Origin of the sequence: Negadavirga shengliensis (assembly GCF_042652345.1) — a bacterium.
Taxonomy (GTDB): domain Bacteria; phylum Bacteroidota; class Bacteroidia; order Cytophagales; family Cyclobacteriaceae; genus Negadavirga; species Negadavirga shengliensis.
Genome location: NZ_JBHSJJ010000016.1, coordinates 1 through 57,671, shown reverse-complemented (window position 1 = coordinate 57,671; position 57,671 = coordinate 1). Strand labels below are relative to the sequence as shown.

Genomic DNA, 57,671 nt, shown 5'->3' with positions numbered 1-57,671 from the left:
CTCCATTGAAGACACCGTGGCTGAGACCACTTCCAAAGTGAACAGGTATTCCAACCCCTCTGATCTGAAGATTACGGACATGAGGGTGGCCGTGCTGAGAAATGTGGGAAGGACACCGATCATCCGTATAGATACCAATCAGGGCATCTATGGATTGGGAGAGGTTAGGGACGGAGCGGATGAACGCTATGCCTTGATGCTAAAAAGCCGAATTCTTGGCCTGAACCCCTGCAATGTAGAACAACTTTGGAAAATCATCAACCAATTTGGAGGCCATGGCCGTTTGGGCGGTGGTGTATGCGCGGTTGAAATGGCGCTTTGGGACCTTTGTGGCAAAGCCTACGGCGTTCCAGCATGGCAGCTTTTGGGAGGAAGGTACAGGGATAAAGTGAGGCTTTATGCCGATACCCCCGGTTTCGATGATCCGGCTGAGTTTGCCAAGGTGATGAGGGAAAGGACGGTAGACCAGGGTTTTACCTGGTTGAAAATGGATCTGGGAATACATGTGGTGGCAGATGAGAAAGACAGTCTGGTAAACAGTCAGTTCTGGGGAGGAGCAAAAGGCCAGTATGATACCAGGGATTACATGAGCTATGGCAGCACGCTGCATCCATTTACCCAGGTGCAGATCACGGATAAGGGTCTGGAGGGACTTTCTCAGTATGTGGAATCGGTGAGGAACGCGGTGGGTTATGAAATTCCCCTATGTGCAGACCATTTTGGGCATTTTGATGTGAATAACTCGATCCGGTTTGCCCGGGCTATGGAGAAATACCGGTTGGCGTGGTTAGAAGATATGGTACCATGGTTTTATACCGACCAGTGGAGGACAGTATCAGATGCTGTAGAAACGCCTACCTGTACAGGAGAGGATATTTATATGTTGAAGGGCTTTAAGCCGCTTATAGACGCCAGGGCGGTGGATATCGTCCATCCGGACCTGGGAACTTCGGGAGGACTTTTGGAAACCAAAAAAATCGGGGACTATGCTGAGGAACACGGTGTGGCCATGGCCATGCACATGGCAGGTTCCCCGGTATGCTTTATGGCGAATGTGCACTGTGCTGCTGCCACTCAAAATTTTCTGGCTTTGGAACACCACTCCGTAGACACCCCTTGGTGGGAAGATCTGGTGAAAATGACGGGATCCCAGCCCATGGTGGACAAAGGCTTTGCCAATGTTCCCCTTGACGCGCCGGGACTGGGCATAGAGCTGAACGACGATGTGATGAAAGAGCACTTGCATCCCGAGGCACCCGGTTATTTCGAACCAACTCCTGACTGGGACAGAAGACGGTCCTGGGACAGGACCTGGAGCTGATTTGCTTAAACGCTGCGAGCGGGGCAATTAAAGTTATGGTTTAACGTGTAGACCATGCCTTTGCTTATGTGCCGTTTGCCTGTTAACGAATCAGGGATTTTCTTCTGAAGATCCCTGATTGTTTTTTGATACTCATTCTCAATTTGCTTAAATTGACTGCCAAGTCAGTCCCCATAAAACCCAAATAATCATGAAAAATACATTGAAATCCTTAACTGCATGTCTGCTGATTGCCCTCTTTCTTGTTTCTGCTTCCTTTACAACACTCAAAGAGTCCGTTGACCCGGGAGATCAGGATAAGGTGGTGAACCGGTATCTGTATGTGGCTGTTCCTGGGATACGGAATTACCTGGGATATGGCGGTCACGGACTTCTGGTGTTTGACATGGACAACGACCATAAATTTGTGAAAAGGATCAAAACAAAAGGATATATGGCCAACGGCAAACCCTCCAATGTAAAAGGCATTGCTGTGAGTCTTCCGCTGAACAGTTTGTACATCAGTACTTTGGAAGGTCTCCAAAGAATCGATCTCGAAACAGAAGAACTGGTTTGGGAGAGAGCCTTTCAGGGAGGGGCGGACAGGATGTCCATTTCACCGGATGGCAAGATCATGTATTTGCCCTCACTGGAGAAGGATTTTTGGAATGTCGTGGATTGCGAGACCGGAGAACTGATCAAAACCATAGATGTGGTACAAAGGGCACATAATACCGTATATGGGCCTTCCGGTGATTTTGTTTATATGGGTGATATCGCTTCTCCCTTACTGCATGTCGCCGAAACCAAAAGCCACACCATTGCCAAAAAAATAGGGCCTTTTTCCAATGGCATAAGACCTTTTACCATCAACAGCAGTGAAACCCTGGCTTTTATCAACGTGGATGACTTGTTGGGGTTTGAAGTAGGGGATTTGAGAACCGGTGAGGTGATCGCACAGATCAAGGTGGAAGGATGGGACAAGGGACCGGTGAGGAGGCATGGCAACCCAAGTCATGGGGTAGCCCTAAGCCCGGACGAAAAAGAAGTATGGCTCTGTGATGGCCATAATATGCGCATGCATGTCTTTAGCGCGGATCCTCCCTATCAACAACTGACTACCATCCCGTTACAGGACATGCCCGGCTGGGTTACTTTTAGTCTGGACGGAAAATACGTTTATCCCTCCAGCGGTGAAGTAATTGATGCGGAAACACGCACTATTCTCCTTACGCTAAAGGACGAATTCCATAATTATGTAGCCAGTGAGAAGATGATTGAAGTGCATATGAACGGGGGCAAAGCGGTAAAAGCAGGTGACCAGTTTGGGATAGGGAGAAAATAAGTATTGTTACACCATATTTAAACCAGATGCCGAAAGATCCCAAACCCCTTCAAACTTTCTCATCCGAAAACGAACATATCATCACCAGACGAAACTTCATTCAAAGCAGTTATGCCTTGGTGGGTGGAATGATGCTTTATTCCCCTTATGCGATAGCATCGGACCCGCAAAGAGTGGTGGCTCAGGACAGAGACCACCAGTGGTTCCACCAACCTCTGCGCATCATGCATACGGTTTTGAGGGAAACAGATGCCAGCGACTACGATGCCCGGGTGGTTGTGGATTATGTGCTTCAATCCGGCGCCAATGCCTTGTGTGTCAATGCGGGGGGAATTGTGGATTTTTGGCAAAACCCTTTTTCAGCAGGTAACATCAATCCCTTTATGGGGAAAAGGGATATTTTGGCTGAAATAAGTGCTGCATGTAAAGACAAAGGTATTCGTCTGCTGGGCAGGGTGGACTTCAGAGGTGTTTTACCGGAAGTTTATGAAAAGCATCCGGATTGGTTTGCCAAGAATCACGATCAGCGCCCCATGATGATGACATATACCAGGCCGCACCTGCACATGGCCTGTTATTCAGGGGAATACAGAAATGACTATGCCAATAAATACATCGCGCAGGTAATACAGGATTACGGATTGGACGGTATATGGCATAACAGCCCGGGCTTTGACAACATATGCTATTGTATCCACTGCCAAACAGGTTATAAAGAATATAATGGACAAAACCTCCCGCTGCTCAATGAAAGCAGCCACGAGGAATTGGACATGTATATGGGGTGGAAGCGGCAGGAAGCGGACCGCTATATGGACCGCATCAAGAAAACCATCAAATCGTTTGGCGAGGATAAAGTCTATACGGCTGAAGTGTTCAGCATGTATGAAGTGGGCAGAAGGGTAAACAACGGCATTGACCTTAAAAATGCTTTCGACCACTTCGATATTTTGGTCAGTGTGGCCTTCCTGACCGAAAACACAGAACATATCCATTATGAAGATTTTAATTATGCCAATTCCATCATCAAGTTCCTTAAATCCGCGGCGCCCGAAAGGGAGGCGGTCGTGATGTACGGAGGAAATGGAACCTCACACAGACTGGTGATCGAACCCTCTTTGGATGTCAAAGTTTGGCTGTGGGAAATATTGTCTATGGGGGGAAGGTTTTGGAACTGTTACTTCACCAATGTGCCCCCTGTCGCCTATGATACCCGGAATGCATTTGTGGAAAGCGATGCTAACCATTTTGTTAAGGAACATGAGGAAATCCTGGCTCAGCACGCGCCTGTGGCCAAGATAGGTATATATTATTCCAGGTCCACACGCCTGCATTACAGAAACGATTTGGTCGAAGGAGACCGTTTCGGAGAGGCCATCCGGGGTATGGAGACGGTTTTGATCGAAAATCACATACCCCATGATTTTATTCTGGACGAGCAGGTCAACGCTGAAAAATTAAAGAAATACACGTTGATATTGCTGCCCAATGTCCAATGCATGTCTGATTTGGAAATAAGCTTGATAAAAGAATATGTTAGAAAGGGAGGAAAAATCATAGCCACATATGAATCCAGCATGTATGATCAGGAGGGTAGGGGCAGAGAAGATTTTGGGTTGTCGGAGGTTTTTGGGGTAAATTATAAAGGTGAAAAATGGAATACCCGAAGAGACACTTACCAATTTATCCGAAACAAAGACCATCCACTGGTCATCGATGAGGCCGGACGCACACAACTGCTGCATCTGGCAGGATATACCCTGAAAACCAGGGCTAAACCGGAAAGCGGGACCCTATGCGTCTTGGTACCCACGGTCCATAACCAGCCGCCGGACAAGGCTTGGGTGGAGGAACTTTCCAGCGATTTTCCTACCATCGTGCATAACCGGTTCGGACAGGGCGAGTCCATCTATTTCGCCTATCAACCGGATGTGATTGCGCAGCAAATGGGCCATCCCGACGCCAGGAGCCTCCTCTTCCGTGCTGTCCTGGAACTGGCCGGCAGTGCAACCATGGTGGAAACAAACGCGCCTTCATCCGTCCACATTGGCTTGACAGCATCCCTTTTGAACAAAGGTCAGTATGTCTTATCTCTGGTCAACACATCGGGTGGAAAGCGGCCGTTGAGGGAACTTCTTCCCGTAAGGGATATTGAGGTCAAGCTGGATCTGGGGAAGGCCACATTAAAAAAAAGCCGTGTTCTAAAAAGCCAGGGAGAGCTACAGATCCGTGCAGAAGGCAACCACGTGGTATTGGAAATTGAAAAATTGGAGGATTTTGCTGCTGTTTTTCTTGAAACATGAGACTATGAAAATGAACATGATCAGCTTAGCATGTCTGGCTGCATTTGCGATGATCCAAACAAGCGCGTGGGGGCAGCTAAGACTTGTCTATGACACAAAGAATGCACCTGTAAATTATGCAGTGGACCTGTTGCGGGGACAGTTGGCATCCGTGGATGAAACCCTCATTGTCAATCATGCTGAGTCTTTAGATCAGGATGCGGATATAGCCATTTTATTGAAAGGAGAAGAATCGGCTCCCGAAGAAAAGCTTTCCCCTTTTCATATGATCCAAAAGGAAGGATACAGGTACAAATGGGAGAATGGGAACAGCACTTTGCTTATCTTGGCCAATGATCCTGTCGGTGCGATGTACGGCGTGTTGGACCTTGCGGAACACATAGAAAACTCAGGCACCTATGTTGGTGTGGAGGAAAAGACTTTTCAGCCAAGCCTGGAATACCGCATCATCAAGTTTAATCTTCCCTGGTCTCCTTACCGCGACAATGAAGCCACCCGGATACATACCCATACCTGCCGGGATTTAGGCTTTTGGGAGGAATTTCTGGACATGATGGTGGAGAACAGGCTGAATGTGCTCTCTTTATGGAACAACCACCCTTTTCCTTACATGATAAGAGCCGTTAATTTTCCGCAGGCCACTCCTTTCGATGAAAAAGAAATGTTGGAATGGCAGCAGTTTTGGCGGCAACTTTTCCGGATGGCCAAAGACAGAGGGGTACAAACTTTTATCGTTAATTGGAATATTGTGGTTTCGCCGGAGTTTGTGGATGCTTATGGCGGTACCGAATACAATGATCTTTCTGACCAGGTCAAACAGTATATCCGGGAATCGGTTACCCAAATGATCAATGAATATCCTGACCTTACCGGTATAGGAGTCACTTTGGCTGACTGGATGGGCACATTTGATGAAAAGATGACACCCCAGGAAAGAGAGGATTGGATAGCCGACACTTTTGTGGAAGGCATGAAAGCGGCCGACCGCAAGGTCAAATTTCTCCACCGTTCCGTATTGGCCGGTGATCCCATGGCCATGCGCCACCTGTTGGACCAGACCGAATTGGAAGAACCTGCTTTGGTAGAAATAAAGTTTAACTGGTCTCATGGCCATTCCACTCCCAAGTTGTCCATTACACATGATTATCATTCCGGAGAACTAGACGAAAGGTTTTGGAAGCCATTCCCGGAAAATTACCGCATCCAGTGGATGGTGAGAAATGAAGATTTTTTTATCCTCCGGTGGGGTGATCCGAATTTTATACGCAACCACATTAAGGAAAACCTTCATGAATATGTAAACGGTTATTTTATAGGCTCTGAGGGCTATATTCCTGCGTTAGACTACTCCCATGTTCCTTCACCGGATAAGACTTGGCAATATGGTTTTGAAAAACAGTGGATGTTCTATAAGACCTGGGGCAGGCTTTTGTATGACCAAGCCACTTCCGACAGGTACTTTGAAACGATCTTGGAGAAAAAGTATGGAGAAGGAGTGGGGATTCCGATGCTGAAGGCCTACAAGCTGGCCAGCAAGATGCCGTTACGTATGGCTTCTTTTTACCGGTCTACCTGGGATTATACATTATATTCAGAAGGCTTTATCGCGGCGGAGCCCTCCTCAAGAGACCGTTATTTTGACAGGTCTTCACCCTTTATTTCCATTCTTGAATGGATGGATCATCAAACGCTTGATCCGGATTGGATATCCATTGGCGATTATGTTAGGGGGCAAGGGGAAACAGAAAAAGAGGCTGATGGAAAGATAAACCCCTCGCAGTTGGCAGACCTATCCGAACAAGACAGCAGAGAGGCATTAAGGATAACGGAGAACCTGGTCAAATTTGAAAATGAATATTCGGGGGCTTTCAAATCGGAACTGATGGATTTGGCCACCTGGTCCTATCTGGGACTGTACCTGGCTGATAAAATCCGTGCCGGCGTGGCATTGGAAAATTACCGGTACACCGGTGATCCCGCAGATAAGGAAAAGGCGGTCGTTTATCTGGAGAAGTGCCTGGAACACTGGGATCAGGTAATACATTTGACCAAAGACCGGTATAAACCCGTCCCTCATGTAAGTACAGAGCATTACGGAGACGAATATATTTCCTTTTCATGGGAGGCGTTAAGGCCTCAGGTGGAAAGGGATATCCATCTGGCCAGGACATTTGAAAAATAAATTCATTAAATTGAAAACTCATATTTGAACCTATAATCTTTTTAATTCACTGCATTAACTATGAGCGAAAGCAAAATAATCATTAGAGATAACCTCAAAGAAAGCTACCAGGATGTATATACCCCTGAAGTATTGGCTGCATTGGAAGTCATGGCGGATTTAAACATAGAAGTGAAACACCTGATGGATGTCAGAATGAGGAGGAGGTTGGAAAGAAGGGAAAAGCAAAAACGTATAGGTTTTCTTGACCCTGAAACATTCATCCCGGGTACTCAAATCAAAGTTAAAGATGCCAGGGAGGGGAATTTTGAAGGAGCAGTGATACCGGAGGATCTAAAGCGGCAATGGATACAGGGGACAGGCCCGGGCGCCAAACCTAATGCGCCCCTGGAAAACAGTATAAGAAATGTAGCTTATGCCTTGTTGTCCGGTGCCGATGGCTGGATGTTTGACGGGGAGGATGCGCTTGGACAGATAGGGACCATGTCGCTGGATAACCAGCGTAACCTCAAGCTGGCGATAAATCGTTCACCGGTATTCCTGAAAGTCGCGGAAGAAGTGGCGGCGCAAATGAACAGCTGGTCACAAAGTTTTTTTGGAGAGGGGAAAATCAAAGACTGGAGATCCCAGCTTGATTTTACCACCAAGATTTTCAGGGCCAGGGGCCTTCACCTAGATGACAGGCACATCCGGGAAAGCAACGGCAATTCATTTTCGGCCTCCATCGCTGATTTGACCTTGTATGTTACCAATAACCATCAAGCACTGGCTGCTGCCGGTGCTTCAGTTGTACTTTATCTGCCAAAAATACAGACCGCAGAAGAAGCTGCCCTCTGGAACAAAATGATCACGACATTGGAGCAGCACCTTGGTTTGCAAGAAGGTACGGTGAAAGTATACGTTCTGGTAGAGCAGCTGGAAGCCACGTATCAGTTAATGGAAATCCGTGCCGCTCTGGGCCGGCATTTTGTCGGGTTCAATACCGGAAGGTGGGATTATATCAACAGCGTCTCGGATGCGATGGCCTGGGATATGGATTTTGTCAATCCCAATATTGAATCTATAGGAATGACTTATGGATACATGCGGAATTATGAAGATAGGGTAAGAAGAGCTGTCAACACGCCGGATATCAATGGGAATTTCGCCCTTTGGCAGGGAGGGATGGAACCCAATATCCCGGTGGGGTCAGAAGAAGGGGTGGATTCCAGCATGAAGAAAGCGGTTGCGGGTGCGGAAAGAGAGCAGAAGGAAGGAGCAAGCGGCAAATGGGTCGCCCATTGGAAGATGGTCCACATTGTCCGGCCGGTGTGGGAGCGTGTCGGAGAGGCCAACCAGACGGGCCGTAAGTTTCCCCTGCTTACCTATACCCAGGAAGATGCCGACGGCCTGATCCTTTTGGAAGAGGCACCGCGGACCATACGCGGTGCCAGGAACCTCATCAGCGTGGCGCTTCAGTATGGAAATGCCTTTGGTCAGGGAATGCAGGCTGCGGCCCTTAAGCCGGCCGATTTCTTTGGAGACGACGATGTTTTATACTTGATGGAGGATATGGCCACGGGGGAGATCCGTTTAAGTATTCTTTGGGAATGGGTGCATAAAGCAGCTGTGTTGACGGAAGACGATATGGCGGCAGGTATCAAAAAGGGGAATGTTTTTAGTTTAACCTTATTTAACAAATTACTTGAAGAGGAATATGGTAAATTACTGAAATCCAGTAATAAAGATGTTTATGATTCTTCCAAAACCACAACCCTCCCTATTGCCAAAGCCATAGCCGAAGTATACGTTACTGAACCCACAAAGGCCCCTTGGTTCATTGACTTATTGAACATTAATTTAGACAATATGGATTTAGGAAAAGCAAAGGAAAGAATCGGGTTATACCTAAGGACGCTAAAGGAAAGAAACCAACGGATTACTGAAAACCTGGATTTTCAGGTCACTTCCTAAAAAGAAGTCTCAGCCCAAAATAGTCTCTTCATGTCAATCGATCTGTTGTTTTTTCTCGCTTTCTTTCCCATACTTCTTGCTGGAGTGATGCTGGTAGGTTTCAGGATTTCGGCCAGGGTAACCATGCCCATTACTTTTGTGGTTACTTCGCTGATTGCCTATTTTTTCTGGGGCCTTTCATGGGTGCATGTTTTGGCTTCTGGTATCCAGAGTTTCTTCATCACTTTTGATATTTTATATATCGTTTTTGCGGCCATTCTTTTGTTGAATTTCTTGAAACATTCCGGTGGAGTAAGTGCCATCCGAAAAGGTTTTCAGGGGATCAGCCCGGATAGGCGTGTACAGGTAATCATCATCGTATGGCTGTTTGGGTCTTTTATAGAGGGGGCTGCCGGTTTTGGCACGCCTGCGGCCATAGTGGCGCCGCTGTTGGTAGCCTTAGGCTTTCCGGCTATGGCTGCGGTCATATTGGGGATGATGGTGCAGAGTACTGCGGTTACTTTTGGAGCTGTGGGCACTCCCATCCTGGTAGGAGTGAGGGGTGGCCTCCAAAACCCGGACCTTGATTCCAGACTGGATTATTTGGGTTTGGATTTTATGGACCTTTTGGAAACAGTTACCGCTCATGCTGCCCTGACCCATGCTGTTGTAGGTACGTTGATGCCGTTTTTTATGGTTTTAATGCTGTGCCGCTTTTTTGGCAAAAACAAGTCCTGGAAAGAAGGGCTGGAGATTTTTCCTTTTGCCCTATTTGGAGGACTTGCTTTCACGGTACCCTATGCCTTGACCGGTTTTTTGCTGGGACCGGAGTTTCCGTCTTTGCTGGGATCTTTGGTGGGCTTGAGTCTGGTGGTTTCTGCTGCGAAAAGAGGTTTTCTGCTTCCCAAGCAGACATGGGAAATGCAGGATCCTGATGAATGGCCCCAAGAATGGCTCGGCACACTTGAAATATCCCATGAAGAAAACGGCGCCAAGCCTGTAGGATTGTGGAAGGCGTGGTTCCCTTATTTTTTGCTGGCCATCTTATTGGTGATGAGCAGGCTGCCCCAGCTGCCTTTCCGGAGTTTCCTTACAGGGATTTCTGTCAGTTATGAAGGTATCTTAGGGACGGGGATTGCCGCAAACAGTACACCTTTTTATCTTCCGGGATCCATACTTTTGGTGGTATGTGTGGTTACTTATTTTTTACATGGTATGAACAGACAACAGGCGGGAAAAGCACTGGGGGAAAGCGGCAGGATGATTCTCAGTGCTGGATCGGTCTTGCTTTTTGCGGTGGCCATGGTACGGGTATATATCAATTCCGGAGAAAATCTTCTGGACCTTGCCGCCATGCCCATCGTTATGGCCGAATGGGTCGCTTTAAAAGTAGGGCAGGTGTACCCTTTGTTCGCCCCAATGATCGGTGCGCTGGGTGCATTTATTGCGGGTAGTAATACCGTGAGTAACCTGATGTTCAGCCTTTTTCAGTTTGGTGTGGCCGAAAACCTGTCTATGTCCACCACCTGGATATTGGCTTTGCAGGCGGTTGGCGCCGCAGCCGGGAACATGATTGCGATCCACAATGTCGTGGCTGCTTCCGCCACAGTAGGGCTTTTGGGAAGGGAAGGAAGTGTATTGAGAAGGACCATCTTTCCTACTATTTATTATTTGTTGTTTACAGGATTGATCGGATTGTTGCTTGTTTTGGGTATCGGGGTGACGGATTACCTTTCTTAATGTTTTGTCCGTGGTAAAATCCATTTATCATGTAATAACATGATATTTCAAATTATCATTTTATTTAGTGATATATTAGGATATCAACTTAAAAGATGATATATTGGGCATATGATAGCTGTGATTACCGGAGATATTGTTCAGTCCCAGAAACTCCCGCCCGATCGGTGGTTGGAAAGCTTGAAAAATGTGTTGGCCAAATGGGGCACACAACCTGCCGACTGGGAAATTTATAGGGGGGATAGTTTCCAGCTTAAGGTGAATGATCCAAGAATGGCCTTAAAGGTGGCCCTGCATATCAAGGCTGCAATAAAGAAAATACCCCCTTTGGATGTTCGCATGGCCATAGGCATAGGAGAACCTGCCTACATCGCCCCCCGGATCAGTGAGTCCAATGGAGGGGCTTTTGTCCGCTCGGGAGAGACCTTTGAACGGTTGGAAAAAATGGGCCAGCACCTGCTTATTGGAAGTCCCTGGCCGGAATTTGACCGCCAAATCAACCTGATGCTCAAATTGGCGCTTACCATCATGGACCATTGGACGGCAAAATCCGCAAAGACGGTGAGTTTGGTATTTGAAAACCCAGGCCTCTCACAGACGGCTTTGGGTGAACTGGAAGGCATCAATCAAAACACCATAAGTACGAGATTGAAACGGTCGCAACTCGAAGTCATAGAGGAATTAATGGATTTTTACACCGAAAAGCTAAATGCATTATTATGATATTGTTTATCAAACTGCTTCTGGCACATTTTATAGGAGATTTTTTCCTTCAACCCGGTTCTTGGGTAGAAGTCAAGGAAAAAAGGAAAATAAAAGCTTACCAACTTTATATCCATGCGCTTCTTCACGGAATGTTAGTTATGCTTTTGGTATGGGATATTCAATATTGGCCATGGGCGCTGTTTTTAGCGGTAAGCCACTGGTGCATAGATGTCGTCAAACTTTATTCGCAGAACGAAAACACCAAAAGGCTGTGGTTTTTCCTGGATCAATTTGCCCATGTGGTAATTATTTTACTTCTGGTTCATTTTTCCGGAGTAGATGTTCTTGTTTATTGGAAAAGCTGGGGAGAAGCAGAGTGGCTGACATTTACGGCCATTGTTTTTTTAACCATACCGGCTTCCATCGTCATCAAAACCATCATTTCAAAATGGGACCCCCTTCCGCATGACGATGGCACTTCATCTTTACAGGAAGCAGGTAAATACATAGGCATCCTGGAAAGATTATTTGTTTTCGTATTTATTGTCAGTGGAAGGTGGGAAGCCATAGGTTTTTTAGTGGCAGCAAAATCTGTATTCCGCTTCGGAGACCTGAGGCAATCCAAAGACCGTAAACTGACCGAATATATCCTGATTGGAACCTTATTGAGTTTTGGCTTGGCAATACTGACCGGCATGGTATTTCTGGCTTGGCGGTAAGCGGCCCAATGGGTATAGACACCTTGGTTTTCTAAGTTATAAAACATCCAGGATTTTGCATGTTTGGCCGACAGCCGCTATCTACCCATGGTAAGTCTCGTTTGTGCCGAATGGGTCGGAGTTTCCTGAAGCTGGATGCTGAAAGTACCATCCTCGTGGACGTTTCGATCAATGGCGACTGTGATTTCATGCCTTCCCTGGGTTAAATCAGCGGTTGCGTGATGATCCCCGAGTTGGAGTTGTTGTTGCCCTGACCATGCTGTTATACCCTCGTTAAAATTAAAAGCCAGCTGTACATTGCCCTGCCTGAGCACTTCAATTTCAAACCGGATCACACTGATTTGTTGCCCGTCACCGATCTTCATGATGGGGAGTTCTTCCAGCGGCAGGTCACCGGCTACTTTGCTGTAGAACGGCAAAAGGTTGAGTTTTGTATCAGGATCAACCATATGTGCTAAACCCCTTTCCCGAAGTTTGGAGATCAGCGCCTCATTTCCTGAAACAGCCCTCCAGCGTCTCACATACCTTTCATGGGGTACACGAAAGGTCCCCGAACTCCCCAGTTTGGACAAGTAACCCACCAGGTTTATGAACTCCTCCCTGTCAAGACTGGCTGTCAATCCCGGAGGCATCAGTGAACCGGGCACATTTTCATGGGTGTCGATTTGGGATTTGGCAATCGTCTCTTCCATACCGCCCACATTCCTTACGACAATTTCAGACGCTCCGTCATTGACCAAATAACCCATCACTACAGACCCGTCTTTCAGCGTGATTTTCTGAAGTTCATAACCTTCCTTGATGGATTCCGCAGGGTTTACCAGGGAGCGGATAATATCGTCGATGGGCGAACTGGTGCCAAGGCTGCTGAGGTCGGGGCCGATCAGTCCGCCCGCTCCGCCAATGGCGTGGCAGTTTTGGCACATCAGCGAGTTTTTCCTGTAAATTGCCTCCCCGAGTTCAGGATCCGCGTTGTTTTTAACTTCCTGGACCAAAGCGTATACCTGGGATTCGTTTAATTGTTGAGGCATGCGTTCCGGCGGCAATATCCCACCCGATGCTTCAAGCTCTTTCTTAAGCTGACTTACATCGGTATCGTTTTGACGGTACCAGGGCAAATGCTGCTGCATGGCTTGTCTTCCGGTTTTGGCCATGTCTACGGGAATCTTATGATGGGAAAGCTTACCTGTCAAAGCGGCGACGCCTTCTTTGCTGGCTAAAAAAGCGGCGAATAATTCTGTGGCATCCTCCTGACCCAGGGCATCGCCCAATAGGTTTATGGCAATGTCAGCGGCTTTATGGGCATCCTGGTTGACCAATTGGGAAGTGGCCAGGACCCGCAGCTCAGGAGACTGGTTGGGTTTTGTCATTTCTTCCAGCAGTTGATGGCTTTGGGTGTCAGTCATCATCGCCAATGCCGAAAGCGCCGCTTTTTTTCTGTTCCTTTCCCCATCTTGGGCAATGGAGACCAACCGCATGTTCATTTCTGTTCTGTTCCATAATCCCGCGAGTCGGATAGCTGCCAGGGCTTCCCCTTCATCATCGCTTTCAATAAAGGCCATAATCCTGCCCAAACCACTGTCAGGCATGACCTTTCTTTGTCGTGAGGCTTGCACCAAGGCCATTAAGCGACCGGCCCTGTCCGCACCATTACCCTCCATGGCGATATTCAACAAGGTATTCAGATCCCCGGTTTTTCCATATTTTGAAATAGACCCAAGGACATCCTGGTGGTATTCCGCAGGCACCTCCCCAGCTTGGTATAATTTTACCAGCATGCTGATCGCTTCGGGATTGCTGACGGATTTTAGCGCATAGGAGACTTTCTTGTTGTCCCCAAAAAAATCCGGGTTGGCAAGCAGCTGTTCCAACCAGTAGGTTTCCAATTCTCTTACCGTTTGCCAAAGGGCAAAATCCAGAAATTCGTCGGTTGGGCGGTCCAAAACTGACAGCGCCATTCGGGCTGATTCGGCAGTACGGATTTTACCCAATGCCAGCACGGCCTCCATACGCACCCCCGGATGCTCATCTTTTACCATGTTGCTGAGCAATTCGGCGGAGTTGTCCAATCTATGGATCCAGCGATTGAGCACCCTGACCCCGGCAGCCCTCGCTTTTGGATTACGGGCCGACAGCAGCCTATTCAGCAATCCTTCTTCGACTTTATCCAGAGATTGGTATACCCACAAGGCTTCCAAAAGGTGGTGCTCGTATTCGATATCATTTTTATCCAGGGAATTTATCCATTGCTGAAGCTGTGGAATTACCTGGTCCCTGCTCTGGTTTTTCAGCAGTTGCTTTGCCTGTAACCGTGTCCAGTCTTCAGGTAGTTTCAGCGCGTCAAGCAACTCCCGTACGGTGGCCCCAGCCAGGTTCGGTATTTTTATCCGCTCGGCGTTTTTAGCGGCAATACGCCATATCCGTCCGTGCTGCTGGTCCCGTCTGGGATCGTGAAAATCCACTTCCCCATGTTGGATAATGGGATTGTACCAATCTGCCACATAAATGGCCCCATCGGGACCCATGGTAATATCTACCGGACGAAATGCGATATGGTCCGTCCATAATAAATCCTCCACTTGTTTGGACACAAAGCCGCTTCCCTGTTCTTCCAAAACAAACCGGTTGATCCGGTTGGCCCGAAAATCATTGGTAATCAGACTTCCTGACCATGAATCCGGCATATGCCTGCCCGACACAATATCCAGCCCACTGTGCTTTGGCTGACCCGGATTCAATCCCCGCAGAATTCTCTCCGCTCCGGGTGCTGTCATAAAGGTAGCTCCGGGGAAAGCATAATTGATACCTTCGTTTCCGGCACCATCGGTCAAAAATGACTGTCCCCACCGGTCAAATTGCAGACCCCAGGGATTGATCAATCCCTTCGCATAGACTTCAAGTTCAAGTGTTTTGGGCTGCAGCTGCCACACACCTCCTCCTTCCAGACGCCTGATGCCTCCCGGGGTTTCCACGTGGCTGTAGATATAAATAGACTGGTTAAAATACATCAAGCCATCCGGTCCCCAACGGAAGGTATGGATGAGATGATGGGTATCCCCAACCCCGAATCCTGTTAAAATCTGACGCCTCTGATCTGCTTTTCCATCTCCGTCCGTATCTCTTAGGTGGAGTATTTCGGTAGAGTTGGCCACATAAACCCCACCGTCGCCGGGCAGAATTCCCGTGGGTGTATTCAGCCCCTCGGCAAAAACAGTGGATTTGTCCGCTTTGCCATCACCGTTGGTGTCCTCCAATACATAGATTTTATCATTAGGTGTTTGTCCCGGCTTCAAGTGCGGGTAAACCGTACTGCTGACCACCCACAGCCGCCCTTGTTCATCCCAATTCATTTGAATCGGTTTCATCACCATGGGTTCCGCAGCAAATAGGGTTACCTCAAAGCCATCCGCTACGTTGAACATTTTCTGCTGGATCTGTGGATCAGGAGACGGGATGTCCCGGAGGTTATTCTGGGCACATATGACAGACGGTAAGAGCATAAAGGCAAGCAAGTACCCTTTCAAACCGGTGAAAAAGTTTCGCAGATTTTCAGATTTCATTATGATTGTCAGGAAGATGGTATGTAGGCTTGCCTGGCGGTGCGCATGTTCTTTCATGGGTTATTTGCCGTTAATTGGGACGGGAGTATTTTTTTCCTTTCACGCATCAAATTTTAATTCATCGAATGGGCTTTAATTCATAGGTGCTGGCTTTCGGTTTTTTGCTGCTGTTGATTTGGCCATCCAGCCAGGCGAGTATAATGTCCATGTCTTCCAGATCTTTCAAATGCCTGCCTTGTTCGTATGACCGGAATCCCACGATGTAGGTTCTGTTTTGTGGACGGTATTGGCGAAAGAACACCCCGTCTTTTCTATTTATCCAAGTTTGTAGCTCCCTGGCCTGCTCAAATAAGGGGCCCTGCCGGATGTTTACCCCATTCGCCCATTCTTTGGCAGAAGCGCTGGCCACCTGGCGCCCGTCTGTTTCCAGTACGAAATACCCCTTACCAAGCCCCTGGATTTTGAGTATCCGTTCAAGGCCGGCAGCAGCTCCTTCCTCATCGAGCGGCAGCGGCAGGTATTTTTCTTCCACCGTGAATGTAAGGTGTTTCTTTTTAGGGTCGATTTGGATTAATTTGGCGGCTGTTGTAGCATCCAGGGCGTTTCTATCGAGATCAATCTCAACGGACCATCTGTTTTCCGGAAGACCCAATTCCGTCTCTAAAATGGTGGCCAAATGATAATACCCCATCTTATTCAAATGGAAACCATTATCCGAGATACCGGCACCCAGCGCTTTTAAAGGCCTGTATAAGTCTACAAAGACTGCTTGGCGTTCCCAGGCCGTTTTGGCAATGATCGTTGCATAATTTTCCAAATCCCGGTTATGGTTTATCAATTCCTCCGGCGTTCCAGCTGCGAGTTTCGGGATAGGGGATAAAAGTATGGCAGCGGCATTCAATTCGCCGATTTTGTCAAGCAGTTGATTCAAGCCATCGGAAAATCTGGAGATGCCTTTTTCACCTTCCAGAGCTTCTATCGCTCCGTATGCGATAAAGACGACCGTAGGCTTTGCCTTTTTCAGCTGGTCGAGCATCAATTCATAGGCACTGGGTGGACTGGTGTAATAACTCCTGGCATCCCCGAATACTGTGTCGCCTGACCATCCCAAATTTCGGAAAGTTATGTTCCTGTCCGGCCATCTGCTCGTCAACAAAAGTTCCACAAAGCCATACTGTTGCTCATTTTCAAAAAGAGAGTTTCCCAAAAAGACCACCCGGTCTCCGTTTTTAACTTCAAAAGGACGGGATTTCTGTTTGGCTTCGACCGTCAAAAAAGGAAATATTAAAAAGGATAATGAAATAAAAATCAGCGTGATCCTTTCACTTTTCTTTTTCATTGGTTTCTTCGGGTTATGGGTAAACCGGATTAGCCTGTTTGTTCCGGATATGCAATATAGTCAGGACGCCGTTTTTATTTGGAAGTTTTTTGTGGTTTTTCTTTTATTGGTGCAAACCGGAGTTTCAATGGCAAATGTCTGAAAATAGGGGAGCGCTATGGTATCATCTTGGCTTCATAAAATAGTACGGTGGCTGTTTAATCACATAAAACCTTCAAGAAAAACCACCGTTTTTATTTATAATTTACTGAAAAATATTAACTTATAATCAATTAACCCCTACTTCTCAATTACAACTAAACCAAATGCCATGAAATCGGGCATGGCGAGATCGTCCCACGGAGGGATGATTATCTATCATGCGAGATTCTCCCGGATCAAGTCCCCCGAAACCAGTTCCCCGAATCGAGTTCGGGGCAGGCAGGGGCAGGCTATCCCGACCTGAGGTGCGGGACAAGTTATGACCATTGAAAAACAAATTATAATCATATGAAAACCTTTATAAAAATTCAAGCCGCCCTTTTTTCACTTGTGCTTATAGGTTGGTCGTTAAATTGTTCTGCTCAGGGAACCGACAGCCAAAAGGCAGTGGATGAACGCGTCCAAAAGTTTCTGGATGAAAACCGCGAGAAATGGCATAACCTTAATGTGCCTTATGAAGACGGTAAAATTCTGCACGATCTCATCGTGGATAATGGTTACCAATCTGCCCTTGAAATAGGTACCTCCACGGGGCATTCCACCGTTTGGATAGCATGGGCCCTTAGCAAAACCGGCGGAAAACTGACTACCATAGAAATCGATAAAAACAGGCAAAAAGAAGCCATTGAAAACTTAAAAAAGGTGGGGTTATCCGAATATGTAGACTTTAGGTTGGGAGATGCCCATAAAATTGTGAAAGAATTGGAAGGGCCTTTCGATTTCGTTTTTTCGGATGCTGACAAAGACTGGTATGTGCAATATTTTAAAGATATCAATCCGAAATTCAAAAAAGGCGGGCGCTTTACTGCCCATAACGTGCTTCAAAGCATGAGTGGGATCCGGGAATACCTCGACTTTGTTAACAGTCATCCTGATTACGAAACCACAATAGACAAGACAAGCAGTTCGGGTATTGCCATCAGTTATAAAAAATGAGACTTGAAAAAAATTGGTGCTAAAATGTCCCGTCAGGTTTCAAATCTACTGTTTTTCAAAAACCAAAAAGTGCTGGATATTCATAAATTGCCCGTTTTTCACCAAATGAAAGCCATTGGCGGATAATTCCTTGTTGATTTGCTCCACTGTCATTTTGTGGAGTTTTTTTATTGCCAATTTAGGATCCTCCCCGCGGTATTCAATCAACAGCAGTTTGCCGTCGGGCTTTAATGCCTTTTTGATTTCCTGTAACATCTCCCGGGGATAAAGCAGTTCGTGGTAAACGTCTACCATTATCACCAAATCGATCGTATTGGCCGGAAGGTTGGGTGATTTTTCATTTCCCTTGACAACTTCCACATTATTTTGACCCGATTCCTTGCTTCTTTCTTTCAGGTACTGGATAGCGTTATCCTGTATTTCCACCGCATAAACCTTTCCCTCAGGTACGACCGGGGCTATCCGGAAGGTATAGAACCCAGAACCGGCCCCAATATCGGCCACTACGCTGCTGGGTGTGACGGGTAAGTTGGAAATGGCTAATTCGGTATTTTCTTCCTTTGATCTACTGGCGCGCTCCAACCAGCTTTTGCCGTGAAAACTCATCAGTGATGCAATTTCCCTTCCCATATACACCTTTCCGGTTCCGTCCCCATCCGGGGTTTTATAGGTATATTCAGCATTTTTAACCTCCTCAGGTGAAATGTTTTGAGCATAGCTACAGTAAAAATTTACTGTGAAAAGGAAAAGAATTAGAAAATAATTTAAATATTTCATTGTCAATTAGGTAACGGCCGGTTTAAGTTCGGGTTCTTTTTTTAAAGTTCAAACTGAATTTTAAAAACCCTCACCCCAAAACTAATGTTGTTCAGCATAACTTTCTCAATATCTGCAATTTATAAACTTATTGTTGTTTTTTAAACTTTGATTTATGAGGTATACCCGTAAAAAGTTTTATCAGAAAATTGGCTTTTTACACCGTCTTTGATTCAATACAGGGCAACTATTTTAACATGAAGGGAAAAGATCATCCTTTGGTCACTTTTGATCAAGTTTTAATATTTTGTATATTGCTGTAGGCCAGTGATGTAAGGGAAGTCGAACCCAAAATTTTTATTCATGATAGATGCACAACATTCTTGCGACGTTCTAATTATTGGTGCAGGTGGCGCAGGCCTGAGGGCAGCCATCGCAGTAGCAGAGACTGACCCCAAACTGAAAGTGGGGGTGATCTCCAAGGTTTATCCAATGCGCAGCCACACAGTCTCGGCAGAAGGGGGGGCGGCAGCAGTTATCAAATCCGATGACAGCCTTGACCATCACGCGTATGATACCATTTCCGGAGGTGACTGGATGAGTGATCAGGATGCCGTGGAAGCATTTGTGAATGAAGCCCCTAAAGAAATGATCCGGCTTGAGCATTGGGGATGTCCCTGGAGCAGACAGGACGACGGACACATTGCGGTGCGCCCTTTTGGAGGAATGAAGATAGAACGGACTTGGTTTGCGGCCGATAAGACTGGATTCCACATGCTTCATGCCCTCTTTCAAACCACATTGAAGTACGACCAAATCCAACGTTTTGATGAATGGTTTGTCACCAAGCTTTTAGAAGATGATGGACGTTGCCGAGGCGCTGTGGCCATTGAAATGGTTACTGGAAAAGTACATGAAATTACCGCAAAGGCAGTTATTGTCTGTACAGGAGGAAGCGGAAAGGTGTTTCCTTATACCACAAACGCGAACATCAAAACCGGTGATGGTATGGCACTGGCTTATCGTGCAGGTGTAGCGCTTAAGGACATGGAATTCGTTCAATATCATCCGACAGGGCTGCCGTTCACGGGTATACTGATCACCGAGGCGGCGCGTGCTGAAGGCGGTTACCTGCTGAACAAGGACGGCTATCGCTACCTACAGGATTATGATTTAGGACAGCCTCAGACAAAGCCCGTGCTGCGCTCGATGGAATTGGGGCCACGGGACAGGTTATCCCAGGCATTTGTGCAGGAACAGGAAAAAGGCAGGACCATAGAAGGACCATATGGTCAATATGTCCATCTTGATATCCGGCATCTTGGGGAAAAGATCATCCAATCCAAACTCCCTTTTGTCAGGGAATTATGTTTAAAATACGAGAATATAGACCCTATTAAGGAAATGATTCCCGTCCGTCCGGTGGTACATTATATGATGGGCGGCATCCACACCAATATCAACGGGGAGACTTCTTTAAAAGGACTTTATGCAGCCGGTGAAACGGCCTGCGTAAGCATCAACGGCGCCAACCGGTTAGGCTCCAATTCTTTGACGGAACTTTTGGTATTTGGAAACCGCGCCGGAAAAAGTGCGGCTGAATTTGCGCTGGGTCAAAATGGGACCGGCTATGCAGTTTCTTCGCAGGCCTCGGATGAGGCCATCAGGATCGACAGGGAGTTTTTAAGAAAGACAGGAGGTAAGGAAAAAATCGCGGATCTAAGAAAAGAAATGCACGCTTGCATGGAGGAAGGTGCGGGGATTTACAGAACAGAGGCCTTGTTGAAAAAATCTCAGGAAAAGGTCATGGAACTTCAGGAGCGTTTCAAAAACCTCAGAATAGATGACCGCAGTAAAACATTTAACACGGAGCTTGTAGGGGCATTTGAACTTTCCTATCTCCTGGATATCGCAGAAACGATTGTCCAATGCGCCTTACATCGTAAAGAGTCACGCGGGTCTCATCAACGGAAGGATTTTCCGAAACGGGATGATGAAAATTTTCTGGCCCATTCGCTGGCCTATAGGAAAGAAAACGGTATTCCAGAAATCAAGTACACTCCGGTCAGCATCACCCGCTGGCCTCCTGGCGAAAGGATTTATGGAAGATAATGGAACGAAGGATATTTGAGTACGCAGTTAAACCCAACGAGAATGCCCGATGACCAAATGATAACCCTGGAAGTTTTCCGCTACCGGCCGGAGAAAGAAGACGGACCTGAATACCAATCTTATGAGGTACCCATGCGAAAGGATTGGGTAATACTGGATGCGCTGAATTACATCAAAGACCATGTAGACGGCACACTGTCTTTCCGGTGGTCCTGTAGGATGGGCGTTTGTGGGAGCTGCGGTATGATGGTGAACGGCACACCTGTACTGACTTGTGCTACCTTTCTTGAACATTATGCTCCCGGTCCTATTAGGATTGAACCACTGGATAATTTTCCTGTCATACGTGATCTGGTCATAGAGATGACTGATTTTATGAATAAACTCAAGTCCGTAAAACCTTGGATCATCCGGGAAGAGGAAGAACCCGTGGAGAAGGGTGAATACCTGCAATCACCGTCACAACTTGCCGATTACAAGCAGTACAGCATGTGTATCAATTGCATGCTGTGTTATGCAGCCTGCCCGGTATACGGGCTGGAACCGAATTTCATTGGTCCGGCGGCTATTGCCCTCGCACAGCGTTACAATTATGACAGCAGGGATCAGGGTCAAAAAATACGAATGGAAGAGTTGAGTACCGATGAAGGTATCTGGCATTGCACGTTTGTCGGGGAGTGTTCCGTTGTTTGTCCGAAGGGGGTGGATCCTGCAGGGGCCATACAGCGCTATAAAGTGAGCGGGGCCACCGAATGGTGGAAAACCTTATTGTTGCCCTATGGAAAGTCTAAAAACAAAAAATAAAGGACCATGCAAAAAAAAGTGCTGCCGAATGTGAAGATGTATAAACGCCATATGAACATTTTCTGGTGGGCCAACCGCTGGATCCATTTCAAATTCATAGCGCGTGAACTTACCAGTGTATGTGTGGCGATCTACAGTCTTTTGCTGTTATCATTTGCAGGATCCCTGCTGGACGGTCCTGAGTCATTTGAAGCATTTGTGTCCACCATGCAGTCACCATTGTTCATTGTTCTTCATGTACTGCTGCTGGGCGGGCTGTTGTTTCATAGCATCACCTGGTTTAATCTGGCCCCCAAAGCCATGGTAATAAAAACCGGCGACAGGCATATACCGGGAGTGTTCATTGCTTTGATGAATTATGTCGGCTGGGTGGTAATTTCAGTTGCTTTGATATGGTTAATAGTCATTGGATAATGGTTTTCCATCTGGGCCTGCTCAAAAACAGACCCGGTGGGCATGGCCAACGAAAACAAGATTAAGAAAATTAAATTCAGGATAATGCAAAGAAAAAGACCAATAGAGCCTTTCTTCTGGAGTTTATTTGGAGGTGGGGGAACGATTTCTTCTTTATTTCTGCCTGTCCTTTTGGTTATTACAGGGCTCGCCATCCCTTTGGGATGGGTCAATCCCACATATGATCACTTAAAGTCGCTGGTTGATCCTTGGTACAGTCGCCTTTTGATTATGGTGATTGTTTCACTGTCGATGTTTCACTGGGCACATCGGTTCAGGTTTACGCTTCACGAAGGTTTACAGCTTCATCCGTATGATAAGCCCATTGCGCTAATTTGCTACGGGATTGCTTTTGGGATCACCTTGCTTTCCGCTTTCGTTTTGTTTATTTAAACAACGGGAAAGGCGGGATGCTTTGCTGTAACGAACCCCTTTCGGAGAGGTTTAGACCGGTTGAAGATAAAGAACGAATCATTGAGAACAAAACAACAAATCACGCCATGTCTAAATTAAAATCCATATCTCCTGACGGAATTCCAAGGGCATTGGAAAAAGCCGAACGTTACCGCCTGTTGAATGAGCCTGCCGAAGCGGAAAGCATCTGTAGAGACATTTTAGCCATACAGGACGACCATCAGGACGCCCTGGTAGTGTTTATCCTCTCCCTTTGTGATCAGTTTGGTACGGGCCTTGGTGATAACGAAGCCCGAGAGGCGATCAACAAGCTTACCGATAAATACAAGCAGGCTTATTATACCGGTATTGTCAAAGAAAAACTGGCCAAAGCCATCATTAACCGGGGTGGGTTTGGAAGCAACTTTGATGCATACGATTGGATCCAGGAGGCCATGGAAGCATTCGAGAACGCAGCCTCTTGCCGCCCATCAGGAAACGATGAAGCCATATTGCGGTACAATGCCTGTGTCCGTACCATAGACCGGTACAAGCTTTCACGCCGGCAGCGGGAAAGCCGTGAGCCATTTCTTGAATGAAATTTCAGGTTTTGATCCCGGAGATACCGTTTTGTGTTCCTTGTTATCTAACGTTACCGGCTATTTCTTTAATATATTGCGTGTGACGGGGCTGTATCCACAATAAATGAAGGTTGACGCTCCTGCATCTACTCCCATTTTTAATGCGGTTAATTCCCCAATCTTTTTCTGATTCCAACTATATCCGTGCTTTAAGAATTATTCAGTTCTACTAATTGACTTTTAGTCAATATATTTAAATATAGCTTGACACTTTTGTGTTCCATAGTTCTGCGGAAACAGGATAATGAATGACGATTGTCATTTAAGTTCAGTGATTATTTTCATTTTATTCCCGGTATGGTGTAGTCAATTTTGTCACAGCAGAAACAACCATGATGTGAAATACTTTGAGGAATGGAAAAACACCTTTTTAACTGAAGTTGGCGAAATAGCCAACTTTACTGTACGGTTTTTCCGTGAATTCTTCAAACCCAAGCAGGAGTTTTTTGAGTTCTTGCATCAATGTTATGGGATAGGTTATAAAACTTTACCCCTTGTCGGTATTACGGCGTTCATTATGGGATTAGTGCTTACCATTCAATCCAGGCCCACCCTTATCGAATTTGGCGCGGAATCACTCTTGCCTTCCATGGTTTCCGTATCGTTGATCCGGGAAATTTCTCCCGTAATCACGGCGTTGATCTGTGCCGGAAAGATCGGCTCGGGAATGGGCGCCGAGTTGGGGGCCATGCGTGTAACTGAGCAGATCGACGCCATGGAAGTATCCGGCACCAATCCATTCAAGTATTTAGTGGTTACAAGGGTTATGGCTGCTGTTTTAATGTTGCCGGTGCTTTCCAGTTTATCCAATGCCATTTCCTTGTATGGAGGTTACTTGGGAGTGAACCTACATGGCCATGTAAGCTGGAGTTTGTATTGGTTTCAAGTATTTAATGCTTTGAGCTACGGGGATGTTGTTCCTGCGCTGATCAAGACCTTCTTCTTTGGATTTGCTATAGGCATTATTGGTTGTTATAAAGGCTATCATTCAAAAAAGGGAACAGAAGGTGTAGGAAGGTCTGCCACCTCCGCGGTGATAGTAGCCTCCCTGTCGGTATTTATCATCGACCTTATTGCTGTTCAAATATCTGACCTCCTGGGATTAACTTAAATTTATAGTAAGGATAATGGCACCGGTTGTCCAAGTAAAAAACGTTTATAAATCATTTGGCCAAAACCATGTGCTTCGGAATTTCTCCATGTCAGTGCATTCCGGTGAAAACCTTGTCGTCCTCGGTAAATCAGGATCCGGAAAGTCCGTGCTGATCAAATGCATCATTAACCTTATTTCGGCTGACAAAGGACACATTAAGGTTTTTGACAAAGTAATACACAACATGGAACAGGATGAATTGGACAAGCTGAGAGCAAGAATAGGCTTTCTTTTTCAAAGCAATGCCCTGTATGATTCGATGACCGTAAGGGAGAATCTGGAATTTCCCCTACGGGCACACTGGAGTAAAGCACAACGGCGTAAAGGGGCGGATCAGGCTGTGATGGAAGCCCTTGATGACGTGGGACTTGCCCATACGGTAGACATGATGCCGGAAGAATTGTCCGGTGGAATGCGGAAACGGATCGCACTGGCAAGGACGTTGATTCTCCGGCCGACCATCATTTTATATGATGAGCCCACCACGGGCCTGGATCCGGCCACCGCAAGGGAAATCAGCCAGTTGATAATAAAAGTACAGAAAAAATACAATGCGACGTCTATCATTATTTCACATGATATGAACTGCATCAACATGACAGCCAATCGGGTGATCATGTTGATTGATGGAAGATGCTATGCCAACGACAGTTACAGCAATCTCAGAATGTCAAGAGATCCCAAAATCCGCGAGTTTTTTGACTGACCATGAATAAGAAAAAAATTGAAAACGCCAAAGTCGGCCTGTTTGTTTTAGCAGGTCTTCTGTTTCTGGTTCTTACCCTGTATATGATCGGCAGAAACCAACATCTGTTCAAACCTACATTTACCCTTAAAGCGGTGGTGAATAATGTCTACGGGTTGGTTCCGGGAAACAACGTCCGGTTTAAAGGCATGGATGTAGGTACGGTGAAAAATATAGAGATGGCCGGTGACACTTCTATTTATATTACAATGGTCATTAACAATAGCATGAAACCCCATATCAAGAAGAATGCGGTCACATTCATTAGTACGGACGGACTAATGGGCAATAAACTGATCCAAATCAACCCTCAGGAAGGATATGCTGACGCGGTGAAAGACGGGGACATTATCTACTCTCAAACACCGGTGGAAACGGAAGAAATGTTGAAAAGCCTGAATAACGCAAGTTACTATATTGAAAATACGGCCATGAACCTTTATGAAGTCACTTCAAGGTTAAATAATAACCACAGACTCTGGGATTTTCTTAATGATTCATCGATAATGGGGGATTTAAGAAATGGAATAGCCGAATTCTCCGGTGCCGCCAAAAACGCTTCCGAATTGACCCAATCGGGTAAAAACATGTTAAGCTCGTTTCAAGAGGGAAATGGCCTTGTTTACCGGATATTTTTGGATACTGCCCTCTCTCAGGATTTAGCCGCTTCCCTTGAGCTGATCCATCAGGCAAGTAAGGATGCTTCTTTAGTAATGGAGGAAGCGAGGAATGTGGTAAACTATATTGGGAGGGGTGACGGCCCCGTGGGCCTCCTTCTGACCGATAGCCTATTTAGGGAAACAATCATAAACAGTGCGCAACATATAGAGGAGGGCAGCGACAGCTTCAATCAGAATATGGAAGCACTGAAACGCAATTTTTTGTTCAGAAGGTATTTCAGAAGACAGGCGAGAGAACAGAAAAAATCAATAGATGACAACAAATAAAGCCCACATTTTTTTACCGCACATCTTTTATCCTGTTTTGTTGAAAACATGGCTGAAGATGATAACAAGCAGGTGTATCATTTCCTTTTTTTTAGGTAATTTTTAAAGGTACTGGTTCTTGGATTTTTACATGGGGTCGGTTAGGGATTGCCTCTTCCTGTGTAGCTGGAGTGTTTCCCGGTTCATCATAAATTATATAAAATCATGTTTATAGTCAGAGATATTTTCTATTTGGAATTCGGTCAATTCCGGAGTGTAAAAGAGCTTTTGGAGGAATATGAAGAGAAACATCTTCCCGATATTCCCGGCAGCAGGATCCTTACCGATTTTACCGGTGACAGTTACCGTTTGATTATGGAGCAGCCGTTTGCAAGTTTGGAAGCATATGAAAAAGCACTTCAGGAGGAATTGGGAACCCCCGAGTGGCAGGAATGGTATGTGAAGTTCAAACGATTTGTAAAATCATCCCACCGGGAAATACTGAGACAGATCAAATAGCGGGACATTGCATCTGTTTGGCACTTCCTTTGAACGGATGTTATGAAACAAACTCAAACTTCGATCCCCTCATGGAGACCACCCTAGTCGTTATAGGTATTATTCTATTATTGATTGTTGTTCCGTTGTTTTTTTTCTTCAGGAGGAAAAGTACGGATATCCGACTTGAAGGTGACCTGTTGGTTTTGAGGTATCCATTTGCAAAAGAGGAAATAAGCTTATCGGATGAACTCAAAAGCTGGCAATTGCAGCAGGCAAATTTTTTGTGGTGGGGCAGGGTATATTCCGTCAATATTGAATTAAGGAGCGGGAAATGGAAGCAGGTGAATTCCCGGTTTAACCCCGGTGGTTTTGAAGCCGTATTTGACTATCTCAAAACCAATTATGCGGATAAAAGAAAAGCCAACAACAAATAATTTTTTGCTTTGAGATGGATGCTGATGTATTTCATTGATCCTGGTTCTATAATTCCAGCAAGCCCTGAAGTCAGGCAGAAAACAGCCTCCTACGGCCCATCGGCTTTACTCATGTAATAAATGAGCCAGGTTTCCTGCCCGGAACCACCGATAACCGTAGGCATCAAGGCTGATGTGGTGAAGGCCTTTCTCATCCGCCTTGCTTTCCTGGATGGCCATCATGTCCACCAGTTTCTCTTCCTGATCCTGTCTCAGGTCCAGTGCCACTTCGTGGGCCTTTTCATCAAAATTGTGCAAAATCACCAGTGAACTGTTTTTCCAGCTATAATGCATCCCCAATACCTGGGGAACACCTGTTTTGAGGATCTGCCAATCACCCCAGCCTATCTCGGAGCATTCTTGGCGCAGACGGACCATGGCCGTCATCCAGTTGAGCAAAGAATCCTGTTCACTTCGTTGCGTCTCTACGTTGACATGCTGATGCCCATATGGCCCATCGGCGATAACGGGGTGCACCAGTTTCCCCGCTTTGGAGAAGCCCGCCTGAAAGTCCGCAGACCACTGCATGGACGTCCTCACGGCATCCCGTTCGTTGAGACGGAGGTCATCCCCCATACCTATTTCCTCCCCGTAGTAGAGTACAGGTGTTCCCGGCAGGGAAAACAGGAGGCTGTACGCGAGTTCGATGTGGGCCCGGTTACCCAACATCGGAGCGAGGCGCCTTCGGATACCCCGGCCGTACAATTGCATGTTCTCTTCCGGCCCGAAACGGTCAAATATGTTTTGCCGTTGTTTCCCGGTGAGGCGTCCCAAGTCCAGTTCATCGTGGTTGCGGAGAAAATGGGCCCACTGGGCAGTAGGAATTCTGTTCCGGGTGGCTTCGAGTGCTTTCACCAACGGATCCACGTCGGCCGTAGCCAAGGCATAAAAAAGATGTTGATTTACAAAAAAGTTGAACATAAGGTGTATGCCATTTCCTTCTTCCCCGAAAAAACGTTGCGTTTCCTCCGGTGATACATTGGCCTCACCGAGCATAATGGCATCTCCTTTGCGCCATTGAAGAAACTTTCGGAATTCTCCAAGATACTCGAATTTTAACTTATGGCTACTGTTGCCCGGCATCACTGACTCGAGCACAAAAGGAACAGCATCTACACGGAAGCCGGATATTCCCAATTCCAGCCAGTAACCCATAATCCGGCGGATCTCCGCCCGCACATCAGGATTATCCATGTTCAGGTCGGGTTGGTGTTTATAGAAGCGGTGGAAATAATAAGCCTTGGCTTTTTTATCGTAGGTCCAGGTAGATTGCTGCTTCCCCGGGAAAACCATACCCTTATCCCAGTGTTTTGGTTTTTTCTTTGACCACACGTACCAGTCGCGGTGCTTGGCTTTTTCGCTGCTTCGGGCATCCTGAAACCAGGGGTGCTGATCTGAAGTATGGTTTATCACCAGGTCAATGATGACCTTGATGCCCCTTTTTTTGGCCTGGTGCATAAACTCCACAAAGCTGCCACTGGAACCATGACGGACGTCCACTCCATAGTAATCATTGATATCGTAACCGTTGTCTTTGTTGGGAGTGGGTTGGAATGGGGCAAGCCATATCGTATCGATGCCCAAAGCATGGAGATAATCCAGGCGGCGGGCAAGTCCTTCAAAATCTCCTATGCCATCGCCGTTAAGGTCCATAAAAGATTCCAAATCCACATTGTACATCACGGCGTTTTTGTACCAGAGGTCTTCTATCATTCTGAATCGGCTTGTATAGTGGTACCTTAATTCAACTCATATTAATCACTTTGATAAAAAGGAGTTATTTTACTCTTTTTTCTTCCATATCAATCGCCGAGCCGCCTTCCATCCAATGGGGAAAAACTTCTCCTAACCCTTCTATTATAAACTGGACCGCGATAGCGGCTACTATTAATCCGAATATCCTCGTAAAGCCAACAAAAACAATATCATCTACTTTTTTCTCAACCAGGTAAGAAAAACCGAAAACAATAAAGAGGAGAAAATAACTCAAAAACAAAATGCCGGATAAGCTTGCATAGGTGACAACATCACTGGCCCTAAAGCTGTACAACAACACCGTGGTCAAAGCACCGGGCCCGGCCAGCATAGGAATCGAAAGTGGAACCAATACCTTTTCAAATCTCCTTTTTGCCAATTCTAAATCCGTATTACCCTCCTCATGTATCTCCTTTAATTTGGTGGCCGTGCCCTGTATCATGGACACGGCTGTGAGCATTAACAGAAATCCTCCGGCTATTTTAAAAACTTCTATGTCGATACTAAAGAAATCCAAGATATACTCCCCTAGATTCAGGAACAGAAGCAAGATCAAAAACGCAGTTCCTGTTACCATCAAGGCCACTCTTTTTCTGATGTTGGGTGATGAGTCTCCGGTCAACTCATACCAAATAGGTATCAATCCAATGGGGTTTACCATGGCCAACATAGCCGCCAGAAAATTAAGATTTAGATTCCAGTCCATAAATATTGAGGAAAATCATTGTAAGCGTCTTAGCACATGTTTTACCCGCCAAAACTTGCTTCAGCCATTTGGAAAATATCAATAATGGTGCCGCCCTGATACCAAATAGCAGAGACCTTCGGGTAAGCGGTTTTTTTTCCAAGAAGCTTAATTTGAAATGGTGTCAGATGACAGGGGGTGATCTATCGGCACCCACCATGATTATATGACAATTATTCCTCCGAAAAGGAAAATGGGATATTAAGTTTTGAAGCCCTGTAAAAACCGGAAATAGGGTGGGGAAGGGGCTGTTTTGAAACCGGGAGAGCTCACCCCGTCAATTTTAGGGAGAAGGTTCATACATGAATACTCCATTGGATTACCGTTTTCTTAACTTTTGTTAATGAAATAGTTGTTCAATGCGGGATATATTTGGATTCATTAAAATCCAAATAGTCAGTCATGAAAGTTTCCCTTTTCATCTTCATTTTATCTTCAGGAATGTTTCTGGTTACTCACCATGAGTTAAAAGCACAAAAAAACAGTGAAGCTGTAGGACTTGAAATAGAGACAGATCCGTTGGCATATTTCCTAAGCGGATATTCCTTTCACCTTGCTTATACCTTTAAACATATCCGGGCCAGTATGGGGGTATTTGGTATTGAACAACCCGGCTTCTTTTTAGGCAATGAAAAGCTTGCTGTCTTTTCTTCAGGTTACGATCTTAAAGCCGACTATCTGTTTGGCAATTTAAGGGGCCTCTTTTTGGGGGTCCAGATGACTTACGGTAAAGAAACAATTGAATTGAAGAACGGGCAAGCAAGGGAAGAAAATAATGGTTTTACTTATGGGATCAGATCGGGTTATAGGATCATGCTGGGGAAGAAAGATAAACAGTTTAAAGGATTATATGTAATCCCTTGGATAGCCCTGATGCATGCCCCGGGCGCAAAACCCGTTCAGGTTGGCCCTGAGGAATATCGGCCAGCCGCGTGGATTCCTTTTCCGACGGTCCATATTGGGTACAGGTTTTAACGCGCCCACAACATCGTCCGAACCGGCTTTTATTCAGATCGCCAAAAAACCGATTGCCATAGCCAGAAGTAACTGCTCCCTGAAAAACTGTGGATGCAGAACCCTGCCGGCGGGTTTAAGAATCTTAAAAAGACAAAGGTCCGTGGAACCACGAACCCTGTGCTATCTTCAAATAATAATATTGATTGATTTTCAGCCTTTTACTTCATTGACAATTGCCATTGCCTGTTTTGTCAACTCCTGTATTTTACGGTAATTTTTCTCCTCAAGCAGCTGTTTGCTTATCAACTTGCTGCCCATGCCCACGGCACAAACACCGGCTTTGAACCAGGACGAGATGTTCTCCCTATCCAACGAGACACCTCCAGTAGGCATAAACATCAGGTCCGGGAACAATGACTTAATGGCGCTCATAAACTCAGGCCCGAGGATATTACCAGGGAACAGCTTGATCATTTTGGCTCCCATATTCTCAGCTTTGATGACTTCGGAAGGAGTCATACATCCTGGAATCCATAGGATTTTATTATGGTCAGCTACTTCCGCCACTTCCTCTACCAGGCCCGGACAGATGATAAAATCGGCTCCCTCAGCGATATAAATTTCGGTCATCGGCCTGTTTTTTATGGTGCCGATTCCCAAAAGCAGATCCTTCATTTCCTTGTTGCGAAGTTCGACCATCTTACTGAAATTTTTCAAAGCCGCTTCTCCCCGGTTGGTATATTCCACCATTCTGATACCGGCATCGTATAGGGCTCTCAAAACTTCAATGCTTACTTCTTCACTTTTATCAAAGTAAAGGGGCAAGATCCCCTGTTCCGGAATGCGCTTTAATATGTCCTCCTTTTTTTCCATAGTATTTTCACTTGAAGTAACCACCCCGAAAAGCAACACCGGGGTATTTGTTTAATCTATAGTATGCTTGTTTTTAATTGATTAGAATAGGAAGGTTAAACCTTTACTTTTATGACCAGTTTCTTGACCTCACCTTCACTGATCATAGGGGCATGGACATCCTCTGGAAAGAAAATAACAAACTGCTGGCCGGTCAACTGGAAATACATGTCCGGTTCGTCATTATAAAAAGAAACATCTTTCTCGGGATTGTATTCCACTTTCAAGTCATGGCACGTTTGGCGGGGCTTCCAACCGATTTGTTCATTACCTCTTATGCATACCTGAATATCGATGTATTTGTTATGACACTCAAACTTCTGCAAAGATTCAGCTTTGGTTTTTCCAATTTTATCAAATACAGCCGCTTTCAACGAATCGCCGTCAATTTCATAATTTCCGGGAGCTATTGTCTCCAGATCCTGAGACTGTATGTATTCAAACGCTTTACCGAATAAAGGGTGTAAACAAGAATACTTTCCGGCATTGGATAAGGTATCTATAACCATGGCATTTCAGGGAGTAAGGATAGATTAATTATTTATGGCTTTATGATGTACGCTTAAGAAGCCGCCCCATCCATTTTGAAGAGGACCCATTTACTCAGAAAGCGTTGTCTGTGGACTAACAGACAACGCTTCAGGTGAAGGGGATATTCGGCTTTCCTTCTTTGTGAAACAATGGAGGTGTCAGCTTAGAGGAATATATAAAACTGACAGATCACACCATTTTACCGCTGTACCCTTCCGCTCGCATCACCTCCCATCAGCACTTTTACTTCATTCAAAGTCGCATGGTTCATGTCGCCAGGTATCGTATGCTTCAGAGCGGAGGCTGCTACCGCGAATTCAGTAGCGTCTTTCATACTCATCCCGGAAACCAAACCATATATAAACCCACTTGCAAAAGAATCGCCACCGCCTACACGGTCCACAATTCTGATATCGTATTTTCTGGAGTGGTAAAATTCATTGCCATCGTAGACCAAGGCACTCCATCCGTTGTCAGAGGCACTGTAGCTTTCTCTCAAAGTGGATGCGATGTATTTAAAACCGAACTTTTCTTTCATTTGCATAAATACATCTTTGTAACCTTCAAGGTTCAGTTCACCTTTGGTGACATCGGTCTCTTTGCTTTTGAATCCCAAAGTGGTTTCCGCGTCTTCCTCATTGCCGATACATACGTCTACATATTGGCAAAGTCTGGTCATAACTTCTTTCGCCTTTTCTTTGCTCCACAGTTTTTTGCGGTAGTTCAAATCGATGCTGGTGGTGACGCCTTTGGCCTTTGCGGCTTTAAGTGCCGCTTCTGTAAGCGCCGCTGCCTTGTCGCTCAACGCGGGGGTGATGCCGGTGGTATGAAACCATACGGCTCCCTCAAATATTTCATCGAAATCAAATTCAGAAACGTCTGCGTCGGCAATAGAGGCATCTGCCCGGTCATAAACCACTTGGGAGGCCCGCATGGAAGCACCGGTTTCTAAAAAATAGATTCCGAGTCTTTTTCCGCCCCTGGCTACAAATTGCGTATCTACACCGTACCGTTTCAAATGGTTAATGGCAGACTGTCCTATAGGATTATCCGGTATTTTGGACACAAAGGTTCCCTGCAACCCATAATTACATATGGCTCCTGCTACATTGGCTTCGCCACCACCATAAGTAACATCAAAACTATCGGCCTGAACAAATCTTTTAAAGTCAGGGGTAGATAATCGAAGCATTATTTCACCAAGGGTTACAACTTTTTTTGACATGATTAATATAAGAGTTTATGTGAAAATTATTTTTTAATTGTTGCTAACAATAAATAACCTCGCAGGGAATTCAAAAGCCATGACCCAGCAGCCGGATCCAAGCCCCTCCATTCAGGATATTTCCGAATCGCAACTCCCTCTGCAATCGATTGCGCTATATTCGGGAATATACCGTAAAATGTCTTTTTTCAAGTAACTTATTAAGAACAAGACTACTGGATTATTTCCTAAATTCCAAATTTTCCCAGTTCCCTTTTTTTATGTGATTAAATATCAAACACATAAAAAAGCAGGCCCATCACAGCTAAAACCGCATATTCTTTTTCAGCCTTCTAAACAGGCTTTGTCCCGGCCTGTACTTCTGACTAACCGCCAACTTTATATCTGGCTTCGCCGGATAATCGTTTCATCGGAATCGAAGGACCGCTGTCTGACCATATTAACCTGCGGAGCGTATTTTTCCCGCTTATGAAGTGGATTTTATATGTTAAAAATCCGTAAATTATCCACCATATCGAGCGTGGATTATGTTAGGTTCAACCCGATAGGAATATCATTGATCAAAATCTTCAGGCACATGAAATCGAGCATGACGGAATCGTCACAAACTGGGATGATTATCTATCATGCGAGATTCCATATGACAAGGAACAATTATAAACATATGAAATATTTTACCTTACTCATTTTATTGCAGGTTTTTTCTACGTCCGGACTTTTTGGACAGGACATTGAAGCAGATGACAAAACCAGAAAAGACTTGGTCTCCCTGATTGACAGCTATTCAGAAGCCCGGGAAAACCAGGACACGGTATTGCTGAAAACCATCTTGACTGTGGATATAGATCAGCTGGTTTCTACAGGCGAATGGAGAACCGGAATCAAACAGTCCGTTGAGGGGATGAAAAGAAGCTCGGAGACAAACCAGGGAACCCGGACCCTTACTGTGGAAAAAATACGGTTGCTTGATCCACACCATGGAATAGTGGATGCCAGATATGAAATCGCTAACCCGGATGGTTCTTCCAGAAAGATGTGGAGCACGTTTATTGTGGTTTTAAAAGACAATAGGTGGAAGATCACCGGTATCAGGAATATGCTTCCGACAGGCTCTGATTAACCAAGTAAGATGGTTAACACAGATTATACTTTTACGGGGCACCGGGAAAGATAAACACAACAATACGATTCCCGATAGAAGAAGCTGAAAAAATAAAAAATACAGCTGTCCGGGCAGCTGCTCCTTTTTGCAGCCATCCTGGACCTTAGGATAATATCCGGTCTTACGACTATTCTTTTCAGGTTATTGTAACTTCAAAATGCGGATTGCCTGTCCGGGGATTAACAGCGGCTTTTAACCGCAGCCTCCATATCAGTTTTTTTTGACAATTTTCGCTTGAGGGGCAATAGAAAGCCGGAACCCTAACATTCCCTGCCTGGCGTGTCCAAACACGGGTAACCTTTTTGCCTTTGCACTGAGGTGCTCCCAATTCTACCAGTTTCATTCCTTTCATCATTCCACTTGCAGGCACGTAGCGTAGCCCGTTCGGCAGGGGCAGCCATGACACAGCCTGCGGCGATGGATCCGACCTGAAGAACAACCGCTCCCGCACCCGCCTGGGTCCTTTTGCCAGAGGGCTTTACAAACCGCTTTGCAACCTGTTCAAAAGGATGGGACATAGGTTTAATCCTTTTAAAAAAAATTAAAAGAAGTTGCAACATGCCTGATAGGTCTATGCCTGGACCATTATCCAACTTTGTGTGTGACAAGGTGTAACTCTCTATTCGTCAGCTCACAAGAAGCAGTGTCCAGACTTCTTACCGATATACGGAAGTACAGCAAATGATCCTTCTGCAAAAAGAAGTTAAAATTATCTATTAACCATAAACCAATACCTATCATGAAAAACAATGCAAACTCAAGAAGAAAGTTTATCGGCACCATGGCTGCAACAGCCGGTTTGTCCGGTTTGGCTTCACCTGTTATGGCGTATTCTTTAATGGAAAAGAATATTTCCATGGCAAAGAACGTGCTGGCGGTAAACGATGCCGACAACTGGTTCAAGCAGGTCAAGGGATTACACCGGGTAGTCTATGACGCACCCCAGCCCAACGGGATATTCACGTTTGCCTGGCCCAGGATATTCCTCCTTACCAATGAAGCGACGGGCACCCCTGAAAAGGACTGCAGTGTGGTGGTGGTGCTCCGTCACGATGCCATCGCTTACGCCATGGAACACAGCCTATGGCCCAAATACAACTTCACAAAATTGTTCCATGCCCCTGACCCATTGACGGAACAGACCAGTGACCGAAACCCCTTTTGGAAACCCAAGCCAGGCACCTTCCAGGTTCCCGGGATAGGAGAAGTGGCCATTGGCATCGACCAGCTGCAGGACAGCGGTGTGATGTTTTGCGTGTGCAATGCCGCTTTGACCGTTTATTCGGGCGCCGCAGCCCAGGCCATGAACCTCGATGCCAAAGCGGTGTATGATGAATGGGTGTCCGGGTTGCTGCCGAATATCCAGATCGTGCCCTCGGGCGTATGGGCATTGGGCCGGGCACAGGAACATGGTTGCGCTTATATTTTTGCGGGGTAAGGACCCATTGAAAAAAGGGGATTGTCCCATGGGAAACAGGCCCGAACAGCGTCCTTTCCCATGGGCAACCCTCAACAACAATCAAAAACCATAACCATGAAAAAATACATCGTGATTATCCCTCTATTCATGCTTTTGATAAGCGCATGGGGGCAAACCCATCCGGTCAGGGTGGTATTTGATGTGACCAGTGGCGATGAAAGCACACACCAGACAGTCATGAGGCATGTCAAGCTCATGGCCGAAGCGTACAAAGATTCCGAATTTGAGGTAGTGATATACGGAGGCGCGCTTCCCATGGCCCTTCGGGAGCAGTCATCGGTATCAGCGGACATTGCGGCGTTCCAAGACAGTGACCGGGTATCCATTCTGGTCTGTGAAGAGACCATGAGAAGGTACCATGCGGAACCATCGCAACTTCTGACCGGTATCCGGACAGTGCCGGACGGGCTTCTCGAGATTGTACTCAGACAGGGAGAAGGTTGGGGATACATCAAAGAGTCACACAAATGACTGAGGAAAAGGCATTTTTTCGGTTGATCAGCCGTCTGGTTGGCCTGATCGGGGCATTGGCCCTTTGTCAGCTGGGCGTGGTCGTGCTGTTCATAACGGGCTGGGACATGGCCCGTCTGACTGGCGGCGTTGGGAAAAATTTTCGGCATTTTCCGGCTGCCGCCATTGCGCCGGCCCGGGAAAGCCCGAAGTCCGCTGCCCTGTTGTGGAAGTCTCCGGATATTTCCTCTATCCCTGATACCGAGGAAGGCGATCTGGTCCGTTACGGGCGGGAACTCATCGCCCATACGTCCATATACCTGGGACCAAAAGGAAAAGTTGGGAACATGAGCAACGGGATGAACTGCCAGAACTGTCACCTGGAAGCCGGGACAGTTCCTTATGGGAACAATTACGGCAAGGTAGCGGCCATTTACCCCAAACTGCGGCACCGTTCCGGCACGGTCGAAGGATTTGAAAAGAGGATCAATGATTGCATAGAACGCAGTCTCAACGGCCAAAAACTCGATGCGGAAAGCAGGGAAATGGCGGCCATGGTATCCTATTTGAAATGGGTGGGCAAGGAAGTGGAGAATGAGGAATCGTTTGAGGGCTTTGGTTTGATCCCGCTTCCCTATCTCGATCGCCCGGCGGATCCTCTGAAGGGCAAAATCGGGTATGGGAAGCATTGTGCCTCCTGTCATGGGGAAAATGGCGGGGGAGAGTTGGCGGCATCCGGCTTGGAATGGATCTATCCGCCGCTTTATGGGGAGGAAAGTTATAATACCGGGGCAGGTTTATACCGTATTTCCAGCTTTGCATCTTATGTCAAATACAATATGCCCTATGGGACCACCTATGAAGCCCCCATCCTCACAGATGAAGAAGCCTGGGACGTGGCCGCTTTTGTCAATTCCATGCCTAGACCTGAGAAGGACTTCTCTGAAGACTGGCCGGATATCTCCAAAAAGCCGGTTGACCATCCTTTTGGTCCCTATGTGGACGGTTTTTCAGAAGAACAACACAAGTACGGGCCTTTCGGGCCCATAATAGCAGCTTATCAATAAATGGAAATCTTTGGATATATTGCCCTTTTGTTTGTGGGCCTGTTGCTCGGCACCTTTGGAGGAGGCGGGGCCATCCTGTCCGTGCCTATCCTGGTGTATTTGTTTTCGCTCGATACGGTTACTTCCACTGCCTACTCGCTGTTTATTGTGGGGAATACGAGTCTGGTGGGCTGTGTTCTGAAATACCGGACCCAGATGGTGGATATCCGTACCGCCGCTTTATTTGGGATCCCTTCCCTGGCTGCGATTTTTGTCACAAGAAAATGGATTGTTCCCAATATTCCGGAAGTACTGTTGTACACGGAAGGATTCAGTTATACAAAAAGAGGGCTGATCCTCGGCCTGTTTGCCTTGTTTATGATACTATCGGCCAAACCCATGATTGCCCAAAACTGGAGTTTGGGCCAGGGTAGCAGACAGGGAGACAACGGCGTTTTTATGGTGCCCGCAGGGATAGTTACTGGGTTTCTAACCGGACTGGTGGGAGCAGGAGGCGGTTTTATTGTCATTCTGGTATTGTTGCATTTCACAGCTTTGCCCTTCAAGACCATCGTGGGAACCACCTTGTTGATCGTTTCGGCCAATTCTTTGATCGGTTTTACCGGGGATATGCTCAACCGTGCCATCGATTGGCCTTTTTTGCTTTTGATCACGGGACTGGCTATGACGGGAATCTTTCTGGCAGGGCATTTTACCCGCAAACTGGCCAATGAACAGTTGCAGGTGGCCTTTGGATGGTTTGTCCTTTTCATGGGCGTGACGATCATGCTCCGGGAGATAACCTTTGTTTGAAGACGCTCTTTGTATGTGGCTGTGGAATAAAACCGGATCTTGTCACGGTAGGGGAGTGCATTGCATTCATATACCTGCAAAAAAATATTATATTGTGATAGAAGAACAACTAACCTAAAACAACTATGAAAAAGGCCGTAGCATTTATATTACTTATTCTGGGGATTATTTTGATCGTTTTAAGCTTTACCAAAAACATGCTTCCGCCAGGCCTAACCGGCATAGGGTTTCTGGCCCTAAGCCTTTTGTTTTTTAAGAAAGAATAGGGAAAAGAGAACAGGAGTTTTCGTCCGATTTCCTGTTCCCTGTTCCCGGTTCTCTATTTCCTGAATACTGCGTGAATGGTTAATAGGGAAAAGAGAACAGGAGGTTTCCGCCCGGTTCCCCGTTCCCTGTTCCCTATTTTCCCTCTTCTGAATAGTTGGGGAATAGGGAAAAGAGAACAGAAGTTCCCGCCCTGTTCCCTGTTCCCTGTTCTCTGTTCCCCACTTCCTGAATACTGCGTGAAAAGTGAATAAGGAAAAGAGAACAGGAAGTTTCCGCTCGATTCCCGATTCCCTGTTCCCCGTTCCCTATTTCCTGAATACTGCGTGAATGGTTAATAGGGAAAAGAGAACAGGAGGTTTCCGCCCGGTTCCCTGTTCCCTGTTCCCTGTTCCCTATTTTCCCTCTTCTGAATAGTTGGGGAATAGGGAAAAAAGAACAGAAGTTCCCGCCCGGTTCCCTGTTCCCGGTTCCCTTTTTCCTGATTTGTGAATACCCAGTGAATAGGAAATAAGGAAAAGAGAACAGGAGGTTTCCGCTTGATTCCCGATTCCCTGTTCCCCGTTCCCTATTTCCTGAATACTTTGTGAATAGGGAAAAAAGAACAGAAGTTCCCGCCCGATTCCCTGTTCCCTTTTTCCTATTACTATCCCAAATACAAAAAAATATAAATAAACCGCATTTTTTCACTAAATTAACCTGCCGATATTTTTGAAGTAAATGGAAAAACCCGCACATAGCCAGGCTTTTAGGTCACTCCTGGAGGTTTTGGAAAGGGAAGTGGAAGCCAACCTGAAAAACGAGCAGTTTGGGGTGGAAGAATTGGCCCAAAAAGTGGGCATGAGCCGCTCCAACCTGCATCGCAAGCTTCAGTCGGCCACCGGTCAATCCGTAAGCCAATACATCCGGGAGTACCGCTTGCGCAAGGCCTTGGAACACCTGGAAATAGGTGACCTTACGGTCGCAGAAGTAGCGTACGAAGTGGGCTTCGGCAGCCCCAGTTATTTCACCACCTGTTTTACGGAGTACTTCGGATATGCTCCGAGCATGGTTAAACACAAAATAAAGGCCATCAACACCGATCATAAAGAAAATTCCGCTCCAAATACCCCTCAACACCATCCTTTCCGGGCGGGAAAGTTGATTGTCTCAGGTTTGTTTTTGGCTGTTTTACTGACCGCCATTTTCGTTTACCAATTTTTTATTAAGGAAAATGAAAAAGGACCCATTGCTTTGGAAAACAGCATACATGGAAAATCCATAGCCGTGCTGCCTTTTAGAAACCTCAGCACCGATGATGAAAATGAATATTTTGTAGACGGGGTAGTGGGTACCATTACTACCCATCTATCAAGAATAAAGGACCTGAAAGTCATTTCCAGAACCTCAGCGGACAGGTACCGGGAAAGCGCGCATTCCATCCCCGAAATTGCCAGAGAACTCCGGGTATCCCATCTCCTGGAAGGAAGTATACAGCGCTTCCAAAATACCGTGCGCATTGATGTGCGTTTAGTCGATGCCGGCTCGGAAGGCCAGGTATGGGCAGAGCATTATGACCGGGAGTTAAAAGACATTTTTATGATCCAAAACGAGATTGCAGAGAATGTGTCTTCGGTTTTGCAAACCACTTTGTCCCCGGAGGAAAAAGTGCTGCTTAGCCAGGCATCCACCGATAATCCGGAGGCCTATGACCTGTATCTTAAGGGAGAATATGAATTCAATACGTATACCAGAAGCGGGATTCATCGCGCCGCCCGGTGTTTTCAACAGGCAATAGCGCTGGACTCCGGCTATGCCTTGGCCTATGGGGCGCTGGCGGCAACTTATATTTTAAAGGCGGGCATGTTTGGTGCGGAATTAAGCCCATTGGAAGCGTTTTCATTGGCGAAACCCTTATTGGATAAAGCCCTTGCCCTGGATCCCGGCAATGTCGAAACGATAACTTGGAAGGGGTTTTATTTGCTTTACAACGACTGGGACTTTGAAGGTGCGGAACAACTTTATCAAAAAGCCATCGCTTCCGACTTTCAGAGTGCCTTGGCCGTATATGCTGACTTTCTTAATTTTATTGGGAGACATGATGAAGCGCTTGCCGTTTCCAGAAGACTGGATCAGACGGACCCTTACTACCCCAATACCCGGATGATACTTTCGCTGTATTATACCGGTAGGTATGAAGAAGCCGAAGAGTTTGCCCTAGCCCGTATGAGAATGTTCAATAATCACAGCACCATGGAAAATTATGGGTTCCTTTTGTTAAATACTGGAAGACACCGGGAAGCAATTTCTTTGTTTCAAAGGGTGCTGCAGATTGAAGGGATAAGGTATCCCCGTGTGCTGGGGTGGATGGGAGCAGCCTATGCCCGGGCAGGGGAAACTGGAAAAGCCCTTGAACTTATGGCGGAGTTAAAGGAAAAAATCAACGAAAACGATGCGGGAGCACTCCGCTTTTTTATCGCGGTCATTTGTGCCGCGTTGGACGATAAACCATCGGCGCTCCAGTGGCTGCAGGAAGCCTACGCACAGCATGAAATGGAAATCCCCTGGCTGAAAAGTGAGCCACAGTTTTATGGGCTGCATGAGGATCCGGCCTTTCAGGATTTGCTTGCCAGGGTGGGATTTCCTTAGCCCCACTTGGGCAAGTCAACGTTTGTATTCGAAGCCTGACAGATCTCACCCATCGAGAAGATGGCAGGATTTCCCCTTCGCATTTTTCCCATTCAAAAACTTCCTAAAAAAACAGGTAGCCCTGAAGAAAACGGCTATTTAGAAAAGTGACATTTTTTCAGTCCACCTGCATTATATCCATCCCAAAATGGACTCCTCATCTGATGGCAGCACTTCTGCGCAACATGGATGAACGGATGGGACATATGAAAAACACTTTTAAAAAAACTTTAAACAAGTCGCAACATATCTTCTAGTTGCCCGCCTTCACTTCTCCCCATCTTTACATGCACAAAAGGAGCCTGGTATCATTCCAAAAAAACCATGGATGATCCAAAAAAATCTGACATTATGAAAAGTTTGTATGCAATTTTAATTGGGGCTTGCTGTTTGCCCTGTTTTGTAGGAGCACAACAATCCGTATCCGGAATCATCTCTGATACTCACGGCGAGCCACTGCATTACGCTGCTGTTCTGCTGGTGACGGCGGGTGACTCTGCCCTGGTGAGGGGTGGTATTGCGGATGAAACGGGCCGCTATGTTTTCAAGGATATCCAACCGGGTGATTACACCATCTCAGCCGGAATGGTCGGTTACGAAACGGCTTGGACGGCTGGCTTTTCCATCCTTCAAGGCACCGATTTAGCCTTGCCACCCATCGTCTTACCGGAGGGGGCGATGCTGGATGAAGTATGGGTAGTGGGCCAGAAGCCCCTGTTTGAAAAGCAAGTGGATCGGATGATCATCAATGTACAAAGCAACAGCACCCATGCGGGCAACTCCGTGTTGGAGGTATTGGCCAAAAGCCCCGGAATATCCGTGAACCAACAAGGCATCAGCATGTCAGGAAAAGCCGGGGTACGGGTGATGATCAACGGAAAATTGAACCGCATGCCCATGGACGTTGCCGTACAAATGCTGAGCGGAATGAGTGCGGCCCAAGTGGAAAAAATTGAACTTATTTCCTCTCCATCCGCGAAATATGAAGCGGAAGGCAACGCCGGCATCATCCACATCGTAACGGCCGAAAGCCCTGATCGGGGCACAAGCGGTACCGCAGGGGCTTCGACAGGCTACAATACCGGCCCCACTTGGGATACCCATGCCCATCTCAGCCACCGCGGCAAAAGCTTCAATGCCGTTCTGAGTTATTCCATCCGGTATGACAAAAACCGGCACAATTGGGACAATTATCATGAACAAAGCGTGGGTGAGTTCCTTCAGGTCACCAACAGCGAAAGCAGGCGCCATCCGGTCACCGTGGTTCAAAATTTCCAGGGTGGGTTCGAATTCAATCTTTCAGATAAAACCACAGTAACCACCCTTTTGACGGGGTATGAAAGACGCTGGGATATGAAAGCGGATACATACGTGACCAGTATCCGCCCACCTGATGCCGCAGTGTACACGGATATGGATATTGTCGAACTTAATCTTTGGAAAAGCGCCTCCGGTAGCATAGGATTGAGACATCAATTTAATCCACAACGTCAGTTGGGGGTCACGTATGATTACCTCTATTATCATAACCATAACCCTTCACGGTACGACAACCGGATTTCTGTGGACAATGATGATCATTATCACGAAAAAATCGAGGTGGAAAAACGCACACCGGTTCATTTTCACGTCTTCAGCATGGATTATTCCGGCAGCATCAAATCCGGTTTAACCATGGAGGCCGGTGCAAAAACCTCTTTTTCACAATTCACCAACGGGGTGCGGGTACGACATGGCGGAGACCGGCATCTGACGATTGTACCGGAATTTTCCAACACGGCCTATATGGATGAAACCATCCTGGCGGCGTATGGGTCCTGGTCCTGGAAACCTGGCAGGGTATGGAACCTGGATGGAGGACTCCGCTACGAGCATACCCATACCCTTATCAGCACAAAAGAGGAAGGGGAGGCGGTGGACCGCAACTATGGCAACTGGTTTCCGAACCTGCGGACATCTTACCGTATTTCCCAAACCAACAGTATTCAATTGGCATACGGCCGAAGGATCACCAGACCCACCTATAATGAAATGGCTCCTTTTGTTTTCTTTATGGCCCCCACAAGTTTTGTGGATGGAAATATCAGCCTGATGCCGGCGCTTGTCCACGCCGTTGACTTTGGCTTTCAGCACAAAAACACCTGGCTTACCCTTAAATACAGCCATACCAAAGATGATATCGCCCCGTTTCAGCCCCAGGAAGACCCTGAAAACCTTTACCAGATCCTCCGGTCCGAGAACCTGGCTTCCATGCGGGCCTATGGCATCAATTTTAACTTCCCCCTGGTCATCACCCCCTGGTGGGAGGTCCAAAGCGACCTCTCCTTCTACCGCTACCGGTATATGACCCGGCACCTGGAGGCCAACAGGGAACGGCAGGTAAACAGTTTGCTGCTGGGCAACAGCCATTCATTCAGCCTTCCCAGGGATTATTCCGTGACGCTCGCCGGCAAATACGAGTCAGGGGTGATTTGGGGCCTCAACCAAATAGAGCCCATGTGGAGAGTTGACCTTGGCGTTTCCAAAAGGTTTGCCCATGGCGGTTCGCTTACCCTTTCCGGAAACGATTTGTTCTATACCTATATCTGGAAAATCAATGCCGGTACAGGGTACAGCAGAAGTTTCCTTTTCTTCAACCAGCCTGAGCGGTCGGTAAGTATTACCTATTCATTTCGTTTTGGAAACAATCAATTGAAAAGCATCAACATCTCATCCCGCGCAGAGACGGAAAAACAGCGGATAAAGTAGATCATGTAAACACCATAATAAGCTGATTATTAAATAATTATAACATATATTTAAAACCACTTTATAATCTTAAAATAGTGGAAAAGGGGAGGAGTGGGGTTCGACCGTCTGTAATTTTGTATTTCGTTGGTTTTCAAAATTTAACCCGCTTAAATACCATAGGTGTAGTGCGCCTGCCCATATTCGTCATAAAACTCAAAACTGATCTTGGGTGCATTTTTATCCGGGGAGACTTTTACCCTCAAAAATCCGCCGGAGGGTACCTCACTGGTATAGGGCTGGATAATCAGGCCCTGGGGATCATTGGAATTTTCGGAACCCGGATCCACCCCAAGCCTGGAATTTTGATCCACCATGGCACCGCAACTGAACTCCTGAAAACCAGTGGGGTGTATGGAGTGGTATTGCCAATGCCGGTCACCCGTAATGATGAAAAAGGAATCCTTGTCAAAATCATTGGCCAGCAGCCAGTTGAAGAATGCTGTGCCTTCGGTCAAAAACCCATCGGGATTGGTATGGTTGTCTTTTTTTCCGGCCCCGTCGGGACCTACCATAGGGGTGGGGGTTACCAGGATTTTGTAAGTGGCATCACTTTCAGATAAAGTCTGTTTCAGCCACTGCTTCTGTTCTTCCCCCCAGATGGTTTTTTCAGGTCCATCCGGCCACTCATTTGGGCTGCGGTAATCCCTGCCTTCCACCATCCAGAGCTGAAGGTATTTGTTCACCCTTACCGTCCTGTAGGTCAAAGGATTTATGTCTTCAGGATCGGCGATGGGCACTTGCTCAAGAAACGTTTTGATGCCCAATTCATTGGAGGGCTCTGAACCGTACCTCGGATGTACCGCAGTGGTATCGGAATCATCAAATCGGTGGTCATGGTCGTCTTTCATCCAGTATATTGGAATTTTGGAAAACATCCTTCTTATTCTTGGCATAAAAAACTGCCGGTGCCACATGGCCCGCATTTCCTCCAGCGATTTTACCCGATGGTCCTCAGGGTGGTCATAATACACATTGTCTCCGTTTCCAATAAAGAAATCGGGTTCCTTGGCCAGGATACTTTCAAAACCATGAAATCCCTCATATTTGTCTTCCCCTTGGTAGGCTTCGGTTCCCTGGGAAGAGGCTTTTCCAAAACCACCACCCAGATAAAACCTGGCCAGGTGAGATCCTGTAACCATCACAAAGGATATCTCACTTTCTGCATCCTTAGCAGGAAGCGTGCGGAAACTTTGTATTTGCCCGGTCAGGCTATTTTCTTCTTCCTGTCCATACCTCACCCGGTAATAATAATTGGTGCCAGGAGCAAGACCTGTCGCTTTGTATTTTCCAATAAAATCCCCTCCCGAGGTTACCGCTATCCAAGGCGACTGTTGGGCGTTCCTGAGCTGCGGGTCGGTGCCGTATTCAAACCGGAGCTTGCCCGCCTTACCCTCCAGATCGGTAGCCATCAGCAACGCGGGGTCATGTACATCCTCATAGACAATGGTGTCCGATGCGGCCAGCCTGGCCTGAAAGATGATGCTTTCCTGCATGGGTTCCCCCGCCATTAGGTAATGGAGGTGGATATTAGGCGGCTTATTGGGATTGGTTTGGCAACCGGAAGAAAGAATGGCGTTGATTGAAAAGAATAAAATAGTGGATAATGAAAACTTCATGAGTCGTTTATTTTTGTATCGGAGGTTTTTACTTTCAATACAGAAAATGGCATTGAAAAGGTCATTCAATGGGTCCGGACCAAATGCCCTACCACATGGTTTCCCCTTCAGCCAGGTAGTTTTTGAGCAGGGATTCGTTGAGTTCGATACCGAATCCGGGCCTGTCCGAGAGCTGTATAAAACCGTCTTTTACCAAGGGCTTGTCATACCCCAGAATTTCAGGATCCCCATGGAGACCTTTTCCACCTTCCTGCAAAAGAAACATCTCATGGCCCAAAAATTCCCTTACCGAGGCTGCCAGGTGGGCGGAAGCCACGGTGGCAATGGGGCCTGCCACATTGTGGGTGGCCACCGGCATGTAATAAAGCTCGGCCAGGTCCGCGATTTTTTTGGCTTCCAACAGACCGCCGGCCATGGAAACGTCTATTTCGATCATGTGTGCACCTTGGTTCACGATAAACGGCCTGAAATCATCACGGGTGTACAGGTTTTCCCCACACAGGATAGGGGCGGGGGATTGTTCGGTCAGCTTTACCCACTGCTCATTATAGGCAATGGGCAAGGGGTCCTCCACCCACCAGGGCCGCATGGGGGCCACCGCCCTGCAAAGCCTGAGGGCACTGTCAAAATCAAACTCCCAATGGCAGTGCACGACGATGTCAATATCCTCTCCCAGGGCCTCCCTTATATTGGCATAGCCTTGTTCATTCCGGTCCACTTCCACATTGGAGATCCTGCGGTTGTCTATTTCAAACCACTTTTGATCCCGCAGCACGTTTACCTTTACCGCGGTGTAGTTTTCTGCCTTGATCCTTTCGGCATATTCCGCACAGGAATCCTTATCCAACCTGTCTTTGGGGTCGGAATTCAGGTAGGCCCTTACTTGGTTGACATGGGATCCCCCGCCTAAAATCCGGTGCACGGGCTGGCCGGTGATTTTGCCTATCAGGTCCCAGAGGGCCATTTCCACGCCTGTGATGGCATGGGTAGCCAAACCGTGGTTACCCCCGTAGTAGGAGGTCCGGGTCCCCATTTTAAACAGCAGCTTTTCCAGGTCAAAGGGATCCTGCCCCAACAGGATGGGTTTCAGGGCATTTTCCACGATGTCTTTGGCGCCATAGCCGTTTTCGTCATGGTGGCATTCCCCGATGCCCACCAGCCCCTGATCGGTTTCGATTTTCACCAAGGGGCTCACCCTTAGTCCCAGCTGGGTCCTGAGGCATTTTACGTCGGTAATTTTCACCCTGTCAGCCCAGGAATCTGCCAATAAGGGAAAATGGGGCAATAAGGTGGCGATGGGAAGGGTTTGGGCCAATCGATGCAAAAAGATTCTTCGATTCATGATGATTACTTGGGTTGTTTCGGGAAGCAGAAAGATAACAAAATTTTATAAACGGGCCTTGTTTAGGAATGAACTCTTTTTATATTAGAGGATGCAGTTGCCAAATCTTTTCCGATGTGCGACCACAAAAAATCAATTATAAACACATGAAAACTCTAGTTTATCTTGTAATAGGTTTGCTTTCATTGGATTTAAGCGCGCAATCCGGCGCTAAAACCGTTTCAGTGAATGTAAGCTCGGCAACCCAGGGTCATCATGAACCGAACCGAAATGCGCCATTAAAAGCTTTAATTGTTGACGGACAAAACAATCATGCTGTTTGGCCGAAATCTACCATGATGATGAAGCAGTACCTGGAAGAAACAGGACTTTTTCAGGTAGATGTTTACAGAACCAAGTTTACTTGGGAAGGGGATAGGGAAAAAAAGTACCTTCCATTAGCTGGAGTTGGAGAAACAACAGATCTGGAAAACCCGCGACATGACCCGGATTTCGCACCCATATTCAATAATTATGATGTAGTGATATCCAACTTCGGTTGGAAGGCTGCAAATTGGCCGGAGAAAACCCAAAAAGCATTGGAAAATTATATGTCCTCCGGCGGAGGGTTTGTATCCGTGCATGCTGCCAACAATTCATTTCCTGATTGGCTGGAGTACAATAAAATGATTGGCCTGGGTGGCTGGGGTGATCGCAGTGAAAAAGATGGACCATATGTGTATTATAATAATGAAGGTAAACTGATTCGTGATCCTTCTCCGGGAACATGTGGCTCCCATGGGCCGGCACATGTTTTTCCGATTACACTTCGTGTAAAAGATCATCCTATCACCGATGGAATGCCTGCAGTATGGCTGACCACCAAGGATGAATGCTATGCCCAATTGCGCGGACCGGCTGAAAATTTGACCATACTGGCTACAGGTAAGGATGTTTCAGGCAAAGCTCCCACTGACCGGCACGAACCGATGCTGATGGTGGTAGATTACGGCAAAGGCCGGATATTTCACACCGCACTGGGACATGATGATTACTCCATTGAAAGTGTTGGGTTTATCATCTCATTTTTAAGAGGTGTAGAATGGGCCGCAACAGGAGATGTTACCATACCCATACCTCCTGATTTTCCTACGGCGGAAAATTCAACCCGCAGGGATTTTAATCTGAAAATCGGAAATCAATAAAAACAAATACTTGCCTATACCTTATCAAGAAATGGCATGGAGCCATCCTGAAAAGTTTAAGTTATTTAACCGGTTCTGTTGTAAGAATTTCTGACTTTCGACACTAGTGTTAACCTCAAATCGGGATGACGGTTTCCTCCAGGCGCAGCTGGTATGGCTGTCCAAAATCCCCAAAACCATGGTTTTTCAACCGGTTGAATAACAGGGTATTATACAACACGTCATCGGTAGGCTTAAGTTTGTTACTTTTTTGCTGCAGGTCAAAAAAGTAACCAAAAAACCCCGCCGCTGTGCATCTTTCCGGCTAAAATTTAAGGCCTCCCGCACACAGGCAAACTCGTCGGGTTTTTGGAAGGGGTCACAACCAAATTTGTCGTGCTTGTTGCCAAAAACCCTCCTCTCCCGATAGCTATCGGGATGCCTGTGCCTTTGCCCCCACTTCTTAAATTTCTTAACGCCGGAAATCTGCAAGGCGGAAATGGCGTTTTTCGCAGCCGGGGAATGCCATCGACCGTCACTGTGAGGTAGCGATCCCAGGCCAACCGGGAAAGCGGTCTCTTCCTGTACGCGAATGTTAAGGTAAAGATCAGGAATGTCTGTGGCATAAGGGCAGGTGGTTGTTTTCTATTATCCTACTCCTCTTCTGTACTTTTGGCTTGATCCAAAAGTACCAAAAAATCAAGGCAAAAATAAGCTACTCCCCGCAAGGCCCACGCCCCCTCGCATTTTTGCCGGCCCGCCCGCATGAACCGAATTGAATTGGTTAAAACCTTCTGTGTTATCGAATAACTGGACGGCATTCGTCATTGGTAGGCCTGACATTTCCATTCTCCTTTTCTCTTCTGTTTTCGACACTGTTTTTTCAACCAATTGAATAACCAATGTAATATACAATATGTCATCGGTAGGATCAGAGTTGGATTTGAGGGAATGAAGCCGCGGCAGTCTCATATTAAGGGATTGCCACACCCTTTTCCAACGCATCCCCTTCCTAAAAAGGGTTCGCAATGACGTATCAAAAGTTAATTATGGTCGAACTCAGGTTGTTAAGTCCAGTATGAGTTTTCATTCTTCCGTATCGGTAAAACAGCAAACTAGAACCGTCAACCCGGTTGCAGTTCCACTTTTTTACCTGCTACCGAAAGGTTGTCGTTCACATGTTGTTCATCCCAAAGGTTGGAAATTACGGCGGTTATGTTTGGGTTCTGCAAGGCCCAAATATAGGCTTTTACGGGGGCTTTCATATCCCCGGGCACGATCCGTTGTACCTTTTGAATTCTCCACTCGGGTATGGGTTGCAGCGCTTTGTGCTGGGTGGCCACCGCCATGGCGGCCTTCATCGCGATGATGCCCATGCCGCTTTCTTTGGCCAGTTCAATCTCTCTTTCCATATATCCGCCATTGACAATATTATAGGCTACCATGGCTACTTCATAAAGGCCGGTCTCCCTGGCTGCCCTTAAGACTCCGGCAGGATCATTGTGGGAAGATACTCCCAGAAAACGGGCTTTCCCCTCTTTCTTAAGCTGTTCGAAGGTGGTAAACGTCTCGTCGATTTGTACTTCCTCGGGGGATCCCGCCCCGTGAGGACACATCAGAATATCAAAATAGTCTGTCCCCACACGCTTAAGGCTGCCTTCGACCGACTTCAAAATGTATTCCTTGAATTTCGGACTTCCTTCCACTTTATGGGCATAATCGGCAGCCATGGCATTGCTCAGGTAGGTTCCATCAAAGGAGTCCGGCTGTCCGGGCCAGTAGGTGAAAAAATAGCCGGGCTTATCCACATTACGGGCAGCACGCATTTCCTTTGCTTTCCTTTGGTAATGTTCCTGTTTGGAACCAGGCAGGCGGTCATAAATTTCCCGGTACAGGTTATCTCTTACGTTGGTATAGCCACTTACTTTGGTGGTCAAGAATACCTTTTCCCGTTTGGCACGGTTGTCGACGATCTTACCATAACTTTCTTCACATTCCCCATTACCGTAAGCAGGCGCCATATCCAGGTAGTTCAATCCGCGTTCTATGGCAATTTCGGTGGGCCGCAGGTTACCAAGCCGGACAGGATCGCCGCCATTGACGACTTCAGAGACCATCAAGCCGGTATTTCCCAGCTGCCGATAGGCCATTCCTGGCTGCTTGTTGCGCCATTCGGGCTTGATATCCGGTGGCAGATTTGGAGCCGGTGTGTCTGTTGCTTGGGTTTTTCCCAGCAAAGGAATGCCCAAACCCAGGGTGGCACCCACTGAAATGAATTTTCTGCGGTTGATACTGAATTTATCCGGCATGGTTTCTAAAATTTAAATTTCAACTATTGATATAAACGGTGTTTTAGAAATATTCTTCCATCGGTGGTTTTCGCAAGGGATATTTTGGCATCACACAATATAATAAAATTAGGGGAAAGTTGGAATTCAGGGGGATGCGGTAAGGGATTTTTCTGGCCGGGGCATTTTACTAGTAAACTGGGCAATGGATGTAATTTATTGTCCACGAATTTCACGGATTGACACGGATTTTAGGGAATGATCCGGATCGTTGATTGGGTTTTACAGACGATAATTTCAACTGGGGGTTACTGTAATTGTTTTTTTAGTATAAAAGTGTGGAGCAGCCGTATACTGAAATTCCGTCAGGCAATCGTAGGAAAGGGGACATGAAAAAAAAGACGGGAGTAGGGGAGGGGTATGGTGAATAAAATAATAGTTGTTTCTTTCGGAAAGAAAGTATATGTTTAATGTGTAATCGATTTTTGCTTTAAGTAATGCGTGGGGTAGTGCCTTATACAACCATTAAGTCGGACAGTCAGTATCGGGAATATTGCGGGAATTTGGAAAAGCTTACGGCCGAATATGATCAGTTTCCTTCTGCTGAGAAACTTGATTGGATGGATACGCTGGTCTTGTTGATTGAAAAATGTGACGAAGACCGGTCGCCATTGGCTGAAATGGATCCCATTACCTTGCTAAAAACCCTGATGCGGGAAAATGGTATCAACCAGCAACAGCTCGCGGCTTATTTGGATATTTCCAAGGGACACCTTTCAGATATACTGAATTATAAGAAAGGGCTTTCAAAAAGTATTATCCGGAAATTGTCTGACCGGTTTAAAGTTGACCAAAAGATGTTTAACAGGGGTTATGGGTTGCTGGCTAAGTGAAGGAATAATTACGTAGAACCCTGTATTTGACGTCAGGCTTGAAAAAATCTTATTTAAATTTTGGAGTGGGGATAAAGAATGGTTATGATGCTGATGTCTATTAGAGACAATTAAACATAGATTTTTGTTATATAATGTCCTGGTGTTATGTGAATATAGCTTCGGGTTCAGGGACGGGATTAATAGTAACGAGCATTCTTTTGGCATTCTTACCAAGCGAGGAGTCTACCGGAATGAGGGACGTTGGACAGGAGGGAAGGAGAGCGGCGAATGTGTGTGGTTATAGGTAGTACTTGCTTTTTTTGTATCCGGTATAATATGATGATTCATTTTGTTCCGAGCAAATTGAGCAGTTAACTTTTGGTTTTCTAAAAAAAGAGTGCGGTGATGAACTGTCTACATTCTTCATCGATAATTGAATGAAATTTTTGTCCATTGGAGAGTCAAGAGTTTCTCTCATACTTAGCTTCAAAACTTCAGAAAATACCAATACTGCAGCAATAGGTGATAGAAAAGGAAGTATTCCCAGTTTTTCCTCCTGTTTATCTTTCCCTACTTCTGAGGATGTTGAGCAGACAGGAATATGTTCGTAATCCTTAATTCCGAATCTACATACAATGCACCATTCTTCAAAAGGTATATGTCTTCCAAAGTTGACCCCCCAATTATTGGATGTAGTTGCATGTAACACTATTGGAGGCTCGTTGTGTTGTATTGTAGACCAAATGTTTTTTTCATTTGCAAAACATAAAATTAGGTCTGGGTACTTAGCTTCAAGATCAATTTCACGCATGAACTGACTATAATCCATATCAGGATTAAGTTGGACTAATAGATTATTATTGAATCTTAATGCCTCATTACAAGCTTCAACTTTGGAAGTTTTAGTTTTAGCATGTTTTGCAGTAAAAATCAATGAACTGCTTGTATTAGGAATTTCAACCTTATCAAAATCAATTATTTCAATACTACCAGATACAGGAAATAATGATAATATAAAATCAAATGAAGATCCTACAGCTCCAGCTCCTATTTGCCATATTTTACCAATATTGAGTGCATTATTTACTATTGGGTTTTTAAGCTCTTGGTGTTGACTAGAAGTTTCAAAATCCAAAAGTGAAATCCATCTATCAAAAGGTTCTGGTTTAGATTCATAGATATAGCTTGAAAAGGCTGCTGCATTAATAACAGAAGAAGCATAAATGGCTCCAATAATATTTATGTCATCAGATTTAGTTCCAATTTCATTCTGAGTTGGTCCAAATCCAAAACCAGCAACCCAGCCCTCGGAATTAATCCAGAACTCATTGTCCTTTGTCGTACTCCCAATGGATATCGACAAGTCAGTTTCAACAATATCATTCTTAGATTTTATTGAAAACTCCCCATAAGGATCAGAGGAATTCATTATTTCCATAATAACCTCATGAAGTTTCATTCCCTTCCAATTGTTGAACAAGCATGGTATATCTTCAGAGATATAAAATGATACCCTTCTACACCAGCGAGACAAAATATTGGCAGTACAAATAGCCATAGCTTGATCACTTAATGTTGAATATTTTCGGACTATCACTGATATAACTTTTGCATTTGAATCCAATAGTATATCATCTATTCGATTTGTTCTATCATTCCTTAATCTGTACCACTCAGCTGCTTCCATCTGATATTTTCTTTATCTCTTAAATCTGTAAAATGAGCTTCACCTTCTACAACAATGAAATGCCGCCTTATGTATTTATTACTTAATCCAATAAATTGATTCTCCTGATACCTATGAATTCCGTTTTTCTTAAGCGGAAGCATTCCAGAGCTACAATAATTTGGCACAACGAGAGAAATAAGTCCAGGTCTTTTAAAAGGAGCCCATTCATCATCACCGCGTGAATGATCCACCCAATTGCCTGGATGAGTGTGTATTTGTCCAATATGAATTACTTTATTATTCGATAGCGCTTTCACGACATGATAAATCGATGAGTGAGGAACTGTTACTCGCCCTTCTGATGATTCGGTTTCAGGAGCAATTACATGAGTGATGTTGAAGATGTTTTCCGAAATGTTGCCCGCCCAAAACACGAGCCCTTCATGTGGAAGTTGTCCATATTGTTTGAGAACCAAATCTGTTATCTTGATTACTCCCGAGTGGACTGAATAAATTAAATCATCAACAGGGGTAACACTCTGATGCTCAAAGAACCTAAAAAAGTTAAGCCATCCTTCCATGATACTTCTTCTTGTTGCTTATTCTTGAATAAATAGCTCGTAAGATTGAATCGACACTTTTTAATGTGGCAACCTTTGGATTTTCTTTCCATCCTATCATTTGCCAATCTTGATGAGGGCCAGATGAATTAAATGCCTTGTACGAATTTCTTGAACAAGGATTACATATACACGGTGCTGGATGAAAAAAACTGTCATCATTTTTAGGGAATGCATTTTTGGTTCCTTTCGTACCGGAGACTGGATCAATAAAATCCAAAATGAGTGGGAGTTCGGGATAGTCGCTAAAAACTACCTCAAGAATGTACTTTTCTTGATCTATAGGGGATACCATCTTGGTCGTAAAAGTTTGGTTAGGCTCATCTACTTCTGAGATGACCCAACCGCACTTCTCGCCATATTCTCTGCATCTTTCTATCTCCTGCAAAACTTTGCTTAATGAGATACTCGCACTGACACTCATACCGCCTGTCCAAAATCAATGAGGATTAACTTATCGCCATCTTTAATACCAAAGCTGACAAGCGGTCTTTGAGGCTCCAGTTCGATATTGGGGTCACTATCCAACTTTAGCTCGTATTGTCCATTGGAAGCAAATCCAAATTGCTGAATCACCGCTGAAATTACTTCTGATATTTTTGAAGTCTTCGGGAAGGTAGCTTCCCAAGGTTCCGTTCGGGTAGGAACAACAATTAACAAGGTAATTTCATTGTCATTTTGCTTTTGATTCTCGTGTTTTTTTTCTTTTTCCATTTTTATATATATTTTAGTTACCTGAAAAACACTACCTCATGGTAGTTATTTTAGTAAGCTGCCGACTCAGTCTTTTTTACATCCTTGAATATTTTTTTGATTTTGTGAAAAACATCTTTTCGCCAGCTTATATAGATATAGCGCTATTGAAAATGAGTGAAGAATTCTTAGAAGAAGTATCGAATCAAGATTGGAAGTCCCTTGGTAAAAGAATGAAGGGTATGGCAGTGCATTGGCTTAAGCACACCTTTGGTGAATCAAATCCAAAGCTCCCAATGGGATACAAAATTGAGGATATTACTCAGGACGCATTAAGACGAGCTATGATTAAAGATTGGAAAGAGAAATTCAATCAAAAGAGGTTTGAGAATTACTTATTTGGTGCAATAAGAAGTATTGTATCAAATCTTGCGGATCTCTCAGATAATAAAGAAGTCGATAGAGAGTTTTTCAACAAAGAACAGCAATCAGATGACGGAGAAAAGACGCGATTAATCGACCAAATGCCCGAAACAGATGGATCTGATATCTATAACAAAATTGACAAAGAGATCGCCTTTGATAAGTTAGAACTAGAAATTGATGGTGAGAAAGATCTAGAGTCAGTTCTAACAGCAATGAGGCTCGGTATGCAACCCAAAGAAATTGCAGAGGAATTGGAAAAAGAACCCAAAGAAATTTACAAATTGCAAAGACAGCTCTTTTCTAGAGCTCAGAAAATTGGAAAATCACTCCATTATGAAAAATAATATAAACGAAGAGTCCTTGAATTTTATTAAATCGTTGGAGACTCTTCTGAAAAATGATGAGGGGTTTGCGGAGGAATATCTTAGTTCAAATGGTTACGACCCCAACGTTGTAGCAATAGAGTTTGAGTCTTTTGCCCAAAAGTTAGTTCTTCAAAAGAAAGCGGAACTAGCCAAACAAAAACTTATTTCTAAGCTAGAAAGAGCGAAAACTATATTTAATGAAATCGTCTCATCCGCAGACGAAAGTATTGGAAAACTTCAAGAATTATTAAATCCGGAATTAACGAAAAAATACTCTCTTAATTTTAGAGACTTAAAAGAAATGAAAGAGTCAGAAGCCATGAAGATTTTGACTGATATTGAAATTCTTGAAATTCTCGAAAAGGAATACGGTAATGATGATACCAAAAACAAGAGCTAATTCATTCCTTAAAGAATTCAAAATCAAAGATGTAAGAGGAGTTGAAATTGAGGATTTGATAGCCTTAAAAGGTATTTTTTTTGAAGAGGCGGACATGTCCTCTTGTCAGGCTAATATTCTTTCAACTCAAAATTTCTCTAAAATATCTATTAATTCTGGACTGGTTAATTACAGCCAAAGGAGGTTTGCATTGGCTCATGAACTAGGCCACTATATTATGCATAGGGGAGAAGGGAATAAATTCTTTTCTGACAATGAAGATGATTTTGTTAAATACCACCAAAAAGGAGATCAAGAAGTTGAGGCAAATGAGTTTGCAGCGGAACTTTTAATGCCACGCAGTCAATTCAGAACATTTACATCAGACGCAGATTTTAATACGGATTTGATTATTGAGACAGCTAACTACTTTGAGTCAAGCATCACAAGCACATCAATAAAATATGCTGATGTAGGTCATGAGCCAATTGCTATGATATATACAAGGAATGGAAGAGTGAAATGGAAAAGAATAAACGATTCATTTCCATTTAGTTTCATTCGGAATGGTCAAACTGTACCGGTTTATTCTTCCGTTTCAGATTATTATAAAAATGGAAGCAAATCGAACAGTCCAGTAATTGTTGATGCATTCAATTGGTTTTATGAAGACTTTGAAATTGATAAGTACCCACATGCAAAACTCTTAGAACAAATCTTTTACATTGATAGTCTAAATTCAGCAATTGTCTACCTCTCAATAAAGAGGTTGTAAGATATTATGTTAAGTAGAATGATTTCTACATCCAAGCGGGCAGGCTAGACAGAATAGCGAACGTGCGTTGGATGGCGAGTTGAAGCACTGTTCTGTCTAGATTTTTTGCATATTTTTCATCAATGGAAAAGTATGAGCCCAGCGGCTTGAGCGATTTAAATATGACTACTATGGAATTTAAAAAAGGAGAAATAATAAGAGCTACTGAGAGAAAGAAGTCTAAAGGATTTCACTATATAGCTGTCTGGGAAGATTTTAATGAAGGAATGGATTTTCCAGGTATAATGCTTACATCATCAACCGCTGATAAATACGCAGACAATATACCGCTCGACCAAAGTCACATTATGGAAGGACATGATTTCAAATGGAAAGCAACACATTTTGTTAGTAGAGTTTTCATAAAGTTGAGTGACTGGGGTCCATTTACAAAAGTTGGAGAACTAACAGGTTTAGGAATCAACTTTATAAAAGAAAACCTACAAGACGTGCCACCAGTGACTTTTGATAAATACGATGCTGAACGAAGATCTGCTTGAAACAAAGCGATGGCCGGCAAGTGTTTTACAGGCAAATTCTTAATCGCCGAGAATCGTATATATATAACAACTCGGTTAGAGTCCAGACTGCGCTTCATGTGGAAGGTGAGCCTGTGAATGCTATTACCCGAGCGGCCTTGGCGAGGGCAAGCGCAGTGAAACAAACGGAGACCATAATATAGAATTAGGTAATCTCATGGGCTTTGAAACATTTTTGTTATATAATTTATATTATGTTAAATACATATTCTGAATACCTACTTATCTCCATTTAAGCCCTACACCTTGATCCCCTTCCCGACTCCTCCTGTTATCAAGCATGATGCCAACACACGATCACGAAGCTGAAGGGTTTGCCCCTGAATGACGTCGGGTGGTTTCAAAAAAGTTTGGGAAATTATCCGTTTCCCGATAGACCACCGTACTTTTAGCGGGTACTATAGTATAACCTGATTACCAATAAGCGCATTCAATTTATGAATCAAGACAAACTATCAACATCGTTATTTTACAGCCTTGTCGGATGGCTGGCTTTTTTTGTTTTTATTCCCGTTTATGGCCAAACAGAACCTGCAGGGCTGTTGCTTACCTGGCAGCAAGACCCTACCACCACCATGACCATCGACTGGCATACCGCCCCCGGCGATCAGGCCGAACCTGCTTTGTACTATAAAGCCATGAATGAGTCGGAATGGCGGAAGGCTGCCGCATCCCAGCACCCCTTCCCTTATTCTGAAAGAACCATAAACCGGACGGAATTAACCGAATTGGATCCGGCTGTAATCGGTAATTACAACTGCACCACTTTCGGTAAATAAGACTGCACCATATTTGGCAACAGGAATGCACCACCAATAATCCCTTAGGGGCATGCCCCTAAGGGATTTGGTACTATTTTGCTAGTC

At 45.5% G+C, this 57,671-nt stretch carries 50 protein-coding genes (1 of these 50 running past the window's edge); 34 read left to right on the top strand and 16 right to left on the bottom strand.

What is annotated here, in order from left to right; genetic code table 11:
- The 8 genes from ACFPFU_RS21055 to ACFPFU_RS21020 form a co-directional block, all read left to right on the top strand.
- On the top strand, positions 1–1,321 hold the 3' portion of the coding sequence (locus ACFPFU_RS21055) for a mandelate racemase/muconate lactonizing enzyme family protein (RefSeq protein ID WP_377067834.1). Its footprint begins 167 nt before the window's first position; only the last 1,321 of its 1,488 coding nucleotides appear in the window; its start codon lies beyond the left edge, outside the window; it ends in the stop codon at positions 1,319–1,321.
- Positions 1,322–1,511: 190 nt separating this feature from the next.
- Positions 1,512–2,645, top strand: coding sequence for a hypothetical protein (locus tag ACFPFU_RS21050; RefSeq protein WP_377067833.1), 1,134 nt, complete (start codon positions 1,512–1,514; stop codon positions 2,643–2,645).
- Positions 2,646–2,671: 26 nt separating this feature from the next.
- Entirely contained in the window at positions 2,672–4,948 is a 2,277-nt protein-coding gene (locus tag ACFPFU_RS21045; RefSeq protein WP_377067832.1) for an alpha-amylase family protein, read from the top strand.
- 4 nt (positions 4,949–4,952) lie between these two features.
- Positions 4,953–7,130 carry a hypothetical protein gene (locus ACFPFU_RS21040; RefSeq protein WP_377067830.1) on the top strand — a complete coding sequence of 726 codons (2,178 nt, stop codon included), beginning with the start codon at positions 4,953–4,955 and terminating at the stop codon, positions 7,128–7,130.
- 60 nt (positions 7,131–7,190) lie between these two features.
- Positions 7,191–9,083, top strand: coding sequence for a malate synthase (locus tag ACFPFU_RS21035; RefSeq protein WP_377067828.1), 1,893 nt, complete (start codon positions 7,191–7,193; stop codon positions 9,081–9,083).
- Between the two features lie 30 nt (positions 9,084–9,113).
- Positions 9,114–10,802 carry an L-lactate permease gene (locus tag ACFPFU_RS21030; RefSeq protein WP_377067826.1) on the top strand — a complete coding sequence of 563 codons (1,689 nt, stop codon included), beginning with the start codon at positions 9,114–9,116 and terminating at the stop codon, positions 10,800–10,802.
- Positions 10,803–10,913: 111 nt separating this feature from the next.
- Positions 10,914–11,525: a hypothetical protein gene (locus ACFPFU_RS21025; protein WP_377067824.1), complete on the top strand. Its 612-nt coding sequence runs from the start codon at positions 10,914–10,916 to the stop codon at positions 11,523–11,525.
- The gene (locus ACFPFU_RS21020; protein WP_377067822.1) at positions 11,522–12,226 is read left to right on the top strand and encodes a DUF3307 domain-containing protein; all 705 of its coding nucleotides are present in this window, start codon (positions 11,522–11,524) and stop codon (positions 12,224–12,226) included. The genes ACFPFU_RS21025 and ACFPFU_RS21020 overlap by 4 nt, the downstream gene beginning before the upstream one ends.
- 77 nt (positions 12,227–12,303) lie before the next feature.
- Here ACFPFU_RS21020 and ACFPFU_RS21015 read toward each other — a convergent pair whose 3' ends face one another.
- Both ACFPFU_RS21015 and ACFPFU_RS21010 read right to left on the bottom strand, forming a co-directional pair.
- Positions 12,304–15,843, bottom strand: a complete 3,540-nt coding sequence (locus ACFPFU_RS21015; protein ID WP_377067820.1) for a PVC-type heme-binding CxxCH protein — start codon at positions 15,841–15,843, stop codon at positions 12,304–12,306.
- 61 nt (positions 15,844–15,904) lie between these two features.
- The gene (locus ACFPFU_RS21010; protein ID WP_377067818.1) at positions 15,905–17,125 is read right to left on the bottom strand and encodes a GDSL-type esterase/lipase family protein; all 1,221 of its coding nucleotides are present in this window, start codon (positions 17,123–17,125) and stop codon (positions 15,905–15,907) included.
- A gap of 489 nt (positions 17,126–17,614) precedes the next feature.
- Between ACFPFU_RS21010 and ACFPFU_RS21005 the strand changes: the two genes are divergently transcribed.
- Positions 17,615–18,262: an O-methyltransferase gene (locus ACFPFU_RS21005; protein ID WP_377067816.1), complete on the top strand. Its 648-nt coding sequence runs from the start codon at positions 17,615–17,617 to the stop codon at positions 18,260–18,262.
- A gap of 45 nt (positions 18,263–18,307) precedes the next feature.
- Here the strand turns inward: ACFPFU_RS21005 and ACFPFU_RS21000 are convergent, their stop codons facing one another.
- Positions 18,308–19,039: a class I SAM-dependent methyltransferase gene (locus tag ACFPFU_RS21000; protein ID WP_377067814.1), complete on the bottom strand. Its 732-nt coding sequence runs from the start codon at positions 19,037–19,039 to the stop codon at positions 18,308–18,310.
- A 342-nt stretch (positions 19,040–19,381) separates the two neighbouring features.
- On the opposite strand from ACFPFU_RS21000, the gene frdA reads away from it, so the two are divergent.
- From frdA to ACFPFU_RS20950, 10 genes are all read left to right on the top strand, one after another.
- The gene (gene frdA / locus ACFPFU_RS20995; RefSeq protein ID WP_377067812.1) at positions 19,382–21,130 is read left to right on the top strand and encodes a fumarate reductase (quinol) flavoprotein subunit; all 1,749 of its coding nucleotides are present in this window, start codon (positions 19,382–19,384) and stop codon (positions 21,128–21,130) included.
- 42 nt (positions 21,131–21,172) lie between these two features.
- Positions 21,173–21,934: a succinate dehydrogenase/fumarate reductase iron-sulfur subunit gene (locus tag ACFPFU_RS20990; protein ID WP_377067810.1), complete on the top strand. Its 762-nt coding sequence runs from the start codon at positions 21,173–21,175 to the stop codon at positions 21,932–21,934.
- A 6-nt stretch (positions 21,935–21,940) separates the two neighbouring features.
- Positions 21,941–22,348 (top strand): hypothetical protein, encoded by a 408-nt coding sequence (locus ACFPFU_RS20985; protein WP_377067808.1) that lies wholly within the window; start codon positions 21,941–21,943, stop codon positions 22,346–22,348.
- A gap of 84 nt (positions 22,349–22,432) precedes the next feature.
- Positions 22,433–22,780 (top strand): fumarate reductase subunit FrdD, encoded by a 348-nt coding sequence (gene frdD, locus ACFPFU_RS20980; RefSeq protein WP_377067806.1) that lies wholly within the window; start codon positions 22,433–22,435, stop codon positions 22,778–22,780.
- 107 nt (positions 22,781–22,887) lie between these two features.
- Positions 22,888–23,379, top strand: a complete 492-nt coding sequence (locus ACFPFU_RS20975; RefSeq protein WP_377067804.1) for a globin family protein — start codon at positions 22,888–22,890, stop codon at positions 23,377–23,379.
- Between the two features lie 379 nt (positions 23,380–23,758).
- Positions 23,759–24,532: an MlaE family ABC transporter permease gene (locus tag ACFPFU_RS20970; RefSeq protein ID WP_377067802.1), complete on the top strand. Its 774-nt coding sequence runs from the start codon at positions 23,759–23,761 to the stop codon at positions 24,530–24,532.
- 16 nt (positions 24,533–24,548) lie between these two features.
- Entirely contained in the window at positions 24,549–25,280 is a 732-nt protein-coding gene (locus tag ACFPFU_RS20965; protein WP_377067800.1) for an ABC transporter ATP-binding protein, read from the top strand.
- A 2-nt stretch (positions 25,281–25,282) separates the two neighbouring features.
- Positions 25,283–26,266, top strand: a complete 984-nt coding sequence (locus tag ACFPFU_RS20960) for an MlaD family protein (RefSeq protein WP_377067799.1) — start codon at positions 25,283–25,285, stop codon at positions 26,264–26,266.
- A 204-nt stretch (positions 26,267–26,470) separates the two neighbouring features.
- A complete protein-coding gene (locus ACFPFU_RS20955) occupies positions 26,471–26,764 on the top strand; it encodes an NIPSNAP family protein (protein WP_377067798.1) in 294 nt (97 codons plus the stop codon).
- 71 nt (positions 26,765–26,835) lie between these two features.
- Entirely contained in the window at positions 26,836–27,180 is a 345-nt protein-coding gene (locus tag ACFPFU_RS20950; protein WP_377067797.1) for a hypothetical protein, read from the top strand.
- A gap of 105 nt (positions 27,181–27,285) precedes the next feature.
- Here the strand turns inward: ACFPFU_RS20950 and ACFPFU_RS20945 are convergent, their stop codons facing one another.
- Entirely contained in the window at positions 27,286–28,932 is a 1,647-nt protein-coding gene (locus ACFPFU_RS20945) for an alpha-amylase family protein (protein WP_377067796.1), read from the bottom strand.
- Positions 28,933–28,996: 64 nt separating this feature from the next.
- Positions 28,997–29,680 carry a MarC family protein gene (locus ACFPFU_RS20940; protein WP_377067795.1) on the bottom strand — a complete coding sequence of 228 codons (684 nt, stop codon included), beginning with the start codon at positions 29,678–29,680 and terminating at the stop codon, positions 28,997–28,999.
- 441 nt (positions 29,681–30,121) lie between these two features.
- Here ACFPFU_RS20940 and ACFPFU_RS20935 point away from each other — a divergent pair, with 441 nt between their 5' ends.
- Complete coding sequence (locus tag ACFPFU_RS20935) at positions 30,122–30,694, top strand: hypothetical protein (protein WP_377067794.1); 573 nt, start codon at positions 30,122–30,124, stop codon at positions 30,692–30,694.
- Positions 30,695–30,886: 192 nt separating this feature from the next.
- Here ACFPFU_RS20935 and ACFPFU_RS20930 read toward each other — a convergent pair whose 3' ends face one another.
- The 3 genes from ACFPFU_RS20930 to ACFPFU_RS20920 all read right to left on the bottom strand — a co-directional run bounded on the left by ACFPFU_RS20930 (position 30,887) and on the right by ACFPFU_RS20920 (position 33,344).
- The gene (locus ACFPFU_RS20930; RefSeq protein ID WP_377067793.1) at positions 30,887–31,549 is read right to left on the bottom strand and encodes a bifunctional 4-hydroxy-2-oxoglutarate aldolase/2-dehydro-3-deoxy-phosphogluconate aldolase; all 663 of its coding nucleotides are present in this window, start codon (positions 31,547–31,549) and stop codon (positions 30,887–30,889) included.
- A 95-nt stretch (positions 31,550–31,644) separates the two neighbouring features.
- Complete coding sequence (locus ACFPFU_RS20925) at positions 31,645–32,097, bottom strand: NanQ anomerase/TabA/YiaL family protein (protein ID WP_377067792.1); 453 nt, start codon at positions 32,095–32,097, stop codon at positions 31,645–31,647.
- Positions 32,098–32,318: 221 nt separating this feature from the next.
- Positions 32,319–33,344, bottom strand: a complete 1,026-nt coding sequence (locus ACFPFU_RS20920; RefSeq protein ID WP_377067790.1) for a PfkB family carbohydrate kinase — start codon at positions 33,342–33,344, stop codon at positions 32,319–32,321.
- A gap of 664 nt (positions 33,345–34,008) precedes the next feature.
- Between ACFPFU_RS20920 and ACFPFU_RS20915 the strand changes: the two genes are divergently transcribed.
- Positions 34,009–34,464 (top strand): DUF4440 domain-containing protein, encoded by a 456-nt coding sequence (locus ACFPFU_RS20915; RefSeq protein WP_377067788.1) that lies wholly within the window; start codon positions 34,009–34,011, stop codon positions 34,462–34,464.
- Between the two features lie 302 nt (positions 34,465–34,766).
- Here ACFPFU_RS20915 and ACFPFU_RS20910 read toward each other — a convergent pair whose 3' ends face one another.
- On the bottom strand, positions 34,767–35,024 hold the full coding sequence (locus tag ACFPFU_RS20910; RefSeq protein ID WP_377067786.1) for a hypothetical protein: 258 nt from the start codon (positions 35,022–35,024) through the stop codon (positions 34,767–34,769).
- Between the two features lie 221 nt (positions 35,025–35,245).
- On the opposite strand from ACFPFU_RS20910, the gene ACFPFU_RS20905 reads away from it, so the two are divergent.
- The 6 genes from ACFPFU_RS20905 to ACFPFU_RS20880 all read left to right on the top strand — a co-directional run bounded on the left by ACFPFU_RS20905 (position 35,246) and on the right by ACFPFU_RS20880 (position 43,974).
- Entirely contained in the window at positions 35,246–35,944 is a 699-nt protein-coding gene (locus ACFPFU_RS20905) for a hypothetical protein (protein WP_377067784.1), read from the top strand.
- 96 nt (positions 35,945–36,040) lie between these two features.
- Complete coding sequence (locus ACFPFU_RS20900; RefSeq protein WP_377067782.1) at positions 36,041–36,457, top strand: DsrE family protein; 417 nt, start codon at positions 36,041–36,043, stop codon at positions 36,455–36,457.
- Positions 36,454–37,503: a c-type cytochrome gene (locus tag ACFPFU_RS20895; RefSeq protein ID WP_377067780.1), complete on the top strand. Its 1,050-nt coding sequence runs from the start codon at positions 36,454–36,456 to the stop codon at positions 37,501–37,503. The genes ACFPFU_RS20900 and ACFPFU_RS20895 overlap by 4 nt, the downstream gene beginning before the upstream one ends.
- Positions 37,504–38,295 carry a sulfite exporter TauE/SafE family protein gene (locus ACFPFU_RS20890; protein ID WP_377067778.1) on the top strand — a complete coding sequence of 264 codons (792 nt, stop codon included), beginning with the start codon at positions 37,504–37,506 and terminating at the stop codon, positions 38,293–38,295.
- 984 nt (positions 38,296–39,279) lie between these two features.
- Positions 39,280–41,187 carry a helix-turn-helix domain-containing protein gene (locus tag ACFPFU_RS20885; RefSeq protein WP_377067776.1) on the top strand — a complete coding sequence of 636 codons (1,908 nt, stop codon included), beginning with the start codon at positions 39,280–39,282 and terminating at the stop codon, positions 41,185–41,187.
- Between the two features lie 390 nt (positions 41,188–41,577).
- Positions 41,578–43,974, top strand: a complete 2,397-nt coding sequence (locus ACFPFU_RS20880; protein ID WP_377067774.1) for a TonB-dependent receptor domain-containing protein — start codon at positions 41,578–41,580, stop codon at positions 43,972–43,974.
- A gap of 149 nt (positions 43,975–44,123) precedes the next feature.
- Here ACFPFU_RS20880 and ACFPFU_RS20875 read toward each other — a convergent pair whose 3' ends face one another.
- Positions 44,124–45,632 (bottom strand): alkaline phosphatase D family protein, encoded by a 1,509-nt coding sequence (locus ACFPFU_RS20875; protein ID WP_377067772.1) that lies wholly within the window; start codon positions 45,630–45,632, stop codon positions 44,124–44,126.
- 88 nt (positions 45,633–45,720) lie between these two features.
- Positions 45,721–46,974: a mandelate racemase/muconate lactonizing enzyme family protein gene (locus tag ACFPFU_RS20870; RefSeq protein WP_377067770.1), complete on the bottom strand. Its 1,254-nt coding sequence runs from the start codon at positions 46,972–46,974 to the stop codon at positions 45,721–45,723.
- Between the two features lie 146 nt (positions 46,975–47,120).
- Between ACFPFU_RS20870 and ACFPFU_RS20865 the strand changes: the two genes are divergently transcribed.
- Positions 47,121–48,158, top strand: a complete 1,038-nt coding sequence (locus ACFPFU_RS20865; RefSeq protein ID WP_377067768.1) for a ThuA domain-containing protein — start codon at positions 47,121–47,123, stop codon at positions 48,156–48,158.
- A 1,103-nt stretch (positions 48,159–49,261) separates the two neighbouring features.
- On the opposite strand, the gene ACFPFU_RS20860 is transcribed toward ACFPFU_RS20865, so the two are convergent.
- Complete coding sequence (locus ACFPFU_RS20860; protein ID WP_377067766.1) at positions 49,262–50,446, bottom strand: aldo/keto reductase; 1,185 nt, start codon at positions 50,444–50,446, stop codon at positions 49,262–49,264.
- 542 nt (positions 50,447–50,988) lie between these two features.
- On the opposite strand from ACFPFU_RS20860, the gene ACFPFU_RS20855 reads away from it, so the two are divergent.
- Positions 50,989–51,318, top strand: coding sequence for a helix-turn-helix domain-containing protein (locus tag ACFPFU_RS20855; protein ID WP_377067764.1), 330 nt, complete (start codon positions 50,989–50,991; stop codon positions 51,316–51,318).
- A 280-nt stretch (positions 51,319–51,598) separates the two neighbouring features.
- Here the strand turns inward: ACFPFU_RS20855 and ACFPFU_RS20850 are convergent, their stop codons facing one another.
- Genes ACFPFU_RS20850 through ACFPFU_RS20835 form a run of 4 tightly spaced genes read right to left on the bottom strand, consistent with a single transcriptional unit; the run spans position 51,599 to position 54,303 of the window.
- Positions 51,599–52,987: a ThiF family adenylyltransferase gene (locus ACFPFU_RS20850; protein WP_377067762.1), complete on the bottom strand. Its 1,389-nt coding sequence runs from the start codon at positions 52,985–52,987 to the stop codon at positions 51,599–51,601.
- On the bottom strand, positions 52,960–53,550 hold the full coding sequence (locus ACFPFU_RS20845) for a hypothetical protein (RefSeq protein ID WP_377067760.1): 591 nt from the start codon (positions 53,548–53,550) through the stop codon (positions 52,960–52,962). Before ACFPFU_RS20845 ends, ACFPFU_RS20850 begins: the two co-directional genes overlap by 28 nt.
- Positions 53,534–54,013, bottom strand: coding sequence for a hypothetical protein (locus tag ACFPFU_RS20840; protein ID WP_377067758.1), 480 nt, complete (start codon positions 54,011–54,013; stop codon positions 53,534–53,536). Before ACFPFU_RS20840 ends, ACFPFU_RS20845 begins: the two co-directional genes overlap by 17 nt.
- The gene (locus ACFPFU_RS20835; RefSeq protein WP_377067756.1) at positions 54,010–54,303 is read right to left on the bottom strand and encodes a hypothetical protein; all 294 of its coding nucleotides are present in this window, start codon (positions 54,301–54,303) and stop codon (positions 54,010–54,012) included. Before ACFPFU_RS20835 ends, ACFPFU_RS20840 begins: the two co-directional genes overlap by 4 nt.
- 38 nt (positions 54,304–54,341) lie before the next feature.
- Here ACFPFU_RS20835 and ACFPFU_RS20830 point away from each other — a divergent pair, with 38 nt between their 5' ends.
- From ACFPFU_RS20830 to ACFPFU_RS20810, 5 genes are all read left to right on the top strand, one after another.
- The gene (locus ACFPFU_RS20830) at positions 54,342–55,052 is read left to right on the top strand and encodes a hypothetical protein (RefSeq protein WP_377067754.1); all 711 of its coding nucleotides are present in this window, start codon (positions 54,342–54,344) and stop codon (positions 55,050–55,052) included.
- Complete coding sequence (locus tag ACFPFU_RS20825; RefSeq protein WP_377067752.1) at positions 55,042–55,473, top strand: hypothetical protein; 432 nt, start codon at positions 55,042–55,044, stop codon at positions 55,471–55,473. The genes ACFPFU_RS20830 and ACFPFU_RS20825 overlap by 11 nt, the downstream gene beginning before the upstream one ends.
- A complete protein-coding gene (locus ACFPFU_RS20820) occupies positions 55,448–56,227 on the top strand; it encodes an ImmA/IrrE family metallo-endopeptidase (RefSeq protein WP_377067750.1) in 780 nt (259 codons plus the stop codon). Before ACFPFU_RS20825 ends, ACFPFU_RS20820 begins: the two co-directional genes overlap by 26 nt.
- Positions 56,228–56,349: 122 nt before the next feature.
- Positions 56,350–56,766, top strand: a complete 417-nt coding sequence (locus ACFPFU_RS20815; protein WP_377067748.1) for a hypothetical protein — start codon at positions 56,350–56,352, stop codon at positions 56,764–56,766.
- A 476-nt stretch (positions 56,767–57,242) separates the two neighbouring features.
- On the top strand, positions 57,243–57,584 hold the full coding sequence (locus tag ACFPFU_RS20810) for a fibronectin type III domain-containing protein (RefSeq protein WP_377067746.1): 342 nt from the start codon (positions 57,243–57,245) through the stop codon (positions 57,582–57,584).
- The last annotated feature ends 87 nt before the right edge of the window (positions 57,585–57,671 follow it).

What these genes read in the sequence shown, in the direction of transcription:
- ACFPFU_RS21050 (WP_377067833.1), top strand. Translation starts at nt 1,512, where the DNA reads ATGAAAAATACATTGAAATCCTTAACTGCATGTCTGCTGATTGCCCTC.
- ACFPFU_RS21045 (WP_377067832.1), top strand. Translation starts at nt 2,672, where the DNA reads ATGCCGAAAGATCCCAAACCCCTTCAAACTTTCTCATCCGAAAACGAA.
- ACFPFU_RS21040 (WP_377067830.1), top strand. Translation starts at nt 4,953, where the DNA reads ATGAAAATGAACATGATCAGCTTAGCATGTCTGGCTGCATTTGCGATG.
- ACFPFU_RS21035 (WP_377067828.1), top strand. Translation starts at nt 7,191, where the DNA reads ATGAGCGAAAGCAAAATAATCATTAGAGATAACCTCAAAGAAAGCTAC.
- ACFPFU_RS21030 (WP_377067826.1), top strand. Translation starts at nt 9,114, where the DNA reads ATGTCAATCGATCTGTTGTTTTTTCTCGCTTTCTTTCCCATACTTCTT.
- ACFPFU_RS21025 (WP_377067824.1), top strand. Translation starts at nt 10,914, where the DNA reads ATGATAGCTGTGATTACCGGAGATATTGTTCAGTCCCAGAAACTCCCG.
- ACFPFU_RS21020 (WP_377067822.1), top strand. Translation starts at nt 11,522, where the DNA reads ATGATATTGTTTATCAAACTGCTTCTGGCACATTTTATAGGAGATTTT.
- ACFPFU_RS21015 (WP_377067820.1), bottom strand. Translation starts at nt 15,843, where the DNA reads ATGAAAGAACATGCGCACCGCCAGGCAAGCCTACATACCATCTTCCTG.
- ACFPFU_RS21010 (WP_377067818.1), bottom strand. Translation starts at nt 17,125, where the DNA reads ATGAAAAAGAAAAGTGAAAGGATCACGCTGATTTTTATTTCATTATCC.
- ACFPFU_RS21005 (WP_377067816.1), top strand. Translation starts at nt 17,615, where the DNA reads ATGAAAACCTTTATAAAAATTCAAGCCGCCCTTTTTTCACTTGTGCTT.
- ACFPFU_RS21000 (WP_377067814.1), bottom strand. Translation starts at nt 19,039, where the DNA reads ATGAAATATTTAAATTATTTTCTAATTCTTTTCCTTTTCACAGTAAAT.
- frdA (WP_377067812.1), top strand. Translation starts at nt 19,382, where the DNA reads ATGATAGATGCACAACATTCTTGCGACGTTCTAATTATTGGTGCAGGT.
- ACFPFU_RS20990 (WP_377067810.1), top strand. Translation starts at nt 21,173, where the DNA reads ATGCCCGATGACCAAATGATAACCCTGGAAGTTTTCCGCTACCGGCCG.
- ACFPFU_RS20985 (WP_377067808.1), top strand. Translation starts at nt 21,941, where the DNA reads ATGCAAAAAAAAGTGCTGCCGAATGTGAAGATGTATAAACGCCATATG.
- frdD (WP_377067806.1), top strand. Translation starts at nt 22,433, where the DNA reads ATGCAAAGAAAAAGACCAATAGAGCCTTTCTTCTGGAGTTTATTTGGA.
- ACFPFU_RS20975 (WP_377067804.1), top strand. Translation starts at nt 22,888, where the DNA reads ATGTCTAAATTAAAATCCATATCTCCTGACGGAATTCCAAGGGCATTG.
- ACFPFU_RS20965 (WP_377067800.1), top strand. Translation starts at nt 24,549, where the DNA reads ATGGCACCGGTTGTCCAAGTAAAAAACGTTTATAAATCATTTGGCCAA.
- ACFPFU_RS20960 (WP_377067799.1), top strand. Translation starts at nt 25,283, where the DNA reads ATGAATAAGAAAAAAATTGAAAACGCCAAAGTCGGCCTGTTTGTTTTA.
- ACFPFU_RS20955 (WP_377067798.1), top strand. Translation starts at nt 26,471, where the DNA reads ATGTTTATAGTCAGAGATATTTTCTATTTGGAATTCGGTCAATTCCGG.
- ACFPFU_RS20950 (WP_377067797.1), top strand. Translation starts at nt 26,836, where the DNA reads ATGGAGACCACCCTAGTCGTTATAGGTATTATTCTATTATTGATTGTT.
- ACFPFU_RS20945 (WP_377067796.1), bottom strand. Translation starts at nt 28,932, where the DNA reads ATGATAGAAGACCTCTGGTACAAAAACGCCGTGATGTACAATGTGGAT.
- ACFPFU_RS20940 (WP_377067795.1), bottom strand. Translation starts at nt 29,680, where the DNA reads ATGGACTGGAATCTAAATCTTAATTTTCTGGCGGCTATGTTGGCCATG.
- ACFPFU_RS20935 (WP_377067794.1), top strand. Translation starts at nt 30,122, where the DNA reads ATGAAAGTTTCCCTTTTCATCTTCATTTTATCTTCAGGAATGTTTCTG.
- ACFPFU_RS20930 (WP_377067793.1), bottom strand. Translation starts at nt 31,549, where the DNA reads ATGGAAAAAAAGGAGGACATATTAAAGCGCATTCCGGAACAGGGGATC.
- ACFPFU_RS20925 (WP_377067792.1), bottom strand. Translation starts at nt 32,097, where the DNA reads ATGGTTATAGATACCTTATCCAATGCCGGAAAGTATTCTTGTTTACAC.
- ACFPFU_RS20920 (WP_377067790.1), bottom strand. Translation starts at nt 33,344, where the DNA reads ATGTCAAAAAAAGTTGTAACCCTTGGTGAAATAATGCTTCGATTATCT.
- ACFPFU_RS20915 (WP_377067788.1), top strand. Translation starts at nt 34,009, where the DNA reads ATGAAATATTTTACCTTACTCATTTTATTGCAGGTTTTTTCTACGTCC.
- ACFPFU_RS20910 (WP_377067786.1), bottom strand. Translation starts at nt 35,024, where the DNA reads ATGTCCCATCCTTTTGAACAGGTTGCAAAGCGGTTTGTAAAGCCCTCT.
- ACFPFU_RS20905 (WP_377067784.1), top strand. Translation starts at nt 35,246, where the DNA reads ATGAAAAACAATGCAAACTCAAGAAGAAAGTTTATCGGCACCATGGCT.
- ACFPFU_RS20900 (WP_377067782.1), top strand. Translation starts at nt 36,041, where the DNA reads ATGAAAAAATACATCGTGATTATCCCTCTATTCATGCTTTTGATAAGC.
- ACFPFU_RS20895 (WP_377067780.1), top strand. Translation starts at nt 36,454, where the DNA reads ATGACTGAGGAAAAGGCATTTTTTCGGTTGATCAGCCGTCTGGTTGGC.
- ACFPFU_RS20890 (WP_377067778.1), top strand. Translation starts at nt 37,504, where the DNA reads ATGGAAATCTTTGGATATATTGCCCTTTTGTTTGTGGGCCTGTTGCTC.
- ACFPFU_RS20885 (WP_377067776.1), top strand. Translation starts at nt 39,280, where the DNA reads ATGGAAAAACCCGCACATAGCCAGGCTTTTAGGTCACTCCTGGAGGTT.
- ACFPFU_RS20880 (WP_377067774.1), top strand. Translation starts at nt 41,578, where the DNA reads ATGAAAAGTTTGTATGCAATTTTAATTGGGGCTTGCTGTTTGCCCTGT.
- ACFPFU_RS20875 (WP_377067772.1), bottom strand. Translation starts at nt 45,632, where the DNA reads ATGAAGTTTTCATTATCCACTATTTTATTCTTTTCAATCAACGCCATT.
- ACFPFU_RS20870 (WP_377067770.1), bottom strand. Translation starts at nt 46,974, where the DNA reads ATGAATCGAAGAATCTTTTTGCATCGATTGGCCCAAACCCTTCCCATC.
- ACFPFU_RS20865 (WP_377067768.1), top strand. Translation starts at nt 47,121, where the DNA reads ATGAAAACTCTAGTTTATCTTGTAATAGGTTTGCTTTCATTGGATTTA.
- ACFPFU_RS20860 (WP_377067766.1), bottom strand. Translation starts at nt 50,446, where the DNA reads ATGCCGGATAAATTCAGTATCAACCGCAGAAAATTCATTTCAGTGGGT.
- ACFPFU_RS20850 (WP_377067762.1), bottom strand. Translation starts at nt 52,987, where the DNA reads ATGGAAGCAGCTGAGTGGTACAGATTAAGGAATGATAGAACAAATCGA.
- ACFPFU_RS20845 (WP_377067760.1), bottom strand. Translation starts at nt 53,550, where the DNA reads ATGGAAGGATGGCTTAACTTTTTTAGGTTCTTTGAGCATCAGAGTGTT.
- ACFPFU_RS20840 (WP_377067758.1), bottom strand. Translation starts at nt 54,013, where the DNA reads ATGAGTGTCAGTGCGAGTATCTCATTAAGCAAAGTTTTGCAGGAGATA.
- ACFPFU_RS20835 (WP_377067756.1), bottom strand. Translation starts at nt 54,303, where the DNA reads ATGGAAAAAGAAAAAAAACACGAGAATCAAAAGCAAAATGACAATGAA.
- ACFPFU_RS20830 (WP_377067754.1), top strand. Translation starts at nt 54,342, where the DNA reads ATGGTAGTTATTTTAGTAAGCTGCCGACTCAGTCTTTTTTACATCCTT.
- ACFPFU_RS20825 (WP_377067752.1), top strand. Translation starts at nt 55,042, where the DNA reads ATGAAAAATAATATAAACGAAGAGTCCTTGAATTTTATTAAATCGTTG.
- ACFPFU_RS20820 (WP_377067750.1), top strand. Translation starts at nt 55,448, where the DNA reads ATGATGATACCAAAAACAAGAGCTAATTCATTCCTTAAAGAATTCAAA.
- ACFPFU_RS20815 (WP_377067748.1), top strand. Translation starts at nt 56,350, where the DNA reads ATGGAAAAGTATGAGCCCAGCGGCTTGAGCGATTTAAATATGACTACT.
- ACFPFU_RS20810 (WP_377067746.1), top strand. Translation starts at nt 57,243, where the DNA reads ATGAATCAAGACAAACTATCAACATCGTTATTTTACAGCCTTGTCGGA.